General features: G+C 70.0%; 53 protein-coding genes, 5 pseudogenes and 1 riboswitch (1 of these 59 running past the window's edge). Of the genes and pseudogenes, 22 read left to right on the top strand and 36 right to left on the bottom strand.

The annotated features are described in order from the left end of the window. The 10 genes and pseudogenes from AB0N17_RS22565 to AB0N17_RS22520 all read left to right on the top strand — a co-directional run. Positions 1 to 567 (top strand): annotated as a pseudogene (locus tag AB0N17_RS22565) (aldehyde dehydrogenase family protein); its annotated part reaches 165 nt to the left of the window's first position; the annotation flags it as partial. An 86-nt stretch (positions 568 to 653) separates the two neighbouring features. Beyond that, positions 654 to 1,013 (top strand): aldehyde dehydrogenase family protein, encoded by a 360-nt coding sequence (locus AB0N17_RS22560; RefSeq protein ID WP_366013246.1) that lies wholly within the window; start codon positions 654 to 656, stop codon positions 1,011 to 1,013. A 73-nt stretch (positions 1,014 to 1,086) separates the two neighbouring features. Further along, a complete protein-coding gene (locus AB0N17_RS22555) occupies positions 1,087 to 2,712 on the top strand; it encodes a GMC family oxidoreductase N-terminal domain-containing protein (protein ID WP_366013245.1) in 1,626 nt (541 codons plus the stop codon). Between the two features lie 67 nt (positions 2,713 to 2,779). Next, positions 2,780 to 3,043: pseudogene (locus tag AB0N17_RS22550) on the top strand (NAD-dependent DNA ligase LigA); the annotation flags it as partial. Positions 3,044 to 3,821: 778 nt separating this feature from the next. Further along, positions 3,822 to 5,183 (top strand): bifunctional o-acetylhomoserine/o-acetylserine sulfhydrylase, encoded by a 1,362-nt coding sequence (locus tag AB0N17_RS22545; protein WP_366013207.1) that lies wholly within the window; start codon positions 3,822 to 3,824, stop codon positions 5,181 to 5,183. Next, the gene (locus AB0N17_RS22540; protein WP_366013244.1) at positions 5,180 to 6,331 is read left to right on the top strand and encodes a homoserine O-acetyltransferase; all 1,152 of its coding nucleotides are present in this window, start codon (positions 5,180 to 5,182) and stop codon (positions 6,329 to 6,331) included. The genes AB0N17_RS22545 and AB0N17_RS22540 overlap by 4 nt, the downstream gene beginning before the upstream one ends. A 71-nt stretch (positions 6,332 to 6,402) precedes the next feature. Continuing rightward, a complete protein-coding gene (locus AB0N17_RS22535; protein WP_366013206.1) occupies positions 6,403 to 6,810 on the top strand; it encodes a hypothetical protein in 408 nt (135 codons plus the stop codon). A 301-nt stretch (positions 6,811 to 7,111) separates the two neighbouring features. Continuing rightward, positions 7,112 to 8,220 (top strand): annotated as a pseudogene (locus AB0N17_RS22530) (aliphatic sulfonate ABC transporter substrate-binding protein). 16 nt (positions 8,221 to 8,236) lie between these two features. After that, positions 8,237 to 9,058, top strand: coding sequence for an ABC transporter ATP-binding protein (locus tag AB0N17_RS22525; RefSeq protein ID WP_366013205.1), 822 nt, complete (start codon positions 8,237 to 8,239; stop codon positions 9,056 to 9,058). Beyond that, positions 9,045 to 9,970: pseudogene (locus tag AB0N17_RS22520) on the top strand (ABC transporter permease). Before AB0N17_RS22525 ends, AB0N17_RS22520 begins: the two are co-directional and overlap by 14 nt. A gap of 23 nt (positions 9,971 to 9,993) precedes the next feature. Here AB0N17_RS22520 and AB0N17_RS22515 read toward each other — a convergent pair. From AB0N17_RS22515 to AB0N17_RS22480, 8 genes are all read right to left on the bottom strand, one after another. Next, a complete protein-coding gene (locus AB0N17_RS22515; protein WP_366013204.1) occupies positions 9,994 to 10,452 on the bottom strand; it encodes an Rrf2 family transcriptional regulator in 459 nt (152 codons plus the stop codon). Between the two features lie 48 nt (positions 10,453 to 10,500). Further along, on the bottom strand, positions 10,501 to 11,724 hold the full coding sequence (locus tag AB0N17_RS22510; RefSeq protein WP_366013203.1) for an acyl-CoA dehydrogenase family protein: 1,224 nt from the start codon (positions 11,722 to 11,724) through the stop codon (positions 10,501 to 10,503). A gap of 421 nt (positions 11,725 to 12,145) precedes the next feature. Then, positions 12,146 to 13,303, bottom strand: a complete 1,158-nt coding sequence (locus tag AB0N17_RS22505; RefSeq protein WP_366013202.1) for an LLM class flavin-dependent oxidoreductase — start codon at positions 13,301 to 13,303, stop codon at positions 12,146 to 12,148. Between the two features lie 48 nt (positions 13,304 to 13,351). Then, the gene (locus AB0N17_RS22500; protein WP_366013201.1) at positions 13,352 to 14,536 is read right to left on the bottom strand and encodes an SfnB family sulfur acquisition oxidoreductase; all 1,185 of its coding nucleotides are present in this window, start codon (positions 14,534 to 14,536) and stop codon (positions 13,352 to 13,354) included. 4 nt (positions 14,537 to 14,540) lie between these two features. Continuing rightward, complete coding sequence (ssuE, locus tag AB0N17_RS22495) at positions 14,541 to 15,095, bottom strand: NADPH-dependent FMN reductase (RefSeq protein ID WP_366013200.1); 555 nt, start codon at positions 15,093 to 15,095, stop codon at positions 14,541 to 14,543. Between the two features lie 57 nt (positions 15,096 to 15,152). Beyond that, positions 15,153 to 16,370, bottom strand: a complete 1,218-nt coding sequence (locus AB0N17_RS22490) for an acyl-CoA dehydrogenase family protein (protein ID WP_366013199.1) — start codon at positions 16,368 to 16,370, stop codon at positions 15,153 to 15,155. A gap of 39 nt (positions 16,371 to 16,409) precedes the next feature. Continuing rightward, the gene (gene sfnG / locus AB0N17_RS22485) at positions 16,410 to 17,561 is read right to left on the bottom strand and encodes a dimethylsulfone monooxygenase SfnG (RefSeq protein ID WP_366013198.1); all 1,152 of its coding nucleotides are present in this window, start codon (positions 17,559 to 17,561) and stop codon (positions 16,410 to 16,412) included. Between the two features lie 176 nt (positions 17,562 to 17,737). After that, a complete protein-coding gene (locus AB0N17_RS22480) occupies positions 17,738 to 17,818 on the bottom strand; it encodes a putative leader peptide (protein ID WP_366013243.1) in 81 nt (26 codons plus the stop codon). 138 nt (positions 17,819 to 17,956) lie between these two features. Here AB0N17_RS22480 and AB0N17_RS22475 point away from each other — a divergent pair, with 138 nt between their 5' ends. Further along, positions 17,957 to 18,883 (top strand): LysR family transcriptional regulator, encoded by a 927-nt coding sequence (locus AB0N17_RS22475; RefSeq protein WP_366013197.1) that lies wholly within the window; start codon positions 17,957 to 17,959, stop codon positions 18,881 to 18,883. A 4-nt stretch (positions 18,884 to 18,887) separates the two neighbouring features. Continuing rightward, a complete protein-coding gene (locus AB0N17_RS22470; RefSeq protein WP_366013196.1) occupies positions 18,888 to 19,391 on the top strand; it encodes an AAA family ATPase in 504 nt (167 codons plus the stop codon). Between the two features lie 86 nt (positions 19,392 to 19,477). Here AB0N17_RS22470 and AB0N17_RS22465 read toward each other — a convergent pair whose 3' ends face one another. From AB0N17_RS22465 to AB0N17_RS22385, 17 genes are all read right to left on the bottom strand, one after another. Beyond that, positions 19,478 to 20,626 carry an LLM class flavin-dependent oxidoreductase gene (locus AB0N17_RS22465; protein WP_366013195.1) on the bottom strand — a complete coding sequence of 383 codons (1,149 nt, stop codon included), beginning with the start codon at positions 20,624 to 20,626 and terminating at the stop codon, positions 19,478 to 19,480. Next, positions 20,619 to 21,710 carry an LLM class flavin-dependent oxidoreductase gene (locus tag AB0N17_RS22460; RefSeq protein ID WP_366013194.1) on the bottom strand — a complete coding sequence of 364 codons (1,092 nt, stop codon included), beginning with the start codon at positions 21,708 to 21,710 and terminating at the stop codon, positions 20,619 to 20,621. The genes AB0N17_RS22465 and AB0N17_RS22460 overlap by 8 nt, the downstream gene beginning before the upstream one ends. After that, on the bottom strand, positions 21,707 to 23,080 hold the full coding sequence (locus AB0N17_RS22455; RefSeq protein WP_366013193.1) for an NtaA/DmoA family FMN-dependent monooxygenase: 1,374 nt from the start codon (positions 23,078 to 23,080) through the stop codon (positions 21,707 to 21,709). The genes AB0N17_RS22460 and AB0N17_RS22455 overlap by 4 nt, the downstream gene beginning before the upstream one ends. Positions 23,081 to 23,100: 20 nt before the next feature. Further along, positions 23,101 to 24,345 carry an LLM class flavin-dependent oxidoreductase gene (locus AB0N17_RS22450; protein WP_366013192.1) on the bottom strand — a complete coding sequence of 415 codons (1,245 nt, stop codon included), beginning with the start codon at positions 24,343 to 24,345 and terminating at the stop codon, positions 23,101 to 23,103. 115 nt (positions 24,346 to 24,460) lie between these two features. Further along, a complete protein-coding gene (locus AB0N17_RS22445; RefSeq protein ID WP_318658124.1) occupies positions 24,461 to 24,547 on the bottom strand; it encodes a putative leader peptide in 87 nt (28 codons plus the stop codon). A gap of 59 nt (positions 24,548 to 24,606) precedes the next feature. Next, a complete protein-coding gene (locus AB0N17_RS22440; protein ID WP_366013191.1) occupies positions 24,607 to 25,332 on the bottom strand; it encodes a GNAT family N-acetyltransferase in 726 nt (241 codons plus the stop codon). 88 nt (positions 25,333 to 25,420) lie between these two features. Then, the gene (locus AB0N17_RS22435; RefSeq protein WP_366013190.1) at positions 25,421 to 26,449 is read right to left on the bottom strand and encodes a transporter substrate-binding domain-containing protein; all 1,029 of its coding nucleotides are present in this window, start codon (positions 26,447 to 26,449) and stop codon (positions 25,421 to 25,423) included. Positions 26,450 to 26,513: 64 nt separating this feature from the next. Further along, positions 26,514 to 27,311 (bottom strand): amino acid ABC transporter ATP-binding protein, encoded by a 798-nt coding sequence (locus AB0N17_RS22430; RefSeq protein WP_366013189.1) that lies wholly within the window; start codon positions 27,309 to 27,311, stop codon positions 26,514 to 26,516. Continuing rightward, complete coding sequence (locus AB0N17_RS22425; RefSeq protein ID WP_366013188.1) at positions 27,308 to 28,288, bottom strand: amino acid ABC transporter permease; 981 nt, start codon at positions 28,286 to 28,288, stop codon at positions 27,308 to 27,310. The genes AB0N17_RS22430 and AB0N17_RS22425 overlap by 4 nt, the downstream gene beginning before the upstream one ends. Before the next feature lie 324 nt (positions 28,289 to 28,612). Next, a riboswitch (SAM riboswitch) is annotated at positions 28,613 to 28,721 on the bottom strand. Between the two features lie 65 nt (positions 28,722 to 28,786). Further along, positions 28,787 to 29,650: a glutathione S-transferase C-terminal domain-containing protein gene (locus AB0N17_RS22420; protein WP_366013187.1), complete on the bottom strand. Its 864-nt coding sequence runs from the start codon at positions 29,648 to 29,650 to the stop codon at positions 28,787 to 28,789. A gap of 128 nt (positions 29,651 to 29,778) precedes the next feature. After that, positions 29,779 to 29,889, bottom strand: coding sequence for a putative leader peptide (locus AB0N17_RS22415; protein WP_366013186.1), 111 nt, complete (start codon positions 29,887 to 29,889; stop codon positions 29,779 to 29,781). A gap of 458 nt (positions 29,890 to 30,347) precedes the next feature. Further along, a complete protein-coding gene (locus AB0N17_RS22410; protein WP_366013185.1) occupies positions 30,348 to 31,676 on the bottom strand; it encodes an LLM class flavin-dependent oxidoreductase in 1,329 nt (442 codons plus the stop codon). Further along, positions 31,673 to 32,716: an aliphatic sulfonate ABC transporter substrate-binding protein gene (locus AB0N17_RS22405; RefSeq protein ID WP_366013184.1), complete on the bottom strand. Its 1,044-nt coding sequence runs from the start codon at positions 32,714 to 32,716 to the stop codon at positions 31,673 to 31,675. Before AB0N17_RS22405 ends, AB0N17_RS22410 begins: the two co-directional genes overlap by 4 nt. 57 nt (positions 32,717 to 32,773) lie before the next feature. Then, positions 32,774 to 33,505, bottom strand: a complete 732-nt coding sequence (locus AB0N17_RS22400; RefSeq protein ID WP_366013183.1) for an ABC transporter ATP-binding protein — start codon at positions 33,503 to 33,505, stop codon at positions 32,774 to 32,776. Then, complete coding sequence (locus AB0N17_RS22395; protein WP_366013182.1) at positions 33,502 to 34,395, bottom strand: ABC transporter permease; 894 nt, start codon at positions 34,393 to 34,395, stop codon at positions 33,502 to 33,504. The genes AB0N17_RS22400 and AB0N17_RS22395 overlap by 4 nt, the downstream gene beginning before the upstream one ends. Further along, positions 34,392 to 35,288, bottom strand: coding sequence for a TauD/TfdA family dioxygenase (locus AB0N17_RS22390; protein WP_366013181.1), 897 nt, complete (start codon positions 35,286 to 35,288; stop codon positions 34,392 to 34,394). Before AB0N17_RS22390 ends, AB0N17_RS22395 begins: the two co-directional genes overlap by 4 nt. Before the next feature lie 894 nt (positions 35,289 to 36,182). Continuing rightward, on the bottom strand, positions 36,183 to 37,127 hold the full coding sequence (locus AB0N17_RS22385) for a vanadium-dependent haloperoxidase (RefSeq protein WP_366013180.1): 945 nt from the start codon (positions 37,125 to 37,127) through the stop codon (positions 36,183 to 36,185). A gap of 133 nt (positions 37,128 to 37,260) precedes the next feature. Between AB0N17_RS22385 and AB0N17_RS22380 the strand changes: the two genes are divergently transcribed. Further along, entirely contained in the window at positions 37,261 to 37,428 is a 168-nt protein-coding gene (locus AB0N17_RS22380) for a hypothetical protein (RefSeq protein WP_366013179.1), read from the top strand. A 1,109-nt stretch (positions 37,429 to 38,537) separates the two neighbouring features. Further along, entirely contained in the window at positions 38,538 to 39,833 is a 1,296-nt protein-coding gene (locus AB0N17_RS22375) for a cytochrome P450 (RefSeq protein WP_366013178.1), read from the top strand. On the opposite strand, the gene AB0N17_RS22370 is transcribed toward AB0N17_RS22375, so the two are convergent. Beyond that, positions 39,828 to 41,042 carry an FAD-dependent monooxygenase gene (locus tag AB0N17_RS22370; RefSeq protein ID WP_366013177.1) on the bottom strand — a complete coding sequence of 405 codons (1,215 nt, stop codon included), beginning with the start codon at positions 41,040 to 41,042 and terminating at the stop codon, positions 39,828 to 39,830. The genes AB0N17_RS22375 and AB0N17_RS22370 overlap by 6 nt on opposite strands. Positions 41,043 to 41,060: 18 nt before the next feature. After that, complete coding sequence (locus AB0N17_RS22365) at positions 41,061 to 41,918, bottom strand: alpha/beta fold hydrolase (protein ID WP_366013176.1); 858 nt, start codon at positions 41,916 to 41,918, stop codon at positions 41,061 to 41,063. 77 nt (positions 41,919 to 41,995) lie between these two features. On the opposite strand from AB0N17_RS22365, the gene AB0N17_RS22360 reads away from it, so the two are divergent. Next, positions 41,996 to 42,859 (top strand): helix-turn-helix domain-containing protein, encoded by an 864-nt coding sequence (locus tag AB0N17_RS22360; RefSeq protein WP_366013175.1) that lies wholly within the window; start codon positions 41,996 to 41,998, stop codon positions 42,857 to 42,859. A 65-nt stretch (positions 42,860 to 42,924) separates the two neighbouring features. Here AB0N17_RS22360 and AB0N17_RS22355 read toward each other — a convergent pair. The 4 genes and pseudogenes from AB0N17_RS22355 to AB0N17_RS22340 form a co-directional block, all read right to left on the bottom strand. Further along, a pseudogene (locus AB0N17_RS22355) lies at positions 42,925 to 44,835 on the bottom strand (N-acetylmuramoyl-L-alanine amidase). A gap of 387 nt (positions 44,836 to 45,222) precedes the next feature. After that, positions 45,223 to 45,717, bottom strand: coding sequence for a peptidylprolyl isomerase (locus AB0N17_RS22350; RefSeq protein ID WP_366013174.1), 495 nt, complete (start codon positions 45,715 to 45,717; stop codon positions 45,223 to 45,225). Between the two features lie 112 nt (positions 45,718 to 45,829). Continuing rightward, complete coding sequence (locus tag AB0N17_RS22345; protein ID WP_366013173.1) at positions 45,830 to 46,654, bottom strand: ABC transporter permease; 825 nt, start codon at positions 46,652 to 46,654, stop codon at positions 45,830 to 45,832. Continuing rightward, entirely contained in the window at positions 46,651 to 47,571 is a 921-nt protein-coding gene (locus tag AB0N17_RS22340) for an ABC transporter ATP-binding protein (RefSeq protein ID WP_366013172.1), read from the bottom strand. Before AB0N17_RS22340 ends, AB0N17_RS22345 begins: the two co-directional genes overlap by 4 nt. A 208-nt stretch (positions 47,572 to 47,779) precedes the next feature. Between AB0N17_RS22340 and AB0N17_RS22335 the strand changes: the two genes are divergently transcribed. The 4 genes from AB0N17_RS22335 (at position 47,780) to AB0N17_RS22320 (ending at position 50,955) form a co-directional block, all read left to right on the top strand. After that, complete coding sequence (locus AB0N17_RS22335) at positions 47,780 to 48,955, top strand: sensor histidine kinase (RefSeq protein WP_366013171.1); 1,176 nt, start codon at positions 47,780 to 47,782, stop codon at positions 48,953 to 48,955. After that, a complete protein-coding gene (locus tag AB0N17_RS22330; RefSeq protein ID WP_366013170.1) occupies positions 48,952 to 49,617 on the top strand; it encodes a response regulator transcription factor in 666 nt (221 codons plus the stop codon). Before AB0N17_RS22335 ends, AB0N17_RS22330 begins: the two co-directional genes overlap by 4 nt. 114 nt (positions 49,618 to 49,731) lie before the next feature. Continuing rightward, positions 49,732 to 50,607, top strand: coding sequence for an alpha/beta fold hydrolase (locus tag AB0N17_RS22325; RefSeq protein ID WP_366013169.1), 876 nt, complete (start codon positions 49,732 to 49,734; stop codon positions 50,605 to 50,607). Between the two features lie 96 nt (positions 50,608 to 50,703). Next, positions 50,704 to 50,955 (top strand): hypothetical protein, encoded by a 252-nt coding sequence (locus tag AB0N17_RS22320; RefSeq protein WP_366013168.1) that lies wholly within the window; start codon positions 50,704 to 50,706, stop codon positions 50,953 to 50,955. 174 nt (positions 50,956 to 51,129) lie between these two features. Here the strand turns inward: AB0N17_RS22320 and AB0N17_RS22315 are convergent, their stop codons facing one another. Continuing rightward, positions 51,130 to 51,522 (bottom strand): DUF2267 domain-containing protein, encoded by a 393-nt coding sequence (locus tag AB0N17_RS22315; protein ID WP_366013167.1) that lies wholly within the window; start codon positions 51,520 to 51,522, stop codon positions 51,130 to 51,132. A gap of 54 nt (positions 51,523 to 51,576) precedes the next feature. After that, entirely contained in the window at positions 51,577 to 52,074 is a 498-nt protein-coding gene (locus AB0N17_RS22310) for a hemerythrin domain-containing protein (RefSeq protein WP_366013166.1), read from the bottom strand. A 669-nt stretch (positions 52,075 to 52,743) separates the two neighbouring features. Here AB0N17_RS22310 and AB0N17_RS22305 point away from each other — a divergent pair. Continuing rightward, the gene (locus tag AB0N17_RS22305; RefSeq protein ID WP_366013165.1) at positions 52,744 to 53,229 is read left to right on the top strand and encodes a DUF2975 domain-containing protein; all 486 of its coding nucleotides are present in this window, start codon (positions 52,744 to 52,746) and stop codon (positions 53,227 to 53,229) included. Then, positions 53,229 to 53,450, top strand: coding sequence for a helix-turn-helix transcriptional regulator (locus AB0N17_RS22300; protein WP_366013164.1), 222 nt, complete (start codon positions 53,229 to 53,231; stop codon positions 53,448 to 53,450). The genes AB0N17_RS22305 and AB0N17_RS22300 overlap by 1 nt, the downstream gene beginning before the upstream one ends. Positions 53,451 to 53,516: 66 nt before the next feature. Here AB0N17_RS22300 and AB0N17_RS22295 read toward each other — a convergent pair whose 3' ends face one another. Both AB0N17_RS22295 and AB0N17_RS22290 read right to left on the bottom strand, forming a co-directional pair. After that, positions 53,517 to 53,984, bottom strand: a complete 468-nt coding sequence (locus AB0N17_RS22295) for an SAM-dependent methyltransferase (RefSeq protein WP_366013163.1) — start codon at positions 53,982 to 53,984, stop codon at positions 53,517 to 53,519. A gap of 2 nt (positions 53,985 to 53,986) precedes the next feature. Then, positions 53,987 to 54,448: a hypothetical protein gene (locus AB0N17_RS22290; RefSeq protein WP_366013162.1), complete on the bottom strand. Its 462-nt coding sequence runs from the start codon at positions 54,446 to 54,448 to the stop codon at positions 53,987 to 53,989. Positions 54,449 to 54,522: 74 nt separating this feature from the next. Here AB0N17_RS22290 and AB0N17_RS22285 point away from each other — a divergent pair, with 74 nt between their 5' ends. Then, positions 54,523 to 54,951, top strand: a complete 429-nt coding sequence (locus tag AB0N17_RS22285; RefSeq protein ID WP_366013161.1) for a VOC family protein — start codon at positions 54,523 to 54,525, stop codon at positions 54,949 to 54,951. Between the two features lie 67 nt (positions 54,952 to 55,018). Here AB0N17_RS22285 and AB0N17_RS22280 read toward each other — a convergent pair whose 3' ends face one another. Next, positions 55,019 to 55,708, bottom strand: coding sequence for a hypothetical protein (locus tag AB0N17_RS22280; protein ID WP_366013160.1), 690 nt, complete (start codon positions 55,706 to 55,708; stop codon positions 55,019 to 55,021). Between the last annotated feature and the right edge of the window lie 314 nt (positions 55,709 to 56,022).

Here is a 56,022-nt window from a genome sequence, read left to right as displayed (position 1 = left end):
GCCGCTCGTGCCGCATTCGACGCATCGACCGGCTGGTCCTCCTGGGAGGGTGGACGTCGCGCGGACGCCATGATCCGTCTCGCGGACGAACTCGATGCCCGCAAAGACCAGACGTCCGACGCCGTCAGCGCGCAGAACGGCATGCCGATCACCGTCGCGCGGTCCTTCGAAGGCGTCGTGCCGTCAGCCCTGCTGCGCTACTACGCGGCACTGGCCGACGACATGAGGCCGGAGGAGCTGCGGACCGGGCTGCCTCGTGGCACGACCTTGGTCCGCCGGGAACCCGCAGGCGTCGTAGCCGCCATCATGACCTGGAACTTCCCTCAGACCATCACCTTCTTCCAGGTGGCTCCCGCTCTGGCGGCCGGTTGTGTGCTCGTCCTCAAACCAGCACCGGAGACGGTCCTCGACTCGGTGCTGCTCGCGGAGGCGATCGAGGAAGCCGGTATCCCTGACGGCGTGATCAACATCGTTCCCGGAGGGCGAGACGCCGGCGCGTATCTGGTCGCCCACCCCGGTGTCGACAAGGTGTCGTTCACCGGTTCCACCCGAGCGGGGCGCCAAGTGGCCGCCGCCTGCTCCGAGTTGCTGCGACCGGTAACCCTGGAACTGGGAGGCAGGTCCGCCGCCCCTCGTAAGGCCGGCCGCCCGGCCTGCATCGTGGCTGGTTCGTCGAACCCACGGTATTCGCCGACGTCGAGAACTCGTCGACCGTCGCGCAAGAGGAGATCTTCGGGCCCGTCCTCACGGTCACGCCCTACGACGGCGAGGACGAGGCCGTGCGCCTGGCGAACGAGTCCGCCTACGGTCTCGCCGGCACCGTCTGGACCACGGATACGGACCACGGTGCCCAAGTGGCCCGCCGCTTGCGGACGGGCACCGTCGGGCTCAACGGCTATCTGCCCGACCTCACCTCCCCCTACGGAGGCAGGAAGGCCAGCGGACTCGGCACCGAACTGGGTCCCGAGGGGCTTCAGGCGTACCAGCAATTCCAATCGATCTACCACCCCTGATGCGACGGCCGGCATGCCTCGCCCGCCTCGGGTGAGGTCCGGCGACGGCCGTCCGCACGACGAGGAAGCCACCATGACCACGACCCCGACCCCGACCCCGACCGAAGAATTCGACTACGTCATCGTGGGCGCGGGCAGCGCCGGTTGCGTGCTCGCCGACCGTCTGAGCCGCGATGACCGTGTCCGCGTGCTGCTCCTCGAAGCGGGCGGTCCCGACACCGACGAACTGATCCACACCCCCGCCGCGCTCGGAATGCTGTTCGGATCGCAGGCCGACTGGAGCTACCGGACGGTCGAGCAGTCCCCGTCGGACCGCACGTTCTCCTGGCCCCGGGGAAAGGTGCTGGGCGGCTCGTCGTCCACCAACGTCATGATCTACACCCGAGGCAACCGGCACGACTACGACGGCTGGCGCGACGAGCACGGAGCGACGGGCTGGGGCTACGACGACGTGCTGCCGTACTTCACGAAGTCCGAGTCCAACCGCCGCCTCGGCGAGCCCTACCACGGATCGGACGGACCCCTGCACGTCGAGGATCGCGTCTACACCCACGAACTCTCGCGGACGTGGCTGGACGCCGCCGTGGAATGGGGACTGGAGCAGAACGACGACTTCGCGGGGGCGTCCCCCGCCGGCGCCGGCCTGTATCAGGTGACCTGCCATCACGGGCGGCGCTGGTCCGCGGCCGACGCCTTCCTGCGGCCGGCACTCGGCCGACCCAATCTCACCGTGCGCACCGGCGCCACGGCAACGCGGATCACAATCGACGGACCACGCGCGTCCGGTGTCACCTACCTTCTGGACGGACAGGAGCGGGCGGCCCGTGCCGCCGGTGAGATCCTGCTCTGCGGCGGAGCGGTCAACTCGCCTCAACTGCTCCTCCTGTCGGGCATCGGCGATCCCCGCGAGCTGCACGACGTGGGAGTGGACGTCCGGGTCCCCCTGCCGGGGGTCGGGCGGAACCTGCAGGACCATTTGATGGCTCCCGTCGTGTGGGAGAGCCAGTACTCCACTGACATCGTCCGAGACCTGCTCACCCCGGAGAACCTGCAGCGATGGCGCGCCCACGGCGACGGCCCCTTCGCCTCCAACTACGGCGAGGTCGGTGCGTTCCTCAACGTCACCGACGGCACCAGCCGCCCTGACGTCCAGCTGCTCGGAGGGGCCACGGCGCTCATCCTGAGCGGCGAGGTGGTACCGGACCGGCCGGTGTTCACGATGAACTGCGTCGCCCTGAACCCGCGGACGCGCGGCACCGTCCGTCTCGCGTCGGCTGATCCGCAGGCTCCACCGCTGATCGATCCCCGGTACTTCGACGTGCCCGAGGATGTGTCGGTACTGGTCGCCGGAATCAGAGCGGTCATGGGCATCGCCCGCTGCGCACCGTTCGCCGCATACCTGGCGCGGTCGTACCTACCGGGCACGGACGGCCAGGACTCCCCGCACCGCTTGGACGACGCGGCTCTCGAAGAGCACGTCCGCAGGTGGAGCGCGACGGCCTATCACCCGGTCGGGACCTGTGCCATGGGAACCGGAGACGACTCCGTCGTCAATCCGGACCTGGAGGTTCACGGAGTCGAGCGACTCCGTGTCATCGACGCCTCGGTCATGCCGGCCATCGTCAGCGGAAACACCAACGCACCCACGATCATGATCGCTGAAAAGGCGGCCGCGCGGATCGTGGAGCAATCTCGCTGAGCTCGAAGAGACGGGCGGCCCTGTCTTTTGCGGCGGGCGGGCACAGGAGCCGGCCCGTCATCGGCGCGCACACAACGACCTGATGCAGCTGGCCGCCGGCCTCGGAGTGCACACCAGCGCCCGGACCGCCGTCCCGGACACGGTGGCCCAGAGCCCCGAGCAGGTTCTGGCCCGGGTGAAGGAGATCGCCGCCACGCGTGCGGACCTGCCCTTCGGCATCGACGGCATCGTCATCAAGGCCGACCTCGCCGCCGACCAGCAGGCAGCCGGATCGGGCTCCCGTGCACCCCGGTGGGCGATCGCCTACAAGCTGCCGGTTCTGCTGCAGATTCAGAGCTGATGCGCTCCGTCGAGCTCACCATGATGACCCAGGTCAGGAGGACATCAGTTCCGCAGGTGGCAGCAACAGTCCTGTTGCTGATGGCGCTCGTTGAAAGCGGTTCTGGCTGCAGTTTCGGATGCTGTTGGTGATCTCGACTAAGGCTTGTCCCGCAACGCGGAGGTGGGCGGCTGATGCGTCGAAAGGTCGCTGCCTATTCTCATGTTGTGCAACTACCTCAGGATCCGTCGACGGTCGCCGACGTCCTGGCGGCAGCGTTTCCGGCCTGCCTTGCCGATGACGCGAAGGACGTCCTGGCCGTTGTCGGCAGCTCCCAACGTCCCGCGGCCGGCTCGTTCAGTTGGCGCCCGGCTCCTCGTTGTAGATGCGCGAGGGGATGGCGACCACATCGATCCCCGCTACCCACCCTGCATGGCCCCGACCACATCGTAAACGCCATGAACGGGCAGCTTGATCAATCGCGTTGACCGGGTCACAGCACACGCAGGAGACGAGTGCCTTGCGCTGGTGCGTGGCTACCCCCATGTGGTTATCTGGCCTCATGACCGTGCTCGTGACCCGCCGCCACGTTGACTACGTGCGTGTCACCACCACGCTCTGTTCTGCCGTGAGCTGAGTCCGCGCTCCGGCCTCCGACCGGTCTTTTCCCACCGCACAGGGCCAACCGCCACCCATGTTCCGGGCACGGCTGTCAGCTCTGTGGTTCCTTCGCGCCTTCCCGTCCGCCGCACCGCGTGCATCTCCGCCTTCCGCACAAGGGAGCACCACCATGAGCCAGCCCATCGACTCCGTCACCGCCGGCCACACCCCTGAGGAACCGTCCGCCGGGCCCGACACCTCGGCCTGGTCGTTCGAGACCAAGCAGATCCACGCCGGGGCCACCCCTGACCCGACCACCGGCGCCCGGGCGACGCCCATCTACCAGACGACGTCGTTCGTGTTCCGGGACACCCAGCACGCCGCCGACCTGTTCTCGCTCGCCGAGCCCGGCAACATCTACACCCGCATCCACAACCCCACCCAGGACGTCTTCGAGCAGCGTATCGCCGCCCTGGAGGGTGGGGTCGCGGCCGTGGCGCTCTCCTCCGGGCAGGCCGCGGAGACCCTGGCGATCCTGACGCTCGCGAGCTCCGGCGACCACATCGTCTCCAGTACGTCGCTGTACGGCGGCACGTACAACCTGTTCCGGCACACGCTGCCCAAGCTGGGCATCGAGGTGTCGTTCGTGGACGACCCGGACGACTTCGAGGCCTGGCGGGCGGCGATCCGGCCGAACACCAAGGCGCTGTTCGCGGAGACGCTGGGCAATCCGCGCGGCAACGTGCTCGACGTACGGGCGGTCGCGGACGTTGCACACGCGGCCGGGCTGCCGCTGATCGTGGACAACACGGTCCCTACTCCCTATCTTCTGCGGCCCATCGAGCACGGCGCGGACATCGTCGTCCACTCGGCGACCAAGTTCCTGGGCGGGCACGGCACGGCCATCGCCGGTGTCGTCGTCGACGGCGGCACCTTCGACTTCGGGGCTCATGCCCAGCGGTTCCCCGACTTCACGGAGCCCGATCCCAGCTACCACGGGCTGCAGTACTGGCCGGCGCTCGGCCCGGGCGCTTTCGCCGTCAAGCTCCGGGTACAGCTGCTGCGCGACCTCGGACCGGCCCTCTCCCCGCACTCCGCCTTCCTGCTGCTGCAGGGCGTGGAGACTCTCAGCCTCCGTATCGAACGGCATTCGGCCAACGCCCAGGCCCTGGCCGAATGGCTGGAACAGCGTGATGAGGTAGCGGCCGTCCACTATGCGGGGCTGGAGTCCAGCAAGTGGTACGAGGCGGGGCAGAAGTACCTGCCGCGCGGCGCCGGTGCCGTGGTCTCCTTCGAGCTGCGGGACGGCGTGGAGGCTGGCAAGCGGTTCGTGGACGCCGTGGAGCTCTTCAGCCACCTGGCCAACATCGGTGATGTGCGCAGCCTCATCATCCATCCGGCGTCCACCACGCACAGTCAGCTCGACGAGGAGCAGCTGGCGGCCACCGGCACCTCCCCCGGCCTGGTGCGTCTGTCGGTGGGCATCGAGAACCTCGCCGATCTGAAGGCCGACCTGGAGGCAGGGTTCCGCGCGGCGAAGGGCGCGTCCTGAACACCGTACTGACGCCGTCCGAGGTCCCCCTCCCGCCGGCCTCAGGGGCCTGGCGGGAGGGGGACCCGCCCGGGCGTCGCCAGTGGTACGAGCGTGGCAAGCCGATTCCCCTGGAGGCGGGTGGTGAACTTACGGGTGTGCGGCTCGCGTTCGAGACGTGGGGGCGGCTGGCGCCCGACCGTTCCAACGCGGTGCTGGTCCTGCACGCCCTGACCGGCGACAGCCACGTCGTCGGCCCCACCGAGCCCGGGCACCCCACTCCCGGCTGGTGGGACGGGCTCATCGGCCCCGGGCGCGCGCTCGACACGGACCGCTGGTTCGTCGTGGCTCCGAACGTGCTGGGCGGTTGTCAGGGCAGCACCGGACCGTCGTCGTTCACCCCGGATGGACGCCGCTGGGGCAGTGCCTTCCCCTACCTGACCCAGCGTGACCAGGTGACCGCCGAGGCGGACTTGGCCGACGCGATGAGCGTCGACCGCTGGGCGTTGGTCGTCGGTGGGTCGATGGGTGGGATGCGGGCGCTGGAATGGGCCGTGTCGCATCCGGAACGGACTCGGGCGCTTCTGCTGCTCGCCACGACGGCCGCGGCGAGCGCGGAGCAGATCGCCTGGGCGAACATCCAGCTCCATGCCATTCGCAGCGACCCGCACTGGCGTGGCGGCGACTACCACGACGCCGGCCCCGGGCTCGGCCCGCATGCGGGGCTCGGCCTGGCCCGTCGCCTGGCCCATGTCACCTACCGCAGCGAACCTGAGCTCCAGGTCCGCTTCGGCCGCGCACCGCAGGGTACGGAGGATCCCTGGAACGGCGGCCGGTTCCAGGTCGAGTCCTACCTCGACCACCACGCCGCCAAGCTCGTGAGCCGCTTCGACGCGGGCAGCTACGTCACCCTGACAGAGGCCATGAACAGTCACGACATCGGTCGCGGCCGGGGCGGAACGCGCGCCGCCCTGAGCCGTGTGACAGCCAGGACCCTCGTCGCGGGCGTCGACTCGGACCGCCTCTATCCGCTGTCCCAGCAAGCGGAGTTGGCGGCCGGGATCCCAACAGCGGATCATGTCCGGGTAGTCGAATCCCCGTACGGTCACGACGGCTTCCTCATCGAAGTGGAACAAGTCGCCGAACTCGTGAGCGAACTCGTCGACTAGACCGCGCGGGGTGGCCGTGGCCTCGCCCTCCGTTCCACGCCGCCAGGGCGGTTCCCCTGCGCGGCGAAGCGGTGCTCCTGGGCGTGGCCATGAATTTCCTCGTGTCGGGACTGACCAGCTTCCTGATGTGGTGCACCGCGGCGGCGGACAGGTGGCAGCGGTGCACGGTGTCCAGCGGCACGAGCGTCACCCACAACCAGGTGAGTTCGCCGCCCAGCACGGAACTGCCCGACGCACTTGGCAGCCTCTCCGTCTCCGGAAGCCCCTCCACCACCTCCCGCACGGCCTGTCCGCTGCGCCACCAGGACGGCTTGCTCGCCGTGCTGCCGCTTGCAATCGGCGGAAGCACGGCACCCGCCCTGGTGGAGCCCGCCGCAGGGGAGGCACTTGAGCGGGTCGCCGATCAGTTCTCCGCCTCGCTCGGCGTGTGGGTCTGGAGGCAGCGGCGTAAGCGACCCCTCGTCCGGAAAAACCGCTGACACGCTGGGCCAATCGCCACCGATCCCAAGAATTGAGATAGTTGCGTCCATCATGTGAACACCCTCTTGGGGGTGGGTGCCACCTTCTGTCACGATCCCTAGCAGTCAGGTAGGAAAACTAGGAATCAGGGGGTGGCCGTGGGAGCGCTCAGCTGCGCAGACCGGGTGCTGCCCGTGCTGACCTCGCGTCGTCACATCGACTTCGGCCGTACGTCCACCGCCATCTGTCGGCCGGTCCGAGACCTCAGCACGCCATCCCACACCTCTTTGATCACCCCTCCTTCCCTGAGAGGACACCTCTGTGTCTGCCGCAAGACCGCTCGCCACCCTGCGCACCCTCGCCGTCATAGCCGCGCTCCCCCTCCTGCTCACCGCCTGCGGCTACGGCTCCAAGTCCACCGATGACGGCAAGCAGACCCCGGCGGCCGCGGCGGGCGGCAAGAAGCTCTCCGCCGACGAAATGAAGATCGGCTACTTCCCCAACCTCACGCACGCCACCGCTCTGGTGGGCGTCCAGGAGGGTCTGTTCCAGAAGGAACTGGGCGGCACCACGATCAAGCCATCGACCTTCAACGCCGGCCCCTCCGAGATCGAGGCACTGAACGCCGGCTCCATCGACATCGGCTGGATCGGCCCCTCCCCTTCCATCAACGGCTACACCAAGTCGAACGGCAAGAACCTGCGCATCATCGGTGGTTCCGCCTCCGGCGGCGTCAAGCTCGTCGTCAACCCGAAGAAGATCAAGTCCCTGAAGGACGTCAAGGGCAAGAAGATCGCCACCCCGCAGCTCGGCAACACCCAGGACGTCGCGTTCCTCAACTGGATCGCGGACCAGGGCTGGAAGGCCGACGCCGAGAGCGGCAAGGGCGACGTCTCCGTCGTCCGCACGGACAACAAGATCACCCCGGACGCCTACAAGTCGGGCTCCATCGACGGCGCCTGGGTGCCGGAGCCGACCGCGTCCAAGCTGGTCGCAGAGGGCGGCAAGGTCCTGCTCGACGAATCGACGCTGTGGCCCGACAAGAAGTTCGTGACACGAACATCATCGTGTCGCAGAAGTTCCTCAAGGAGCACCCGGACGTCGTCGAGGCCGTGCTGCGCGGTTCGGTGAAGACCAACGCGTGGATCAACGCCAACCCGGACGAGGCGAAGGCCGCCGCCAACAAGGCGCTGGAAAAGCTGTCGGGCAAGGCGCTTCCCGCCGATGTCATCGACCCCGCCTGGAAGTCCATCCAGTTCACCGACGACCCGCTGGCCTCCACCCTCAACACCGAGGCGGAGCACGCGGTCAAGGCCGGTCTGCTGGAGAAGCCCGATCTGAAGGGCATCTACGACCTCACGCTCCTCAACAAGGTCCTGAAGGCCGAAGGCAAGAGCGAGGTCGACGACGCCGGTCTCGGCGCCGAGTAACCAGGAGCCGGACCCGATGAGTTCCCAGGAGGTGACGACCATGGCCACCACGAGTGCCAAGGCTGCCGAGGACGCCACGGCGGTGACGTACGCCGCCCGTATCGAGCACGTCTCGAAGTCCTTCCCCGCGCCGGGCACGCCCGGCGGACGGCACCTCGTGCTGGACGACATCACGCTCGACGTCGCACCGGGCGAGTTCGTCACCCTCCTGGGAGCCTCCGGCTGCGGCAAGTCCACGCTGCTCAACCTGGTCGCGGCACTGGACCGGCCGTCCACGGGCACGATCGCCACGGACGGCCGGCCCGCCCTGATGTTCCAGGAGCACGCCCTCTTCCCATGGCTGACCGCGGGCAAGAACATCGAACTCGCCCTGAAACTGCGCGGCGTGGCCAAGCAGGAGCGCCGCGCCGAGGCGGAACGGCTGCTGGAACTCGTACGACTGCAGGACGCCCACCGCAAGCGGGTGCATGAGCTGTCGGGTGGTATGCGCCAGCGGGTCGCTCTGGCCCGGGCGCTGGCCCAGGACAGCCGACTGCTGCTGATGGACGAGCCGTTCGCCGCGCTGGACGCCATCACCCGGGACGTGCTGCACGACGAGCTGACCCGCATCTGGAGTGAGACGGGACTGTCGGTGCTGTTCGTGACGCACAACGTGCGCGAGGCGGTACGGCTTGCACAGCGGGTGGTGCTGCTGTCCTCCCGCCCGGGCCGCATCGCCCGGGAGTGGACCGTCGGCATTCCGCAGCCGCGCCGCATCGAGGACAGCGCGGTCGCCGAGCTGTCCGTCGAGATCACCGAAGAACTGCGTGGGGAGATCCGCCGCCATGGCCAGCACTGACACCGGCGGCGACACCGAGAAGGACGGCTCCACAGCGGCCGAGCAGAACCGGGACGCTTATGGTCTGGTGGGACTGGAAGCCGGCCTCGACGCCCTGGACTCGGTGCAGTCCGGCCGCACGCCGCTGCGCGGGACCCTGTTGCGCAAGGTCCTGCCGCCTGTCACCGCTGTGGCACTGGTACTGGTCGTCCGGCAACTGCTGGTGTGGGCGAACGTCACCCCCGACTACAAGCTGCCCGCGCCCTCCGACGTGCGGGGCGAGGTGCGCGATGCCTGGGCCCGGGGCACCCTGCTCGACTACATCTGGACATCCGTCTCCCGCGGTCTGCTCGGCTTCCTGCCGGCGCTCGCCATCGGTACGCCGCTCGGCCTGCTCGTCGCCCGGGTGTCCTTCGTCCGGGCGGCCATCGGCCCCGTCCTGTCCGGCCTGCAGTCGCTGCCGTCCGTGGCCTGGGTGCCGCCCGCCGTGATCTGGCTGGGCGTGAACGACAAGATGATGCACGCCGTGATCCTGCTCGGCGCGGTCCCGTCCATCGTCAACGGCCTCGTCGCGGGCATCGACCAGATCCCGCCGCTGTCCCTGCGGGCCGGCCGGACGATGGGCGCGACCGGCCTGCGCGAGGCCTGGCACATCGTGATGCCGGGGGCGCACCTCGGCTATCTGGCAGGGATGAAGCAGGGCTGGGCGTTCTCGTGGCGGTCCCTGATGGCCGCCGAGATCATCGCATCCTCGCCCGATCTGGGCGTCGGTCTGAGCCAGTTGCTGGAGAACGGGCGAACAACTCCAGCATGCCCCAGGTGTTCCTGGCCATCTTCCTGATCCTGCTCGTCGGCATCGCCATCGATCTGCTGATCTTCAGCCCGCTGGAGCGGCGGGTGCTGCGCAGCCGCGGCCTGCCGGCTACTCGCTGAAGGATGCCTTCAGGAGGACACGGTCAGGGATTCGTCCAGGCCTCAGGGTCCTCCGCGAGGCTCAGAACCTCGTCGGGCAGCTTGGCCGCGGCCACGTGAGCCAGGGTGACCTCGCCGAGGATCTTGCGAACATTGGCGCGTACGGCGATCCACAGCGGCAGCAGCGACTCCGCGGGGCCGCAGTAGGAGAGCTCGGGTGGGCGCACCCCCCGCACCGACACCAGGGGACCGTCCGCCACACGGATGACGTCCGCGATGGCGATCGAGCCGGCCGGGCGGGCGAGACGGTAGCCACCCTTTCCGCCACGCTGGCTGACCACGAGACCACCCCGGCGCAGGTCGCCGAGGATGCCCTCCAGGAACTTGTGCGGGATCCCCTGCGCCGAGGCGATCGCCTCGGCCTTGAGGGAGGCCTCGTCCCCTGCCGCGGCCAGCTCCAGGGCCGCCCGCACCGCATAGTCCGCCCGCGCCGAGATCCGCATGCCGCGATTATCCATCACTGCCGAGTCCGCCCGTCACCGGCTGCGCCGTCAGGCAGGAAGGACGAAGGACGGGTGCGCACCGTTGAGGAAGTAGTCCCCGATCTCACGCAGTCTGTGTGCGGCCGGTTCACGCAGGGTGTGGGTCCGGGCGTCACGCCAGAAGCGGTCGAAGCCGTGCCGCATGGAAGCGGCCTCGACTCCGACGACCTCCAGTGCACGGTTGGTGATCTCCTGCGCGGCCCGGGAGGCCGCTGCCTCGGCCACGCTCGCGAGGACGGCGATCTCCGCGCACTCCTCGTCGTGGAGATCCTCGTCCTGCGCGAGGCCGCGCAGGAGGGCATCCACCGCCTGCTCGGCCAGAGCGGACGCGGCACGTGCGACGACGGCGAGCTCGCCGTACACGGTCAGCGCGTAGGGATCCTGCGGGGGACTGCCCGGCCAGGGCTGGGGCGAGAAGGGCTGCCAGGGCGACCGCACGGCCCTTCCGTGCTCGTGGACCTCGTCCAGCAGTCCCTCGGCGATGCCGAGGCAGAACTGGGCGGAGACCAGGCGCGCGGTCGGCACGGCAAGAGAGGCGAAGGGTGACAGGACGCCCTCGTCGGGCGAGAGCGAGCCGAACACATCGTCCGCCGCTACCGGTACGGAGTCGAACTCCACGGCGCCACCGGCAGCCAGCCGCTGGCCGAAGGCGTCCCCGCTGCCGCCGCTCACGACACCCGGATGGGTGGGGTCGACGAGGACGGCCAGCGGCTCACCCGTGCCGTACCTGGCGGCTCGGACCACCAGCCGGTCGGCGATCCCGACGCCGGTGGCGTACCTCTGGTAGCCGTTCAGCAGATAGCCGCTCGCAGTGGGGGTCAGGATGAGCGGCGGTTCGTGTGAGGCGATACCGCCTCCCCAGCACCACTGCCCCTCCGTCGACTCCCGCTCGACACGGGCGGCACGTGCAGGGGCTGCGAAGAAACGGGCGGTGAAGGACAGGAAGTAGTGGTGGCCCAGCAGGTGGCCGATGGCCCCGTCGGCCGCGGCGACGGTCCGGACGACCGTGTAGGCCGTGCGCCAGTCCGCAGCTCCTCCCCCCTGCTCGGCCGGTGCCAACAATGTCAGCAGCCCCGACTCGCGCAGCCGCGCGACCTCGTCGAGCGGTGCTTTGCCGGCCTGTTCGCGCTCGGCCGCGTCCGTGGCCAGGTCGTCCGCCATCTCACGGGCTATGTGCAGCCAGTCGACCTGCCCGGCTCCCGCGTCGGTCACCTCGTCGGCCGTCACCGTCATATCCGGACCCTCTTCATGCGACTGCGGCTGTCACTGCACCTCAGTGCTGTTGTCATGGCGTCTTCCTTCAGGGGACCGAGGACGACGCGGTGCCCGGCGAGGCGGCGTGGGAGTGCAGCGATGCTCGGAGAGGCGTCGGCTTCATCATCCTCACTCTCTTCTCCGACCACCGTCAACACTTCCCTAGTAATTCGATAGGAAAACTAGGGATTCGACGGCACCCCGGCTGATTCACGCTCCCGGATGGCGAGTTCGCGATCGCGCGCAGCCGGGCGGTCGTCCCGGAGGGCAGCCGACCAGGCCATGGATGCGCTCGCGGAGCGTGGCGCCGCCGGACGGGGTCGGGAGGGCGAACTTGGAGGCCGGCTCGGCGGCAACAGCGATCACATGGGCGCTTCCGGCCTCCGCCGCGATCACGTAGTCATCGCCGGCCCCCGGCGCCGAACGGCACTTGGGCCGAGGGGGCGGCCTGCTGTCCGTACGGGTGCTGCCACAAGCCCTGCGTCTGAAGTTTCGGCAGGACACCCTCGCCGAACCAGTAGGCCTCCTCCAGGTGCGGATAGCCGGAGAGCACGAACTCGTCGACGCCGAGCGCGTGGTACTCCTTGATCCGCTCGGTGACCTCGTCGTGGCTGCCGACCAGGGCGGTGCCCGCGCCGCCGCGCACCAGGCCGATGCCCGCCCACAGGTTGGGGTGGATCTCCAGGCGGTCACGGCTGCCGCCGCCGTGCAGGGCGAGCATGCGCTGCTGGCCCTCGGACTCGCTGCGTGCCAGGCCCGCCTGGATGGTCTTGACCGCCTCCGGGTCGAAGCCGTCCAGGAGCCGGTTCGCCTCGGCCCAGGCCTGCTCGGAGGTGTCGCGGGTGATGACATGCAGGCGGATGCCGAAGCGGACGCTACGGCCCTCCTTGTCGGCCAACGCCCGGATCCAGGCGATCTTCTCCGCGACGGCGGCGGGCGGCTCGCCCCAGGTGAGATAGACATCGACATGCTTTGCGGCGACTTCTCCCGCGATCGGCGAGGAGCCCCCGAAATACACCTCGGGGACCGGGTCGGGCACCCGTGCAAGCTTCGCTTCCTCGACATGGAGGTGCTCGCCCCGCAGGTCGACGGTCTTGCCCTCCCACAACCCTCGTACGATCTCCAGGAACTCACCGGTGCGGTGGTAGCGCGCGTCCTTGTCCAGGAAGTCGCCGTAGGCCCGCTGCTCGTGGCTCTCGCCGCCGGTGACGACGTTGAGCAGCAGCCGTCCGCCGCTCTGTCGCTGGAAGGTGGAGGCCATCTGCGCGGCAAGTGTCGGTGAGACGAAGCCGGGCCGAAAGGCGACGAGGAACTTCAGGCGCTCGGTGTTCTGGCTGACCATCGCGGTGGTCAGCCATGCGTCCTCGCACCAGGCTCCCGTCGGCGTGAGTGCGCCGACGAAGCCCAGGTCCTCGGCGGCGCGGGCGATCTGGCTGAGGTAGGCGACCGTCGGCGGCCGGTCGCGCCCGGACTCGGTGGCGGGGGTGCCGTGGCCGCCGCCGACGACGTTGCGGCTGTCTCCGTTGGTCGGCAGGAACCAGTGGAAGGTGAGGGACACTCGGGGCTCCGATCAGGGGTGCGATCAGGGGACGTTCGTCGGCGTTCGTCAGAGGAGGCCGTGGCGGGGCGGCCTGGTGCCGTTGAGGACGTAGCGGCCGATGTGCTGGACCTTCCAGCGGGCCGGGTCGTGCAGGGTGTGGGTGCGGGCGTCGCGCCAATGCCGGTGCAGATTCAGGGAAACGAGCGCAGCCCGGGTTCCGGACACCTCGAACAGCGCGCTCCCCACCTCCACCGCCGTTTGGGCGGCATGCACCTTTGCCGCGGCGACCGCGATGGATGCCTCGGCGGCCGAATCGTCGGTGAGGTGGGCCTGCGCCACGTCCACCGCTCGCGCGGCCTCGCGCAGAAGCGCTGCGGACGCCCTCACCTGAAGGGCGAGTTCACCGAACCGCTGGATCAGCAGCGGATCCTCCGCGGCCGTGTCGACGCCGCTCTCGAACCAGGGACGGCTCTTGGTTCGCACGAACTCAGCGGCCTCGGCGAGCGCCCCCGTGGCGATTCCGGCGTCGATGGCGGCGTGCAGCAACTGGGCGATGGCCCCGTGAAGTTGGGGCCCGCGAAAGGTCAGGTGGTGGGGCAGCACCCGGTCCGCGGGCACCGGGACGCCCGCCAGACGGACGGTTCCGCTGGCCGTCGTACGCTGCCCCAGGCCGTCCCAGTCGTCGATCACCGTGAGGCCGGGGGCGTCCGACGGCACATACGCCACGTGCAGGTTGTCGTCCTCGGCCCGGGCCAGGACCGGGATCCAGTCGGCGAACAGGGCTCCCGTGGAGTAGTGCTTGAGTCCGTTCAGGACATACGAGCCGTCCGGCCGGGGCTCCAGCCGGGTCCGGATGTCCTGGACGTGCTTCGTACCCGCCTCCGACTGGGCGTTGCCGAAGCGGCGGCCGGCGAGCAACTCGGCGTAGAAGAACTTCTGCTGCTCCTCGCTCCCCTGACGTCGAATCACGTTCACATAGGCGAAGTGGCTCTGCGGAATCTGGGCGAGACTGGCGTCGGCGGAAGCCAGCAGCCGGAAGATCTCCGCGAGGGTCTCAGCGCGGACGTCCGCGCCACCGTGCTCTGTCGGCACGGTGACGGCGAGCAGCCCCGAGGCGGAGAGCCGGTCCAGCTCCTCACGGGGAAGCCGGCGTTCGGCGTCGCGGGCCGAGGCGCCCGCCCGGAAGTCGTCGGCCAGGGCGGAAGCGACAGCGACGGCCTCGGCGTCGTCGGCGATGACGTGTGCGGTCATGGCCTCAGCTCGCCGCGGCCAGGAGCGGAGTACGGCCCAGCGCCAGCGAGAACTGGTCGACGACCTGGGTGAGGGCCTCGGCGGCAGCCGGTACGACAGTGACCGAGCCGTCGTCGTGGGCGGTGATGTCCTTGTCGAGGGTGAACCAGCCCTGCACGATGTGCGCGGCCCCCATGGAGTTGAGAACCGGACGCAGGGCGTAGTCGATGGCGAGGACGTGCGCGGTGGAGCCGCCGGTGGCGAGCGGGAGGACCGTCTTGCCGGTGAGTGCGTACTGCGGGAGCAGGTCGAGGAGCGCCTTGAGGACTCCGGAGTACGACGCCTTGTAGACGGGTGTTCCTACGACGACGCCGTCGGCGCTCGCGAACAGCTCGGTGGCCTCGACGATCGCCGGATGCCGGAAGTCCGCGCCGAGCAGGGCCTCGGCGGGGATGGTGCGGACGTCGAGCGGGACGACGTCGTGCCCCTGAGCGGTCAGTCGCTGGTCCAGGTGGCGCAGCAGGCGGTTGGTGCGGGAGGAGGCGGAAGGGCTGCCGGAGACGGACAGGACGGTGGCCATGGGTCCTCTTTCGGGGAAGAAGGGGGCGCCTTCGCCGGGGAGGCGCCCTGGGGGCGGTCAGGAGTACCAGGTGGGTTCGGGCAGTTCGCCCTCAAGAACCCAGCGGCCGACCTCTCGCCGCTTGTAGGCGACAGGGTCGTGGAGCGTGTGGGTGCGGACGTTGCGCCAGAAGCGGTCCAGGCCCTCGGATGCGGCGGTGGCGCGAGCCCCGGTCACTTCGAAGATCTGGTTGCCGATCTCCAGGGCGACGTCGGTGGCGCGGGCCTTCACTGCGGCCACCCGTACCTCGAAGTCGCCTCGGGTCTGCGCGGTCACCGCGTCGGGCTCGTCGTGCAGCTTCTGTCCCTCGGCGGCGACGGCGTCGGCGAGGGCCTCAGCCGCCCAGAGCTTCGCGGTGAGGTCGCCGTAGATGTCGATGACGTACGGCTCGTCGACCGCCCGCTCATGACCGCCGTGCAGCCACGAACGGGACTTGGTGCGGGTGTAGGTGGCGGCCGTCTCCAGCGCGCCGCTCGCGATGCCGAGGTAGAAGCTGACGAACACGAGCTGGATGGTGGGGACGTTGAGGGTGTTGTAGGTGCGCGGCTGGAACTCCTTGTCGACGTAGCCGAGCGCCGACGACCACGGCGCGCGGACGCCGCTGATGGTGACGCCGCCGCTCTCGGTGAGCCGCTGGCCGATGTTGTCCCAGTCGTCGTGGAAGGTCAGGCCTTCGCTGCCGGACGGCACGATCGCGAAGACGTGCAGTCCGGTGCCCTCCAGGACGCCTTCGAGGACGGTGACGTCGGAGACCTTGCTGCCGGTGGAGAAGGTCTTGCGGCCGGTGAAGACCAGGTCGTCGCCCTCCTCAGTGACGACGACGTCCTTGTCGCGCGGGTTGACGGCCCCGCCGAAGAACCAGCGCTCCCGGGTGGCCTCGGCCTCTGTCCGCTCCCACTGCTCGCGGGTTCCGACCAGGCGTGCGGCCCAGAACCACAGGTAGTGATAGCCGAGGAGCTGGCCGATGGATCCGTCGGCCTTGGCGACCTCGCGGACGACCCGGTAGGCGGTGGTCCAGTCCTGGCCCGCGCCGCCGTGCTCGGTGGGACCGAGCAGGGTGACCAGGCCGGCGTCCTTGAGGAGCCGCACCTCGGCGTACGGCGTGGCGCCGGCCCGGTCGCGGGCGGCCGCGTCGGTGTCGAGGACGGCGGCGACCTCGGCCGCCCGGGCGATCCATTCCTCGGCGGCGGCGGGGGCGGGGCGGGTCGTCCAGTCGGCGGGCGTGACAGTGCTCATGCTGATGACCTCATTCGCGGTGCGGTGCGGAAGGCAGGGTCAAGCGTGCGAAGGGACGGAGTCCGCCTGGCTGTCCGGCAGTTGGGCCTCCAGCTCGCGTACGAGCGGCAGCACGCGCCGGCCGAAGTACTCGACCTCCTCGTGGTAGTGGAGGAAGCCGAGGAGGAAGAGGTCGACGCCGAGCTTCTTGTAGGCGACGATCCGCTCGGCGATCTGCTCGGGTGTGCCGATGAGCCCCGTACGGAAGCCGTCGTTGTACTGGACGAGGTCCTCGAAGGAGGAGTCCTGCCACATGCCCTTCTTGTCGGCGGTGGACTGCCCTGCCTGCTTCACCGCCGCGCCGAAGCCCTCGACGGCCTCGGTGTCGGCCTTGGCGACGATCTCGCGCAGGGTCTCGCGTGCCTCGGCCTCGGTGTCGCGGGCGATGAGGAAGCCGTTGAGGCCGAACTTCGGTGCCCTGCGGCCGGCTTCGGCGGCGGACTTGCGTACGTCGGTGATCTGCTCGGTGACGCCGTCGAAGTCCTTGCCGTTGCTGAAGTACCAGTCGGATACGCGACCGGCCATGGCGCGGGCAGCGCTGGAGTTGCCGCCCTGGAAGATCTCCGGGTGCGGGCGCTCGGAGGTGTTCAACGGCTTGGGCTTGAGGGAAAAGTCGCGCAACCGGTAGAAGTCCCCGGCGAGTTCGGTGTGGTCCTCGGTCCAGATCTTCCGCAGGGCACGGATGAACTCCTCCGAGCGTCGGTAGCGTTCGTCGTGCTCCAGCCAGGGCTCACCAAGGGCGGTGAACTCGCCCTTGAACCAGCCCGACACGACGTTGACGGCGAAGCGACCGTTCGAGAGGTGGTCGGCGGTGGCACCGAGTTTGGCGAGGACGCCCGGGTGCCACAGACCAGGATGGACGGCGGCGATGACCTTGAGACGCTGGGTGGCGAGCAGCAGGGCGAGGCTGAAGCTGGTCGACTCGTGCTGATACTCGGCGCCGTAGCTGGCCATGTAGCGGACCTGGCTGAGGGCGTAGTCGAAGCCGTTGTTCTCGGCGAGGACGGCGAGTTCGCGGTTGTAGTCGTAGCCCCAGTCGGTGCGCTGCTCGATGGTGCTGGTGACCAGGCCGCCGCTGACGTTCGGGACCCAGTAGGCAAAGCGGACGGGAACGGATCCGCGGGATGCGGAAGATACGGGGGATACAGGCATGAAGAACTCCTGGCAGGAGAACGCTGCGCGGGCAGGACGAATGAGCTCCGCGGAATTCAGGCGCGCTGGAGCGGCGTTTCCGGGAGAAGCGTCGTCACGACGGCAATGAGCCGGGACCGGAATTCACGGAAGGAAGTCGGAGCGGGAGCGAGTGGGAGGGTTTCCCTCGGGTGCGCTCAGACCCGACAGCGACAGAAGGCGCTGGAGACACGCGCAAGGTCGACGTGGCGTCGCCGCGTGAGGTCCTCTCGCTTCATGCCACCGATCGAACCAGGGAGGAGTCCGGCCGGTCAAGAATGCCCGGATGTGATTCCACATGCTGAGAGTCGGTATTCACGAGGTTGTGACAGGGATTCCCTTGAACCCGGTCTCCAGGAGGGCGCAGTCTCCTGATCGTGCGTATCGAACAACTCGAATACATCGCGGCCGTCACACGGCTCGGTTCGCTACGACGCGCGGCCGAGGAACTTCATCTGTCCCAGCCGGCGCTCAGCGAGACCGTACGCAATCTGGAGCGCGAGCTCGGCGTGGACCTGCTGGAGCGCAAGCGGACCGGGGCGAAGATCAGCGACGAGGGACGCGAGCTGCTGCCGCACATCATGAGCGTGCTGGACGCGGTCGACCGGCTGCGCGGCGCGGCCGGCGACCAGCACCGCATCAGCCGCATGGTCCGACTCGGCACGGTGAACACGGCCACCGTCCCGCTGGTCATCCCGACCGTGCGCGAGTTCCGGGCCGCGCACCCGGTCACCCAGGTCGAGATGGTCGGCGCGCAGCAGGCCGACATCCACCGCGGGCTGCTGGAGGGCGCCTTCGATCTGGGACTGGTGAACTACCTCCGGGGCGACGACATGCCGCCCGGATTCGAGACGACGGAGCTGCTGTGCGGCCGACCGGTGGTGTGCGTTCGTCCGGACAGTCCACTTGCTGCCTTGGACGCGGTGGACGCCGACAGCCTCCTGACCGAGCCGCTGGTCGTGATGCGGTCCGGCTATGTCATGCACCGTTTCGTGCACCGGCTGCTCCGCGGCCGGACACCGTCCTTCTCGTACTCCACCGACGGTGCGGAGATGGGCAAACTGATGGTCGCCGAGGGCCTGGGGGCCACGGTGCTGCCGGACTTCAGCGTCGTCGGCGACCCGCTGGAGCGACGGGGCGCGATCACTGTGCGGCCACTCGCGAAGGATGCGACCGACGTACTGCTGGTCCTGCAGCGCCGCCATTCCGGCTCCGTACCGCGAGCGGTCCGAGACCTGCACGAGCTCTTCGTGCGCAACGCCCAGGCGTACGGCGCCTCTTCGCGACGGCTGAAGGAGGGATGATCCTGTGCTCATCGTCATGGGCGGCCTGCCCGGCACCGGCAAGACCACGCTCGCCCGTCTCCTGGCGGCCCGGATCGGTGCGGTCCATTTGCGAGTCGACACCATCGAGCAGGCGATCGTCCGCTCCGGGCCGGCCCGGCACCCGGTTGGTCCCGTGGGCTACGCCGTCGGGTATGCCCTGGCCGAGGAACACCTGCGGCAGGGGCTGACCGTGATCGCGGAATCGGTCAATCCGCTGAGTGTGACGCGCGACGCCTGGCGGGACACGGCCGACGAGGCGGGCGTGCCCGTCGTCGAGGTGGAGGTGGTGTGCTCGGATCCGGCGGAGCACCGGCGCCGTGTGACCTCGCGGTCGGTCGACATTCCAGGTCTGCCGCTGCCGGACTGGCAGCAGGTCGTCGGCCGGGAGTACGAGCCGTGGGACCGCGAGCGCGTCGTCGTCGACACCGCGGGACAGAGCCCGCGACAGTCGCTGGCTCTGCTCCTCCGTGCCCTCCCACCGGGCTGACCGCTCCCGCTCGGCTGTGCGGGACTGCTCGGCCAAGTCGGCGCGTGTGTCGGCGCTTCAAACACCTGGTAATCGGACGCCGAGCATCAGCTCGGCTGGAAGGAGTGCCCCCGTCGGCGCCATTCCTCCGCGAGCAGTTCGTACGAACGGACCCGGTCGGAGTGGTCGTGGGTGATCGTCGTGATGAGCAACTCGTCCGCGCCCGTCGCCTCCTGCAGTTGTTCCAGCTGGTCGGCGACCCGGCCCGGCGAGCCGACGAACTGGGTGTCGAGGCGGTCCTGGACGAGGGCCCGGTCCTCGTCGGTCCATGCGTGGGCACGCGCTTCCTGCGGCGTCGGGAACTCGATGGCGCCCTCGGCAGTACGGATGCTGCGCACCCACGGGCCGTAGCCGGTGGCGAGTTCACGGGCCGCCTCGTCGTCCTCTGCGACGACGACGTCCGCCGAGACGCTGACGTACGGCTTGTCGAGGAACTCGGAGGGCTGGAAGAAGGACCGGTAGCCCTCCACCGCCTCCAGGACCGTGGCCGGGCTGACGTGATAGTTGGCCGCGAACCGCAGACCGTTGCCGCCCGCCACCTCGGCGCTCTGACCACCGCTGCTGCCCAGGATCCACACCTCCACGTCGGCGCCCTCCCCTGGCACGACGTGCGCTTCGACACCCTCCGGCGAGCGGTAGGTGCCGGCCAGCAGGGCGAGGATGTCGTCGATCTGCTCGGCGTAGTCCTGTGACGCGGCGCCCGGCAGCAGGAGCAGCCTGCGCTGCAGCGCGATGCGGGGTGAGCCGAGCAGATGTTCGAAGGAGAAGCGGGGTGGGATCAGCAGGCCGTTCGGGGTGCGGCCGTCGACGACGGGGGCCGCCGTCGACAAGGGGGCGGCCGGCTGTCCCGGCGGGCGGCCGCCCGAGCGGCCCAGGCCCAGATCGAAACGCCCCGGGTGCAGTGTGTCGAGCAGGCCGAACTCCTCCACGGTGGACAGCGCCGTGCGGTGCCCGAGCTGTACGGCCCCGGAACCGAGCCGGATGGTGGAGGTGGCGGAGGCGGTCAGCGCCAGGACGACGGCGGGTGACGTTCCGGCCACGCCGGGATTGAGGTGATGCTCAGCGAACCAGTAGCGGGCATACCCGAAGCGCTCGGCCTGCTGCGCGAGATCGATGGAATTGCGCAGGGCATCGGCTGCCGTCGATCCGGAGGAGATCGGGACCAGGTCGAGGACGCCGAGGGGGATGTCAGACACGGACGGACTCCTGGGTGATCGGTGTTGCCGGAAGGACGGGGCCCCAGGCGAACGGCGGGTCGGGGATCTCGCGGCGCAGCACGGGGGCGACCTTGGACTGGAACAGCTCGAGGGAGGCGCGGTGCTGGGACTCCGGCAGCCCACCCGCGTCGGCGTGCAGGTGGACGACCGTGTGGCCGAACTGCTCGTGGTAGCGGTGCACCTTGTCGACGACCTGTTGCGGGCTGCCGATCAGCGCCGAGCTGCGCTCGACGAAGTCCTCCAGGGTCTCGAATACCACCGGCAGCCCTGCCTTCTTGAAGAAGGCCAGGTTGGCCTCGAAGATCGGCCGGTACGCGGCGAGCGCCTCCTGCGAGGTGGGGGCGACATAGATGCCCGCGGTGCCGGCGCCGACGGCTATCTGCGCCGGGTCGTGGCCGTAGAACTCCCAGCGCTCGCGGTAGTGGCGGATCAACTCGGCATACGGCTCTATGGGGTTGGTGACGTTGGCGGAGAACAGCGGGTCGCCGTAGCGGGCGGCGAGGTCGACCGACTCCTTGCTGGTTGCGCTGCCGTGCCAGACCCGGACCGGCTGCTGGTACGGCCGCGGCCACACCTCGGCGTCGGTCAGCGGGGGACGGAAGCGGGTGTCGGCGGTGACCTTGTCCTGGCGCCAGATCTTCCGGAAGACCTCGTAGCTCTCGGCGTTGCGGTCCCACTGGTCCTCGGGCGTGACGAGGAAAAGGTCGCGTTGGGCGGCGCCGTTGCCCTTGCCGATGATCAGGTCGAGGCGGCCGCCCGAGAGATGATCGAGGGTGGCGTAGTCCTCGTACGCGCGGACCGGGTCCAGCAGGCTGAGCGTGGTCACGGCCGTGAACAGGCGGATCCGCTTGGTCAGGGCGGCCACATGGCTCAGTACGACGGTCGGGGACGAGGAGATGAACGGCCGCTCGTGCCGCTCCCCCACGCCGAAGCCGTCGAACCCCAGCTCCTCGGCGAGCAGGGCGTTGTCGAGGACCTCGCGGAACCGGTCGTGGGTGGACTTCTGCACCCCGGTGACCGGGTCCGGGCGGTGCACGATCAGGGTGATCGCGAGGAACTTCACGACGCCGCCCGCTCGTCGGACGCCTCGTCCGGGTGTTCGAGGCCGAGGTGGTGCCGGAGCGTCGGGCCCTCGTAGTCGGTGCGGAAGACGCCCTGTTCCTGCAGCAGCGGGACGACCTTGTCGGCGAAGTCGTCGAGGCCGGTCGGGGTGATGTGCGGGACGAGAATGAAGCCGTCACTGGCGTCGGCCTGAACGTAGTCGTTGATGGTCTTGGCGATGGTCGCCGGGGAGCCGACGAAGTTCTGGCGGTTGCCGGTGTTGATGACCAGGTCGCGGATGGACCAGTTGTTGGCCTCGGCCAGCTCGCGCCACTCGCGGGCGGTGGCCAGCGGGTCGCGGTACATCCGGACCTGGGCGCGGCCCTTGGAGATGTGCTCGTCGCTGACGTCCGGGTCGACGTCGGGCAGTGGGCCCTCGGGGTCGTAGGAGGACAGATCGCGGTTCCAGACGAACTCCAGGTGCTTGATGGCGGTGGCCCCGCTGACCTGCTGGCGGCGCACCTCCCGGGCCAGCTCCTCCGCCTCGGCGTCGGTGTCGGCGAGGGCGAAGGAAGCGGCGGGCAGGATGAGCAACTGGTCGTGGCGGCGGTCGTACTTGGCGAGACGGTTCTTGACGTCCGTGTAGAAGGCCTGGCCGCCTTCCAGGGTGGCGTAGCGGCTGAAGATGGCGTCGGCGCTCGATGCGGCGAATTCGCGGCCCTCGTCGGAGTCTCCGGCCTGGAAGATGACGGGACGGCCCTGCGGGGAGCGCGGGACGTTGAACTGGCCGTGGATGTCGAAGTGTTGGCCGGTGTGCACGAAGGAGCCGGCCTTCGCGTCGCGCAGGAAGACGCCGGTGGCCTGGTCGGCGATGATCTCGTCGCCGTGCCAGGAGTCGAAGAGTTCGGCCGCCGTGGCCAGGAACTCCTTCGCCCGGGAGTAGCGCTCGCCCTGCGGCAGGAAGCCGCCGCGGCGGAAGTTCTCGCCCGTGAAGGCGTCCCAGGAGGTGACGACGTTCCAGGCGGCGCGGCCGCCGGAGAGGTGGTCGAGGCTGGCGAACTGGCGGGCCACCTCGTAGGGCTCGTTGAAGGTGGAGTTGATGGTTCCCGTCAGGCCGAGCCGTTCGGTGACGGCGGCGAGGGCGGCGAGGACGGTGAAGGTGTCGGGGCGGCCGACGACGTCCAGGTCGTAGATCTTGCCGCCCTGTTCGCGGAGCCTGAGTCCCTCGGCGAGGAAGAGGAAGTCGAACTTGGCGCGTTCGGCGGTCTGTGCGAAGTGGGCGAAGGAGCTGAACTCGATGTGGCTGCCGGCCTTCGGGTCGCTCCACACGGTGGTGTTGTTGACGCCCGGGAAGTGTGCGGCCAGATGGATCTGCTTCAGCGGCTTGCTCATGTCGGTGCGGTCCTTCCGGCTCAGGCGGTGGCGTAGCGGTTGGCGGGGCGGGCGAGGCCCAGCAGGCCGCGCAGGGTGTCGGCCTCGTAGGCGGTGCGGAAGGCGCCGCGGCGCTGGAGTTCGGGCACCAGGCCCCGGGTGATGGCGGGCAGGTCGTGTCCGGCGACGGCGGGCCTCAGCCGGAAGCCGCTCAGCCCCTCGGCCGCCAACTCATGGATCAGGTCGGCGAGTTGGGCGGGCGTACCGGCAAAGATCCGGGCGTCGCTGGTGTACGGCTCCCCCGCGAGGGCGTCGAGACGTGCACGGCGGTCTTCCGCCGCGGCCTGGTCGTCGTCGAGGAAGACGACCAGGTCACCGAAGACGTGCACGAGTTCACCGGCGCGTCCGGCCGCCTCCTGCTCGGCGCGGATCTCGGCGACGATCGCGCGGGCCTGGCCGGCGTCGTGCGGAGTGACGTAGCCGACGTCGGCCTGGCGGGCCACCAGCCGGTACGGGATCGTCTGGTGGGCGAGGGCGGTGACCAGCGGCTGACCCTGCGGCGGGCGCGGGGTGATGGACGGGCCCTTGACGCTGAAGTGCCTGCCCTCGAAGTCGATGTAGTGCAGCTTGTCGCGGTCGATGAAGCGGCCGGTTGCGGCGTCCCGGATCTCCGCGTCGTCCTCCCAGCTGTCCCAGAGCCGGCGCACGACCTCGACGTAGTCGGCGGCCTCATCGAAGTGCTCGTTGAGCAGTTCCTGCCCGGCCGGACTCTGGATGCCCTCCAGGCTGAGCGGTGGAAAGGTGCGGCGGCCGAAGTGCGCGGCCTCGTGCGGCCGGGGCGAGATCTGCACGCGCAGACCGGCCCGGCCGCTGCTGACGTAGTCGAGAGTGGCGATCGCCTTGGAGATGTGGAACGGCTCCGTGTGGGTGGTGATCACGGTCGGCACCAGTCCGATGTGCCGGGTCAAGGGTGCGATGCGGGACGCGATCAGTACGGCGTCCAGGCGTCCGCGGACCTGGTCCGTGCGGCCGTCCGGCTCACCGATGGGGGTCCCCCCGGTCGAGCGAAGTCGAGGCTGGGGGAGCGAGGACTGCAGGCCGAGGCCGTCCTCGAGGGTGATGAAGTCGAGCAGGCCGCGTTCGGCCTCGGCGACCAGGTCGGCCCAGTAGCCGGCGGTGAACAGGTCCCGGGGGCGGGCGGTTTGCTCGCGCCAGGAGGCGGGGTGCCAGCCGGTGCCGTCCAGGGCGACGGCAAGGTGCAGGTGGGGAGCGGGAGTTGAGGACACGAGGGTGCCTTCCTGGAGGTCCGTACGAGATCGCCGGCCCGCGGGAGTCGGGGCACACGGCGGCTGGCGAGCGCAGCGAGATGGGGGTCCCCCCGGCCGAAGGCTGGGGGAGGGGTCAGGAGCTACAGAGGGAGCCGGCCACGCGCTGGAGGTCGATGTGGGGCCGGGAGTGGAGGTGGACGGCACGGAGTACACGTGTCACGTGTCTCACCTCCGTCCGAGCGGACCATTCACTCAGCTTCGACAAGGACAACGGCACGGCTATGCCGTTTCTTCCAGCGCGGCGGCCCCGGTGTGCCGGACGAGCGAGAAGACGGTACGGCGGCGCAGGGTGAACCCGATCGACTCGTACAGCCGGATCGCGTTCGCGTTGGTGGCGGCGGCGTGCAGGAAGGGGCGTTCGCCGCGTTCCCTGATGCCGGCGGCGACCGCGCGGACCAAACGGGTGGCCAGGCCCCGGCCGCGGTGGTCGGGGTCGGTGCACACGGCGCTGATCTCCGTCCAGCCCGGCGGGTGCAGCCGCTCGCCGGCCAGGGCGATCAGCCGGCCCTGGTGGCGGATGCCGAGGTAGGCGCCCAGCTCGACGGTGCGGGGCAGATAGGGGCCCGGCTCCGTGCGGGCGACCAGATCCAGGATCTCGGGCACGTCGCCGGGGCCGAGCCGTACGGCCTCGGGGTCGGGCTCGGCGCGCAGGGCGGTGTCCACGAGCTGGACGCCGTGTCCGGTGCGCACGACCTCCCAGCCCACCGCCGCCTCGGTCACGCCCCGCACCGCGGCGGTGCCGCCAGGGCCGACGAGTGCGGCGAGGTCGGCCCAGGCGCGCGGGTCGTCCTCGTCGGAGAGGGCGTGGAAAGGGGCCACGTCCTGGTGGTAGCGGGCGGCGTGGCCGATTCGTTGGGCGAAGTGGGCGTGGGGGCCGGTGAGCGCGGCCCAGGCGGGGTTGTCCAGGATGTGCACGGAGCTGGCGTCGATGCTGGTCACGGACATGGTGTGGCGGTCTCCGGGGTGCGGCTCGGGTGTCCGACGCCCGGGGACTCCACCGCGAGGCGGCGGTGGAATCCCCGGCACGCGATGGTCAGGAGTTGTCGAGGGGCAGTCCGGGCGGGTTGACCTCGGACTTGGCGACGGCCTCGTTGGAGAGGTTGTAGGCCTTGAGCCACTCGGCGTACTGACCGTGCTTGATCAGGTAGTTGATGGCGTCGGCGAGCGGCTTCGCCAGGCCGCTGTCCTTCTTCGCGGTCGCCGCGATCAGGCCCTGCAGGCTCGCGCCGGCGCCGGAGTAGGTGCCCGCGGTGCGGGTGGCGTTGGGTGTGTTCGCGACCTGGCGGTTGTGGTAGGCGATGCCGGGGTTGGGGCCGAGGTACGCGTCGATCTTGCCGCTGGACAGGGCGAGGTAGACGCTGTTGCTGTCCTGGAAGTACTTGACGGTGAGCTTCTTGCCCTCCTTGGCCAGCTTCCCCTTCCACTCCAGGAGGATCTTTTCCTGGTTGGTGCCAGAGCTGACGGAGACGGTCTTGCCGGCGAGGTTCTCGTAGTTGCCGTCGAAGTTCCAGGTGCTCTTCTTCGGCACGACGAAGGCGAGGTTGTCCTGCCGGTAGGAGGCGAACTCGTACTTCTTCTTGCGTTCCTCGGTGTCGGTGACGTTGGAGAAGGCCACGTCGACCTTGCCGCTGTCGATGCCGACGAAGAGGTTCTCCCAGGTGGAGTTCTTCACCTCGGGCTGGAGGCCGAGGACCGCGGCGACCAGGCGGCCGAAGTCGGGTTCCGCGCCGGTGAGGGTCTTCTGGTCGCTGCCCACGTAGGCCAGCGGCGGGAATCCGGCCGGCAGGGCGCCGATGCCGATCTCCAGCTTGCCGCTCTTCCTCACGGCGGCGGGCAGTTCCGCGCTGATGGACTTGACCTCGGAGACCTTGATGGAGGTCTGCTGGGCGGCGCCGTTGGAGACCTGGCCGATGACGACCTCGCCGGTCTTGGCGGCGCTGTCGGTGGAGGTGGCCGCGTCGCTGTTGCCACCGCAGGCGGCGAGCCCGGTGGCCAGGGAGCCGACGGCGGTCGCCGCGGTGATGCCGCGTATCAGGCTGCGTCGGGTGAAGTGGGAGGCCATGGCCGTTCCTTGTCGCTGGAGGTGATGAGGGTGGCGTGGGGGGAGGTCTGAAGGGTGCGGCGGGTCAGAGGACCTTGCTGAGGAAGTCCCTGGTGCGCTCGTGGCGCGGCTTGTCGAGGACCTCGGAGGGCGGGCCCTGCTCGATGATCTTGCCGCCGTCGATGAAGACGACCCGGTCGGCGATCTCGCGGGCGAAGCCGATCTCGTGGGTGACGATGAGAAGGGTGGTGCCGCTGGTCGCCAGGTCCCTGATGACGGCGAGGACTTCGCCGACCAGTTCGGGGTCGAGGGCGGAGGTGGGCTCGTCGAAGAGGATGACTCCGGGGCGCAGGGCGAGGGCGCGGGCGATGGCGACGCGCTGCTGCTGGCCGCCGGAGAGCTGGCGCGGGTAGGCGCCGGTCTTGTCGGCGAGTCCGACGCGGCCGAGGAGTTCGCGGGCCAGCTCCTGGGCCTCGGGCTTGCCGAGTCTGCCGGTGGCGACCGGGGCGGCGGCCACGTTGTCCAGCACGGTGAGGTGGGGGAACAGGTTGAAGTTCTGGAAGACGAAGCCGATCCGTCCGCGCTGGGTGAGGATGGCGCGCTCGCTCAGCTCCTTCAGCCTCTCGCCCTGCCGCTTCACGCCGATCGGCTCGCCGTTGACGCTGACGTAGCCGATCTCGGGCTTCTCCAGGTGGTTGACGACCCGCAGCAGGGTGGACTTGCCGGAGCCGGACGGGCCGAGAATGACGGTGACCTCGCCGGGGCGGACGGTCAGGTCGACGCCGTCCAGCACCCGGTGGGTGCCGTACCACTTGTGCACGTCGTGGACCTCGACGGTGGCGGCCTCGACGTCCGCCAGGGCCTCGATGGTGTCGGTGGTCATACGGCGGCCTCCCGGCGGATGCGGGCCCGCAGGGAGGTGAGTCCGGTGCGGAGCTTCTGCAGCGGTGTCGGCGGCAGGCTGCGGGTGGCGCCGCGGGCGTAGTACCGCTCGACGTAGAACTGGATGACGGAGACGACGCTGGTCAGGATCAGGTACCAGACGGTGACGACCAGCAGCAGCGGCACGATGTCGCCGGGGTAGGTGGAGCCCATGGTCTGCGCGGAGCCGAACAGGTCGAGCAGGGAGACGTAGAAGACCAGCGAGGTGCCCTTGATCAGGCCGATGAGCTGGTTGACGTAGTTGGGGATGATGGAGCGCAGCGCCTGGGGAAAGACGATTCTGCGGAACTGGTAGCCCTTGGGCAGGCCGAGGGCGGCGGCCGCCTCGTGCTGGCCCTGGTCGACGGAGAGGATGCCGCCGCGCACCACCTCGGCCGCGTAGGCCGCCTCGTTGAGACTGAGGCCGACGACGGCGACGACCATGTCGGTGGCGAGTTTCGACTCGTCGAAGGAGAAGAAGGCCGGCCCGAAGGGGATGCCGACGCTCAAAGTCTTGTACAGGGCACTGAAGTTGTAGAGGAAGATCAGGACCACGATGAGGGGGATGGAGCGGAACGCCCAGACGTAGGTCCAGCTGACCGCGCGCAGCACCGGGCTCTTCGACAGCCGGGCCAGGGCGAGCAGCACACCGCCGATCAGGCCGAGCACCGCGCTGTAGGCGGTGACTTCGAGGGTGATGAGCAGGCCGTCGAGGATGGTGGGGCGCAGGAACCAGTAGCCCCAGCGGTCCCACTGGTAGAAGGGGTTGGAGGCCAGCCCGTGCACGAACTGGGCGACCAGGACCAGGACGACCGCGGTGGCGATCCAGCGTCCGGGGCGCCGCAGCGGCAGAACTCGCTGGGCAGTGAGGGCTTTCGATGGTTGATCGGCGGTCGGCGCCTGGGGGAGGGTGACGGTGGCGCCAGGGGGTTCACTCATGGTGGGCTCCGGCTGGGTGGGTACACCCCGGAAGCGCGGCGGCATGCGGGGGCGCACACGACGGCGAGGTACCGGGGGCGGGGAGGACGACGGCACACCGCACGGGCGGTGTTCATCAGGGAGTGCGGGGGCTGCGGGGAGGTGTCAGCCCCGACAGCGGGCACGGCCCGGTGCGGTACACAGTGCGCTGTTCACGCGGAGCAGATCGACGGCGCGATCGGCGACGAGAGGGTTCGGGTGCGGCTGTACGCAGCCCTGGGAGCGGCGCGTGGCCGTCCTGAGAGCTGCGTACATGGCGTCACCATCACTGTTCCGGCCCTGTGGGCCTCGCGCTTACCGAAACGTCTTCGGTCCGGTCGTCACCTGGGGCACCCCACCGCGGCGCGAGGGTTGCCGGTCAGCCAGCCAGGGCTTGTCGCTGACACTCATGACCGTTCTGGGCCGTAGTTAAGACAATTGCCCGAACGAATGTCAACGCCGGTCCACCAGGTGGAACGGCTAACGGGTGGTGTGGGCCGCCCAGTCCAGGATCCGCACGGCCGCTCCGGCGGCTTCCAGGCCCTGGCAGCGGGCGTGGTGACGGCGCTCGATGCCGTCGAGGTCGAGGTGGCCGCCGAAGGCGGGATGGGCGGCGAGCCGGCGGGCGTAGGCCCACAGGGTCGGATGGTCGGCGATGCGTTGGACGGCGGAGGCGTCGAGGTGGTTGCGGTGGACGGTATCGAGCTGGACCAGGGCGACCCACAACGCGACGTCGGCGGCGGTGACATCGTCGCGGATCAGGTACGTGCGTCCTTCGAGCCAGCGTTCCAGGGCCCCGAGCGTTTCGAGCAGCGTGCCAAGTGCCGCGTCACGTTCCACCGGCTCACCACCGGCCGATCCGGCGTGCTGCGCGGCCTGTTCGATGCCCTGCCCGCACATCCGCTCGACCGCCTCGATCTCCGACTCCGCGCCGCACGGGTAGAGCGAGGGGCGGTCACCGCCGAACCGGCGGTCGAGGTCGCGCATGATGTCCGGGGCATGGGTGCTGACGATCCGCCCGGACCAGTCGTCGCTGAGCACCGGCGCGACGGCCGGACCGGGGTACCGGTGGGCGCTGGCCTCGTACAACGGACGCAGGACTGAGTGGCCGCCCTCGGGGCAGTCGGGGACCGCGGGCAGGAAGGTGGCCGGACAGACGGTGTCCAGGCCGAGCAGGCTGTGGGTGACGGCGATGCGCAGGCCGCCGGAACAGGCGGTCGACAGATGGAGGCGGTAGCGGCCCGGAACGGCGTAGTGGCCGCTGCGCGCATCCCGGCCGATCCGGCCCCGGAAGGCGGGCGCGGGTCGGCCGGAGGCGTGGGCGGCCAGCGGTGTGACAGTCATGACTCTCCCCGGGAGCGGGCGCGGGCGTACGCGCGGCGGAAGCGACGTCGGGTGAGGGAGCGGAGCTCTCCCGTACGCACCGGACGGCACGACACCTGAGGGCGTCTCCGGTGCGGGATGGGCGCGGCTCAGCCCTGGGGGTCGATCGCGCTGCAGACACGCAGCAGATCGATGTGACGGCGGGAGGTCAGAAGAGGCGAACGGCTCACTCGGACGGTGACCGACTCCAAGCGCCTCATATTTTCCCTACCTATTCACTAGGATTCCCTCAGTGAGTGTCGATCCGACCGACATCGGCGTCAAGAGGGCCGTCCCGCATCGCGGACGCCCCGATGGACGGCGGCCCGCCTCGACACGGCCACCGTTCTTCGGGGTCGGTGTCCGGCGTGCTCGGCCGGGTACAGGAGTCTGGGCCTGATCCTGCGACGATCCAGGCCCTGGTCAGTCCGGGTACTCCGGTCCGACCGCAGTGCGCGCGCCGAGCGTCCTTCCCCTGCCCCAGCCGAGCTCACGCCGGTATCCGCCGAGCAGACCGGAGTCCTCGAGCTCTGCCCCATCACGGAAGCGCGAGCCGGGAGCGTCCAGGGGCGCGGGCGGACTCCCGCCGCTCCGGAAAGTGGAAGCGGCGGGAGTCGCGAGCGGGTCAGCCAGGGGAAGCGGGCCGGCCGTGGGCAGCGGTTCAGGCCCGGAAAGCGGGTCAGCCATGGAACTGGTTCGCAGGCACCGGGAGCCCGTAGTGCTCGCGCAGGGTCGTGCCCTCGTACTCCTCACGGAACAACCCCTTGCCGCGCAGGATCGGCAGGACGTGCTCGACGAAGGCCGTCAGGCCCGACGGCAGCGCGGGGGCCATGATGTTGAACCCGTCTGCCGCACCGCCCTCGAACCAGGCGATGATCGTGTCCGCCACCTGCTCGGGTGTGCCCACGAACTCGAAGTGGCCGCGGCCGCCGCCGAGCCGGGAGATGATCTGCCGGACCGTCAGCTGTTCGCGCACCGCGAGATCGACGATCAGGTCGGAACGGCTCTGCGAGCCCTCCAGCTTCGGCCTCGCCAGGATGAACTCCGGTAGCGGCTGGTCGAGTTCGAAGACGGATGGCTTGGTCTCGAACACGGCGGCCAGCTGGCGCAGCCCGTACTCCGGGACGCGCAGCTCGTCGAACTGCCGCGCAAGCGCCTGGGCCTCCTCCTCGGTCGAGCCGATGTACGGGACGATGCCCGGCAGGACGATGACGCCGTCCGGGTCGCGCCCCGCGGCCCTGGTCCGTGCCTTGATGTCGGCGTAGAAGCCGGCCGCACGCTCGTATGTCGTGTGCGCGGTGAAGATCGCCTCGGCGTGCCGTGCCGCGAAGTCCTTGCCGTCCTCCGAGGAGCCGGCCTGGACCAGCAGCGGGTAGCCCTGCGGCGGACGCTCGACGTTGAGCGGGCCGGCCACCTTGAAGTACTTGCCCTCATGGCCGAGCCCGTGCAGCCGTGCGGGGTCGGCGTAGCGTCCGGCGGCCTTGTCCGCGACGACGGCCTCGGACTCCCAGCTGTCCCACAGCGCCTTGGCGACCTTCAGGAACTCGTCGGCGCGGGCGTAGCGCTCGGCGTGGCCGGGGCGGTCGTCGAGGCCGAAGTTGGCCGCCTCGTCCGCCCCTGCCGAGGTGACGATGTTCCAGCCGGCGCGGCCGCCGCTGACGTGGTCGACGGACGCGAGCCGGCGGGCGAGGTTGTAGGGCTCGTTGTACGTCGACGACACGGTCGCGATGAGGCCGATCCTGCTGGTCGCCTGGGACAGCGCGGTCAGCAGCGTCAGCGGTTCGAGCTGGCCCGGCGGCCGGAACTCACCGGTGCCGATGAGGGCCGGCCCGTCCGCGAGGAACAGCGAGTCGAACTTGGCGCTCTCCGCCAGCTGCGCCAGCTCGATCCAGTGCCGTAGGTCGAAGTCGGCCCGGGGATTGCTGTGCGGCAGCCGCCACGCCGCCTCGTGGTGGCCCGCTTCCATGAGGAAGGCGTTGAGGTGGAGCCTCCTCCGTCCCGCGCTCATGAGGTGACCTTCAGCTTCGAGCTGTCGTAACCGGCCGGCAGGAGGTTGTCGACGATCGACGGGACGTCGACCTTCTTGGTGATCTGCCCCGCCTCCAGGAAGGCGTCGGCGAGCTTCTGCTCCAGTTCGATGTCCGACTGCTCCACCGGAGTCACCCGGTTCGAGTAGGCGGCCAGGGACGCCTTGGCGTCATCCAGCGGGATGCCCTGCTCCTTCGACAGCGCCTGCGCGTATTTGTCGGGGTTCTTGACCGCCCAGGCGAACTCTCGCGACAGCCTCTTCAGGACGTCCGTAAGAGCCGCACGCTTGGTCTTGTCCTTCAGCGACGTGTCGCTCGCGACGTAGTAACTGCTCGTCTGGTCGATCGGCGGGAGGCCCTTCACCAGGATCCGCGCGCCGTTCTTGACCGCGATCGCCGACTGCGGGTTCCAGATCGACCAGGCGTCCACCTTCCCGGTGTTGAACGCCGTGGCGCCGGCCGCCGGGTCGAGGAAGACCAGCTTCACGTCCTTGGGGGTGAGACCGACGCTCTTCAGCGCGTTCAGGGCCAGACCGTGGGCCGAACTGCCCTGCGGGACAGCGATCCTCTTGCCCTTGAGGTCGGCGGCCGTCTTCAGCTTCGAGCCCTTCGGCACGATGATGTTCTCGTTCGACTGGGTGGGTGTGAGCGAGCGGTTGACGGCCACGACCTTGAAGCCGTACTCCTTCGCGGCGCCGGTGATCGGCGGCACGTCACCGACGCTGCCCAGGTCGATGTCGCCCGAGGCGGCGGCCTGCACGAGCGGCGGACCGTAGGTGAAGCGGGCGAACCTCACCTTGTAGGGCGCGTTGTCGAACACGCCGGTGACCTTCGCCAGTTCCTGGCTGCCGTCACCGCCGTTGTCGCCGATCATGAAGGTGTACTTGCTCCACTCGGGGTGCTTGGCGTCACTCGCGTCGACGGCGTTGCTCAGCGGCGCGGCGGTGTCCGACGACGATCCTCCGCAGGCGACGAGGGTACTCGCCAGAGCGAGCGAGCCGACTGCGCCGATGAGTCTCACGGTTCTCTTTCGCATGGGTGTCGTGCTTTCTGTGCTGGGTGAGGGTGTTCGGGGAGGTCAGTGCTGGCCGGCGAGGCCGAGGTCTTCCAGGAGCCGGGCGCGGAGTTCCTCGCGTGCGACGCTTGCCTCACGGTCCGCGGCGGTGAGGTCCACCTGGTGCGAGGTGCCGATGCGGCCGTTGCTCATGACGACGATGCGGTCCGCCAGGGCGATCGCCTCGTCGACGTCGTGGGTGACGAGCAGCATGGCGGCCTGATGCTTGGTCCGCAGTGCGCGTACGAGGTCGTGCATGCGCAGCCGGGTGATGGCGTCGAGGGCGGCGAACGGCTCGTCGAGCAGGACGAGTTCGGGCTCGGAGACCAGTGCCCGCGCGAGTGAGACCCGCTGGGCCTCGCCGCCGGAGAGTTCCTTGGGCCATGCCTTCTCGCGGCCCGTGAGGCCGACCTCGGCGAGCACGTCGCGGGCCCGCTGTTCCGCGTCGGCCCCGTGCAGGCCGAGCGTGACGTTGCGCAGTACCCGCTGCCAGGGCAGCAGCCGGTCGGCCTGGAAGACGATCGCACGCCGTGCCGGGACCTCCACACGCCCTCCGTCGGGCCGGTCCAGCCCGGCGAGCAGCCGCAGCAGGGTGCTCTTGCCGCAGCCCGAAGGACCGAGCAGGATCACCAACTCCTCGTCGGCGATGGTGAGGTCGAGGTGGTCGAGCACCGCTCGGTCACCGAACTGACGGACCACCTGCTCGACGACGGCCCCGGTCTGCCGACGGTGCTCCGTCGCAATCGTGCTGCTCATGACGCCTCATAACCGGGCCGCCACCGCAGCAGCACCCGCTCGAGAGCCCGGACGAACTGGTCGGCGAGCAGACCGAGGAGCGAGTAGATCACCAGCCCCACGAAGACCTGGTTGGTCTGGAGGTACGTCTGCCCTTGAGTGATGAGGAAGCCAAGTCCCTTGTCGGCGTTGACCGTTTCGGCGGCGACCAGGCCCAGGACGCTGTACGCGAGGGAGAACCGGAGGCCCACCAGGAACCCCGGCAGGGCCCCGGGCACCAGCACGCGCGTCACCAGGCGCCAGGTGCCCGCACCCGTCGTGCGCGCCATCTCGATCAGCCGCTGGTCGACGCCCCGGATCGCGGCGAACAGGTTGAGATACATCGGGACACCGGCGCCGAAGGAGATCAGCAGCACCTTCGTGAGTTCATCGATGCCGAACCACACGATCATCAGCGGCAGCACCGCGAGGAGCGGGATCGTGTTCAGCACCTGTACCAAGCCGTTGAACAGGTACTCACCGCTGCGTAGCAGCCCGCCCAGCACCCCGCTGACGATGCCCACCGTCAGACCGATCGCGAGACCGATGCCGGCCCTCTGCAGCGAGATGGCCAAGTCCGGCCCGAGGACGCCCTGTTGCCAAAGATCGGCGGCAGATTTCACGATCGAGGTCGGCGCGGGGGCGTAGGTCTTCGACACCACTCCGGCCCGGGCGAGGATCTCCCAGGCGATGAGGATCGCGACCGGGATCGTATAGATGCCCAGCGGCCAGCGCAGGCGCTCGCGGAGTGTGCTGAGCGACGTCCGGCGGCGGGCGTCGCGCGGCAGGAACACCTCGCGTTCCCGCGCGCCCGTCGTCTCGGCGTCCGGGACCTTGGTGACGGCCGGCGCCTTGAGGCTGAGATCGGTCATGCCGCCACCGCCAGCACGCTGCTGTAGTGCGAGGCGTCGCCGATCAGTTGCTCACTGCGGCGGCCGTCGACACCGGTCGGTACCTCTCCTGCGATCGTCACCCGGTTGAGGCGGCGCGGGTGGTCGTCGTAGTTGTCCACCGCGTAGTGCTGGGTGATCCGGTTGTCGAAGATCAGCAGCTGGTTCGGGGACCAGGTCCAGCTCAGGATGTTCTCCGGACGGGTCACATACGACTGGAGGATGCGCAGCAGATCGGCCGAGTCGCTGCTCGACAGGCCGACGATCCGCTTGGCGAAGCCACCGATGAACAGCCCGCGTTCGCCAGTGAGCGGATGGACTCGCACGACAGGGTGCTCGGCCTCGTAGGGCGTCGAGACGAAGACCCGGTCGTACTCCTGTCGCTGCGCCGTCGTGGCTGCGGGGCGGGCGTAGTCGTACTGGTTGGTGTGCACGACGCGCAGCGTGTCCGCGAGGGCGCGCAGCGGTTCGGGCAGATCGCGGTAGGCCGCGGCGGCGTTGGCGATGAGCGTCTGCCCCCCGTAGGGCGTCGTCACGATGGACCGGAGCGTGGTGAGCTGCGGCGGGTTGACCACGAAGGTGACGTCCGTGTGCCACTCGTTGGCCTTGGACGTCGCGCTGTCGACGGCGAGGACATTCGTCGTGCCGTCGGCGGCCGGCACGTTCGGGTGGGCGGTGGTGACTTCGCCGAACCACCCGGCGACGCGCTCCTGACCGGCGTTGTCGAGCTGCACGTCGTCGAACACGATCGCCTTGTGCTCGTTGAGGGCGTCTCGGAGCGTCGTGACTGTCGAGAGGTCGGGTGGCGCCGCGAGGTCGACGCCCTCGACGACCGCGCCGATGCGGCCGGTGAGCTTTCGGATGGACGGAAGCATGAGGGGATCCCTCCCGGGCAGATGGGCACGCCAAGGGGTGCTGGAGAACGGGGAGTCTGGTGAAGGGGGTGCGTACGGCGCAGAACTGATTGACCACGCGGAACACCGGACTGGGCCGGCCGGAGAGAGGACGCGTGGTCGCAGAAGGCGCGTGGTCGCAGGACCGCTACAGCCGCGTTCTCAGCGGCCGCGTCGGCGTGCGCGAACAGGCTCCCGGCTCATACGAGAAGCAGATGAGAGGAGAGGGGAGCCTTCAGAAGGTGGATACGACGATCCCTTGCCGCGTCAGCGACAACAAAACGCGCTGGAGACGTGCGCCAGATCGATGTGGCGCCGCCGAGTGAGGTCCACGCGCGGGTTCATAAGACGGGAGTTCAGCAGAGGTCCACCACGTCGGTCAATAACTTTCCGCACGGGTCTTGCATTGCGGACACGGAGAACTCCTCCGCCTGGTCGTGGAGGTCGCACCGGCCTCCGCACTTGCCCCTGACGTGCGCGTCAAAGGCTGGCGTCTGCGCGTCGGCACCAGCCGGTCGTCCGTGCTCGGCCCGTTTCCCTCGATCAGCAGCCCGGTGCTTCGTTGTCTTCCCCGGGCTGCGCACTCTGCTCGATCCCCCCCGGTGACCACGCCCGAACAGCGGGCCTGCAGACAACCGCTCCGGTGAGCGTCAGCGGGCGGCCGCAGAGCGGGACGAGGCCGAGAACGTCAGCCGGGAGTTGCGGGCGGTGCGCCGGGGTGGGGTCATGCGGCCCAGGCGCTGCGCGACGCGGCGGCGTTCGAATGAGCCCGGCCCACCGAGGCCCCGCACGACGGCGGGGCCTCGGTACGGTCATCGCCTGCGTTCCGTCAGCACCACGGACTGGGCGCCCCGCTGCCGGTGAGCGCTCGGAGGGTCAGCGTGCAGCGAGGAGCCGTCCCGCGTTCTGCAGAACGTACCGTGCCACGTTCGTGCCAAGCGTGATCCCCGCCTCGTCAGCCGACCGGGTGTGGATGCCGGAGAAGACCCGGGCGTCCACGTTCTCGTCCGAGAGCTGCTTCCAGGCGGTGTACGTCCTGGTCACCCCGGGCGCGGTGGGGCTGGTCAAGTCGAACGGGGCGGTACGCGGACCGACCAGCGCCGACAGCACGGTCTGTGCGGCGCCCGCGTAGGTGTTGTGGCCGCTGGGGTAGTCCGGATGAGCGGGGGTGGTGTGCAGCGGCGTCCAGTCCGGGTCAGGGTCGATGGTGCCGGTGCGGATCGCGGTGACGGGACGCCAGCGTTCGTAGGCGTACTTGCTGTCGGAGGTGGCGATCTGTGTGTCCACCAGCGCCACGTGGAAGAGCGCGACCAGCCGCGCCTGCCCGGCGATCCCCTGGTCCGCGCGCGAGAGCGCCACCCGCAGCGGCTCGGTGTAGAGGGTGAGCGAGGAGCCCAGCCAGAAGGTGGCCGTCTCTGTCTGGTGGGCGCTGCGCACCGCGCTGTCTGCGGCGCCGTACGCCCGCACCTCCGTGAGGTCGGCGGCGTAGCGCTGGGAGTCGAGAGCGGGCGGCGGGCCGAGCCGAAACTGGCTCTGCGTTCTGAGCAGGAACGGCTTGGCCAGACGATTGCCGTACTGGGCCGCCGGCGCGTAGTCGGGCAGCGTCGGCTGCCACACGCCCGGCGCCGCGGGCTTCACGGGATAGGGCGCGTTGACCGAGGCAGGATCCAGGCCGTCACCCTCCCTCGACTTCAGGACGAGATCGGCCTGCTTCTCCCCCGCCGCGACACCCCGCTCCTCAGCCGGGCCATCGGGAATCGCGTCGAGGCTCTCCTTGTACTTCGCGTCGAGCTGCTCCGCACGGCTCGGGACCAGCGTCACCAGCACACGGTGTACGGCCCCGGCGAGCGCCGCCTCCTGATACGCACCGCGCTCGACGCCCGCGGGCACACTCCGGGTGGCTCGAGCGGCCGCGAGCCAACTAATCGCCCATGTACGGCTGTTGGTAATCTGTGTGGATGCCCCGGCCGCCGCGATGGTCTCGGCGGTGGCGTCGTACCAGGCGAGGGACGTGGACGTACGGCCGGCCGCCGAGGCCTGTGGAACGGCGACGGACGCGGTCAACAGCGCCGCCGCACCCAGGACTACGAGGGCGGGCCGCGTTCTGGTCGAACTCACGTGATCTCCTTCGGTTTCGGTAGGGGTGAAAGAGCCGCTGAAGCATGAAGAGGGCGAAGTACGACACCCGCGCCACGCGGGATCAGGTCGATTCCTTGGAGCGGGGAACCGCGTCGGCGTGATGCGCGGGCGCGGAAGCGGGAGATGTCGATGACGGGCAGGGCTGCGTACTGGGCCATGGGAAGTTCCTTCACGGCAAGGTGAACGCGCGCGCCACTCAATTACGCCCCAGCAATGGTTAGTTGAAGGCGAAAGGAGGCAGCGGACGAAAAGAGAAGAGCGAGTTCGCGAGCCGTCGAGCGGCGATCAGCAACAGACCTGGTCGAACTGGTCGGCGCGGCGGCTCACCCAGAACGGGTCGAGCAGCACCGTGTGTGCCGCGCCAGTGGTCTCCATGCCCGGATCAAAGCACACCCGGAAAGATGCGTCCACCATGCGTCCCAGTGGGAGAGACGCCCCTGCGCCCATGGTCGACCTTGACGTTCACAGGGGCGGACGACATACGTTGAACGGGAAAGTTCCTGACGCGTCGTGGCCTGTCGCCGCGCGTGCTCGCGTTTTGGTGCTTGCACAATTCACCCAACAAGGCGATGAGTTGGTTGGCGGGGCCGATGTGCCGCAGCCTTCCCCGGTCGGTCCGTTCCGGGCCCGGGAGTCCCGTGATGGGGTCGAGGTGGCCCGCGCCCTGTGGGACTCGTGGGAGGACGACGCGGTCATCCGGTGAGGACGCCCGATGACCCGCACCGACCCCCTCGACGTCCCCCGGCCCGACGCCCGGCTCCACTTCAGCTCGGCGTCCGCCTCGCCACCCCGGACGAGTTCGCCACCCTTGTCGCCGGCCTCCTCGACTGAACCACATCACGGTCGGGCGGGCCGCCGCGGCACCACGCCCGCCGACGCTGCCGCACCGCAAGGTCGCACCGCACGAACGCACCGCACGAACGCACCGCGAGAACGCACGCACGAACGCACCGCACGGACGCACCGCCAGAACGCTCCGCCGAGCGTCGAGCCGCGCTCGCCGGCCGGGCCGTCGGTGGGTCGGACTTGTACAACCGGCCCCCGGCACCGCACTGTTGCCCGGTATTCGTTCATACGGTCAGGAGTCCTCACTTGTCCTCCCACACCCCCGCTTCCACGCCCGCCCATGTCGTCGACCCCGGCGGCGGCTGCCCGCACGCCCTGAACGCCGGCCTGCGGGCCCGGGGGCCCGTCGCGGACATCGTCCTGCCCGGCGGAGTGCCCGCAGCGGTCGTCCTGGGGCACGACGCGCTCAAGGAGTTCCTCTCCCATCCCGACGTGGCGAAGGACGCCCGCCACTGCCCGGCCCTGAACGACGGCACGATCCCCGCGGACTGGCCGCTCCGGGTGTTCGCCAACGCCCAGGGCATGCACACCGCCGACGGCGCCGACCACCGCCGGCTGCGGTCCCTCGTCGGCAACGCCTTCACCACCCGTCAGGTGGAGCGGCTGCGGCCGCGCATCGAGGAGCTGACCGCCGGCCTCCTCGACGACCTCGGGCGGGCCGCCGACGACGACCCGGACGGCGTCGCGGACCTGCGCACCCACTTCGCGCTCCCGCTCCCGATAAGCGTCATCTGCGAGCTGCTCGGCGTGGACCCCGAGCACCGCGGCCGGCTGCACGAGCTCACGTACACGGTGATCATCGCCACCGACACCACCCCGGCGGAGGTGACGGCCGCCGTGCGCGAGCTCGTCGAGCTGCTCGGCACGATCGCGGCCGCCCGCCGGGCCACTCCCGGCGACGACCTGACCAGCGCCCTGATAGCCGCCCGCGAGGAGGGCGGCGACCGCCTCAGCGAGGCCGAACTCATCGGCACGATGCGCCTGATGCTGGTCGCAGGCCACGAGACCACCCTCAACCTGATCAGCAATGCCGTACGGGCCCTGTGCACCCACCGTGACCAGCTGGCGCTGGTCCTGGAGGGCAAGGCCACCTGGTCGGACGTGGTGGACGAGACGCTGCGCTGGGACGGCCCGGTGAGCTGGTTCCCCTTCCGCTACCCCACCCGTGACCTGGCCCTCGGCGGCAACGTGATCCCGCGGGGCACCCCGGTCCTCGCCGGTTACACCGCCGCCGGGCGCGACGAGGCCTTCCACGGTCCGGACGCCGACCGCTTCGACGTCACCCGGCCCGGCGCGGCCCGGCACCTGTCCTTCGGCCAGGGCGCGCACTACTGCGTGGGCGCCCCGCTCGCCCGCCTCGAGGCCACGATCGCCCTGGAACGGCTCTTCACCCGTTTCCCGGACCTCGACCTCGCCGTCCCCGAGGCCCAACTGCCCCGCCAGCGCAGCTTCATCGGCAACAGCGTCGAAGCGCTCCCGGTCCACCTCGTCAGACCCGCAGGCCGGGTCGGCGGCGGGACGGAGAGTGGGCCGGCCTCATGACGCGGCGGGCGACGGCAGGTAGTCGTCGACGGTCATGGAGTCGTGCAGGCGTGCGCTCTTGGTGGTGAGGCGGAGAAGGGCGCGGCCGGCTCCCGCGGGCAGGGCGGAGACCAGGCGTGCCCCGTGCGCCAGTCCCCGCACGCCGAGGCGTGAGGTGGGGATCAGGGTCTTCGCCGCGCTGAGGGCGGCCGCGCGGCTGCCGCGCACGTGCTCCGCCATCGCACGCTCGTAGGCGGGGAAGGCACGCTCGTGGTCACCGCCGGCCCGCGCCAGCTCCCCGGCGAGGACGTACGCGCCGACGACGGCCAGGCTGGTGCTGCCGCCGACGACGGGGCCGGGGCAGTAGCCCGCGTCGCCGACGAGCGTCACCCTCCCCCGCGACCAGGTGTCCATCCGGAGCTGGGTGATCGAGTCGAAGTAGAACGCCGGGGTGCGGTCGAGCTCGTCCAGCCAGCGGTCCACCTCAGGGTGCATGCCGGCGAACGCACCACGCAGCAGCTCCTTCTGCCCCGGCACGTCGTCGTGGTGGTGGCCGAGCTCACGCTCGCTCCGGAACAGCAGCAACGCACGCGCGTCGCCGCGGTGCCGCACCCCGTACGTGCCGGCCGTGCGGCCGACGCCGACGTGCATGTGGAGCTCGCCGTCGAGCCCGGAGGCATGCGGCAGGGTCAGCACCCCGAAGTAGGCCCCGGTGGAGGCGCTGAAGCGGGACGGGTCGCCGAAGACGAGGCGGCGCACGTTGGAGTGCAGCCCGTCCGCGCCGACGACGAGGTCGAAGCGGCGCGGCGCGGCGTGCTCGAAGCGCACCTCGCCGTCGGGTGCGATCGCGGTGATCGAGTCGTCGAAGACGTATGCGACGTCGCGGCGCGTGGCGTCGTAGTAGATCGCGCTGAGGTCGTCGCGCATGATCTCGACGTGCCGGTCGGAGGTGGCTTGGAAGATCTCGGAGAGGTCCACCCGGACCGGACGCCGTGCGCCCTCCTGGTAGACGGTCATCCGCCGGGTGCCCGTGGCCCGTTCCTCGACGCGCGGGAGCACGCCCATCTTCTCCGAGATGTTCACCGCGGGCCGGAACAGGTCGACCGCGTGGCCGCCCGTCTTGCGCGGGCTCGGCGCGCGCTCGACGACGGTGACGCGGAAGCCGTGCCGGTGGAGCCAGTACGCGAGCACCGGACCGGCGACGCCGGCGCCCGAGACGAGAATCCGCATGGCACTCCCCCGTGTTACTCAGTCCACCCGCACGGCGTGGATCGTGGTGAAGGCCAGCAGGGGCGTGGCGGTCCGTTGCGGATCCTCGAGCAGGGGTGAGTGTCCGAGACCGGGCAGCAACTCGACTCTCGCACCCGGAACGGCGCGGTAGTCGGCGGCGGACGAGGATCGCCACCTGCGGTCGTCCTCGCCGAAGACCACCAGCAGCGGCTTGCCGACGGCCGTCAGCCGGTCCGGGAGTGGGCGCTGCTCCAGGTAGTCGCGGGTCGCCTGGAGGGTCGCGGTGAGCGTGTGGTGGGTCATGCAGCGGACCTCGTCCAGGATCTCCGGTGGAATCCGGTAGCCCGCACGGCTGAAGGCGGTGCTCGCGAACCGGCGGATCTGCTCGTCGGCCGGCGGCCACTGCGCGGGTCCGATGGCGGGGAACTGCGGTGCGATGAAGGCGTCGGGGCTGGGTCCGGTGTTGATGAGCGCGAGCGCGGTCACCAGGTCGGGTCGCTGTTCGGCGACGGCGGTGGCGACCATGCCGCCGCTGGAGTGGCCGACGACCACGGCGTGCGCGACGCCGAGCCGGTCCAGTGCCGCGCCGGCCCGGCGCGCCTGGTCCGCGAGCGCGTAGCTGCGGTCGGCCGGTTTGGCCGACCGGCCGTGCCCGAGCAGGTCGATGCGGATGACGCGGTGAGATCCGGTCAGCAGCGGGACCAGCGGGTCCCAGGAGCGGGTCGAGGACGCGGACCCGTGGATGAGCAGGAGTACGGGGGCGTCGAGGGGGCCGTCCTCGCACACGTGGATGTCGCCGTCGTCCAGCGACAGGGTCGAACTCGCGGTGGGCTCGGCGCCGTCATGGACGTGCGGTCCGCCGTCAGAAGCAGTCATGGGCCCACTGTCGCCGCCGCTCCCCGGCCGTGGATTGGACGAATGTTCCCCTCAACCGGCGCACGTAGCATGGGACGATGCGGACTTTCATGCACGGTGGGGCTGTGTGGGACGTCGCATGCCCGCAGCGGCCGAGCAGGGTTGCCGGTGTCTCCATGGCCGGGTTCCGTGTCCGTGACCTTGAGGCGCTCCGGATGGTCCCGCACCCGGCCGTGACGCTGCTCCTGGAGTTCGGTACCGGCTCGCCTGTCCTCGACGGTGCCGCCGGGCGGCAGCAGCGGGGAAGCCTCGTCGCCGGGCCCGGATTCGGGTCCGGCGGCGAGGCCCGGGCGCGAGGGGAGAACATCGAGTGCGTACAGGTGCGCCTGTCCCCCGTGATCGCACGCGCGGTTCTGGGCGTCTCCCCCGCCGACCTCGACGGCGCCGCCGTGTCCCTGGGCGATCTGTGGGGCCGGGAGGCGTCCCGGATCCGCGGGCGACTGGGCGAAGTGCCTTCGTGGCAGGGTCGCTTCGCGTTGACGGACGCGCTGCTCGCACGCCGGCACGAGGCGGGGCCGCCGGTGGACCCGGAGGTGGCCTGGGCCTGGCACCGGATCGTCGGCAGCCATGGCCTGGCCCGGGTCGACGGACTCGCGGCCGAGATCGGATGGAGCCGCAAGCGCCTGTGGTCCCGGTTCCGGTCGCAGCTCGGCCTGCCGCCCAAGCGCGCCGTGAAACTGGTCCGCTTCGACCATGCCGTCCACCGCCTGGTCGCGGGTGACGGCGCGGCCCGGGTCGCGGCCGACACCGGTTACGCCGACCAGTCCCATCTGCATCGGGACGTCGTGGAGTTCACCGGGGCGACGCCCGCGACGGTGGCCCGCGAGCCGTTTCTCGCCGTCGACGACATCGCATGGCCCAGCACCGGAACCCCTCGGCCCGGGTGCGCTGCCGGCGGTTGACGGAGCGACAGGACCGAAGACGGTCGCGCCTCGGGCCCGCCCGTCGCCCCCCCCCCGCTCGATGGTTACCGCGCGGTGACGTCGGACTCGTACACCAGGGCGGTGCGGTGGTTGTACTGGATGGTGTACATGGTCTTCCCGCCGGTCACGACGCGGCCGGTGGAGGGGAAGTAGTCGTCGGTGAGGGCGGGTGCGGCGGTGGCGACGTACGCCTGGCCGGCCGGGACGCTGTAGGGGCTGAGCGGGGCCTGGGTGGAGGGAGAGAGCCCGGCGGGGTATTCGTTCTTGTCCGGGTAGCTCGAACCGTACACCGCCACCGGTGAGGCACCGGCGGCGCTGACCAGCGTCACATGGCGGGCGCGTGTGGTGTTGCAGCCGTGCGGATTGAAGAACCAGACTTTCGTGCCGCTGTACCAGATGGCCGTCCAGTCGCCCTGGCGGTCGGCGACGACGAACTGTTGCCCGGCCGCCGCGGTGCTGCCCCAGTCGTTGACCCGGTCGGTGCCGACGCCGTCCGGGTGGACGGCCTGGTCGCCGAAGAGCGGCGCGGTCGCGCTGGGCGCGGTGCGCAGGTGGACGACGTTCGAGGGCTGGGTCCGTTCGGTGCACTCGGGTGTGGCGCCGGTCGGGTCGTCGGACGGGCAGACCTGCACGGTCTGCTGGTTACGGTGGTAGCCGGGGGTGATGGTGACCGCCGAGCCGACGGGGCCCACACCGTGCCGGCCGCCCACCGGGGCGTGCAGCAGCCGCATGTAGCGCTCCCAGTCCCACGACGGGCCCGGGTCCCAGTGCATGCCGGGGACCAGGGCGGAGTTGGGGCCGGGCACGTTGTCGTGTCCGAGGATGTGCTGCCGGTCCAGCGGGACGCCGAAGCGTTCGGCCAGGTACCGGACGAGGTCCGCGCTGGTCTCGTACTGGGTCTGGGTGTACCAGGTGCCGCCCGTGGCGGCGTAGCCCTCGTGCTCGATGCCGATCTAGTGCAGGTTGGTCGAGTAGTTGCCCGCCTGGAAGGAGATGTCCTTGGTGGGCACCATCTGCGTCACGGCGCCGTCCGAGGAGCGGATGACGTAGTGGGCCGATCCGCCGCCCGGCTTCTGGAAGGTGGTGAGGGCCGCGTCGTAGGACGACTCGGTGTCGTGGATGACGATGGTGTCGATCCTGATCCCGTTGGCGGGGCGGTCGGACACCTGGCCGTTGGCCGGCGCGGCGGGCAGGAAGGTGCAGTCGAGGGTGGCGGGGCACTCGGTGTCGTCCGCCGCGGCCGTCGTCTTCAGGTGCAGCGCGGACAGCTGTCCGGTGGCCGGCCGGACGCCCGGGGTGGGAGGCAGGCTGATGTGCTGTCCGTCCCGGGTGGTCTCGCTCGCACCGTTCTCGATGGTGGCGAACACCCGGTCGGCGAAGGCACCCGCCGCGCGCCGCTCGGTGGAACCGCTGTAACGGGCGACGGCGGCGTACCACTTGCCCGGGTCCTTCGGGGTGCCGCCGGCCGTGCTCCTCGCGTAGGAGGCCAGGAGGGCGGCGCCCGCACGGATGTTGGCGGTCTCGTCCGTGCGCAGTCGCTTCGCGGGCAGTCCCGTCAGCCTGGCGGCGGCCTGGAGGGTGTGCAGGGCCGGAGGGGAGGCCATGGTGGCGAGGTCGCCGCGGCCGGCCGCGCCCGCGTCGCCCGTGGCCAGCGTCCGGGGCGTCACGTCCGTCAGGTGCATGGGCCCGTAGCCGCCGCTGGTGCTGCGCTCGCCGGCGTGGGCGTCCCAGGCGGACTCGTGATAGGCGACGGCGAGCAGGACGGGCAGCGGAACGTCGTACTCTGCCGCGGCCCGCTCGAAGGTACGCTGACGGCTGTCGGCCGCCGCCCGGTGTCCCGCCGTCCGATGTGCCGCCGCATGGGAGGGCGCAGGGGCGGCGGCGATCCCTGCGGCGGCCAGCACACCTGCCGCGAGAGTCAGTGACAGCCGCCTGTGCGGCTTGCGCTCATGCACGTGTGGTCCCCCCGAGTCTCCTGCACCGGTTCCGGTCCTGGCGAGCCACCGCCCGCGGCGCTCCGAGACCGAAATGCGGCCAGGGAGCGCCCAGTTGCGCACGCGGTGATCTGTACATGAAGTGACGACGATCAGGCGTGCCGGGTTCCCCGCTCACGGATCTCGCGTGTGGCCTTTCGGGCCCATGGCGTTCGTGAGGCATGTCGGCGCTCAGGGAGGTGAGCGGTGGCCGGCAGGCCGGCCGGGTGTCCGGAGACGGTGATCGCCGCCCGCGCGGCGTGGGATCCGGCGCGGGCGGCGCCACCGAGCCTCGTACTCGTCACCGGTGAGGTCCGAGGGCTGAGTGCGCTCGGGCTCGGTGGATCGGAGCAGGGCTTGGGGCCGGGATCAGCCCTCGACGACGCCGGAGGCCGCGATCTCCACCTTGCCCTTGGGGGTGCCGGACTGCGAGCCCAGGGCCTCGATCTGGTCGACGAGGTCCTGGCCCTCGACCACCTCGCCGAAGACGACGTGCTTGCCGTCGAGCCAGGGGGTGAGGACGGTGGTGATGAAGAACTGCGAGCCGTTGGTGTTGGGGCCGGCGTTCGCCATCGACAGCAGGTACTTGCGGTCGTGCTTCAGCTGGAAGTTCTCGTCCGCGAACTTCTCACCGTAGATGCTCTTGCCACCGGTGCCGTTGTGGTTGGTGAAGTCGCCGCCCTGCAGCATGAACTGGGGGATGATGCGGTGGAAGCCCGAGCCGGCGTAGCCGTAGCCGTTCTGGCCGGTGGCCAGCTCACGGAAGTTGCGCGCGGTCTTCGGGACGACCTCGTCGAAGAGGTTGAAGACGATGCGGCCGGCGGGGGCGCCGTTGATGCTGATGTCGAAGTAGACGTTGCTCATGGGGTTCATCCTGTCACCCCTGGTGCCGGACGCGACGCACGGCCCACCGTTCACGGACGTGCCGACGAGCCGAGCGCCGGACGCGGTACGATCGTACGACCTATCGGCGGGCTCATACATCGCGGCGTCTCACGACGACCACGGCGAGCGCGACGGTGATCAACGGCCAGAGCGCGTACACGATCCAGGAGCCCGGGACCGTGGCGGTGTAGCCCAGGGATCCCGGTTGCGGTCCCCAGTTCTCGGTCAGGCGCCTCCAGGCGGCCGACACCATCGCGTGTTTGACGTCCGCCGACCAGCGATTGCTCTCCGAGAACATGGTGGGCAGCATCAGCAGGGTGAACACGCTGGTGACCATCGTCACGGCGGCGTGCCGGAGCAGAACGCCGAGCCCCAGACCGACGAGCGCACAGACCGGCGCCAGCAGCGCGGATGCCGTCAGCGCCCGGATCACCCCGGCGTGAGTGATCCACACCCCGGCGTGCCGCCCGGACAGGACGGCCTGGGAGGCCAGGAACGAGCTGGTGGAGACGGCCGCGCCGACCACGGTCCACAGCGCGGCGACGACGACCGCCTTGGCCAGCACCACCGAACCGCGAGCGGGGACGGCCACGGTGGTGGTGCGGATCAGGCCGCTGCTGTACTCGCTCACCGCGGTGAGGGCGCCGGTGCTGCCGGCGACCAGCATCAGCGTCCAGGAGCCGGCCTGCGGGTAGGCGTCGAAGGGCAGGAAGCCGGCGGGGCCGGAGCCCGCGGCGTGGTCCGTCAGCGTGGCCACGACGGCGGCCCCCGTGACGAACAGGACGGTGAGTGCGATCGTCCACGGGGTGGAGCGCAGGGACCGCGTCTTGATCCACTCAGAGGCGAGCAGGTCGCGGAAACGGGCGGGCGACCCGCCGAGGTGGGTGGCCGGCGAGGCGGATGCGCGTGTGGTCATCGGGGGTGTCCTGCCAGGTATTCGACGCTGTCGGCGGTCAGTTCCATGAAGGCCGCCTCCAGTGAGGCGGCGCGGGTGGTCAGCTCGTTCAGCTGGATGGTGTGGTGGAACGCGAGCGCCCCGATTCGGTCCGCCGGGAGTCCGGACACGGCTAGCTTCTGGGCGTCGGGCGGGCCCACCGGCTCGACCGAGGCGCCCGCCGCGGTCAGCACGGCTGCCAACTCGGCGGCCCGCGGTGACCCCACCAGAACGCTGCTGTGGGTGCTTCGGGCCGCGAAGTCCCTTACCGACTCGGCGGCGATGAGGCGGCCCCGGCCGATGACGACCAGCTGGTCTGCGGTGTTCTCCATCTCCGACATCAGGTGACTGGAGAGGAAGACCGTGCGCCCTTCGTCGGCGAGGCGCCGGAAGAGCCGGCGTACCCAGAGCACGCCCTCCGGATCCATGCCGTTGACCGGCTCGTCGAACATGAGCACGGGCGGGTCTCCGAGCAGGGCGGTGGCGATGCCCAGCCGCTGCTTCATGCCGAGGGAGAACCCGCCGATGCGGCGGCTCGCCGCCTCGGCCAGCCCCACCTCCGTCAGCACCTCGTCCACCCGGCGCCGCGGAATGCCGTTGCTGCGGGCCAGGGCGGACAGATGGGCCGCGGCGGTGCGGCCGCCGTGGACCTGGCCGGCGTCGAGAAGGGCGCCGACGTGCCGCAGTCCGCGCGGGTGACGGTGGAAGGGGACGCCGCCGACGGTGGCGGTGCCGGTGGTGGGCGCGTCGAGGCCGAGGATCACCCGCAGGGTGGTGGACTTGCCCGCTCCGTTGGGGCCGAGGAATCCGGTGACCTGGCCCGGCCGCACGGTGAAGGACAGATGGTCGACGGCCGTCTTGCCGCCGTAGCGCTTGGTGAGTTCGCTTACTTCGATCACGGACCCCACACTGCCGGGAGGGCCTGCGCCCGGACATGAGGCCGTGGGCGGCACTGTGACGGCCGGGTTGGCCCGTGGACGTAAGTCCCCGGGCTGATGCCGCGCGGGCGGTGGGTGGTTACTCTCGCGGCGTGAACGTCATGCCGATCATCCCTGTGCCCGCGAGCGCCGCGCGCCGCGGGCTCGACCCCGGGAGGGCACGCCGCCGATGACGAGAGCGAACGCCGCGGCCTGGGCGGGGGGCGCCTCTTACCTGCTCGTGGTGGGTCTGTTGGTGGGTGCCGCGCCGCGTGCGTCAGGGACGGTCCACGGCGCCGGGGCGCTGCTGGCCGTGAGCCTGCTCGCCGGCGTCGTGCGACGGATGCCACCACTCGCCCTGTCCATGGCGCTCGTCGGATCCACCGTGGTGGTGGCGGGCACGCCGAGCCACGCCCGCGCGAGCCTGGCCGTTTCGTACCAGGGCCAGTTCCTGTCGTACCTGGCGGTGGACCTGATCCTGGGCTTCATCGTCGCCACCGGCGCACGGAAAGCCTCGGTCATCGCCGTCGCGCTGTCGTTCGCCGTGCAGTTCCTGGTGATCGGCGTCTTCGCGCACGGCGACAACCTGGCCGTCAACGAGGTGATCGCCGTCCTGGCGATGTCCGCTTCGTGCACAGCCGGTCTGCTCGGTCGCGAGCGTCGCGAGCACGCGGTGGCGCTGCGTTCGCAGGAGGTGGCCGAGGCCGTGACCGCCGAACGGCTGCGGATCGCACGGGAACTGCACGACATCGTCGCGCACAGCATCGGCATCATCGCCATCCAGGCCGGTGTGGGCAGCCGGGTCATACAGACGCAGCCGGCCGAGGCTCGCAAGGCCCTGCAGGCCATCGAGGCCACCAGCAGAGAGACCCTGTCGGGCCTTCGGCGCACGCTGGTGGCGCTCCGTCAGGCCGAACGGGGCGTGAGCGCCGCGGAGCAGTCGCCGCCGGCTCCCGCGCCGGGTCTGGCGGACCTCGAACGGCTGGTGGCGGCGACCGCGGACGCGGGGGTACGCGTCGACGTGCGCCGCAGTGGGACGCAGCGCCCGCTGCCCGCCGACATCGACCTGTCCGCGTACCGCATCGTGCAGGAGGCGCTGACCAACGTGGTGCGCCACGCGGGCGTCGCGCGTTGCCGGGTGGCGATCGGCCACGAGGACGAGGAGTTGTGCGTGGAGATCGTCGACGACGGGCTCGGCGCCACCGGGAGGGGCCCGGCCCATGGCTTCGGCATCATCGGCATGCGCGAGCGGGCCGGCTTGCTGGGCGGCCGCCTCGACGCCGGCCCGCGCCCCGGGGGTGGCTTCCGGGTGGCGGCCCGGCTGCCGCTGCCCGCGCCCGTCGGAGTTCCGGCGGAGGCCCGGTGACCGTCCGCATCCTGCTCGCCGACGACCAGCCACTGGTGCGGTCCGGTCTGCGCGTGATCATGGCCGACCACCCCGACCTGGTGGTCGTCGGTGAGGCCGCCACGGGCACCGAAGCGGTCCGGCTCGTCAGCGAACTCAGCCCCGACGTCGCGGTCATGGACATCCGGATGCCCGGCATGGACGGGATCGAGGCCACCCGCCGGATCACGGCTGGTCCGGCGCCCACCCGCGTCCTCGTCCTGACCACCTTCGACGAGGACGACCACGTCTACGGAGCACTCCGGGCGGGCGCGAGTGGCTTCGCGGTCAAGGACATGGCACTGGACGACATCCTCGCCGCGATCCGCGTGGTCGCCGCCGGTGACGCACTGATCGCGCCGAGCGTGACGCGCCGTCTGATCGCGGACTTCGTCGGCCGCCCCGCGGCCGCCGCCCCCACGCCCGCCGCACGGCCGGTCCAGGGCATCACCGAGCGGGAGCGGGAAGTGCTGACGCTGGTCGGGCGCGGCCGGTCGAACACCGAGATCGCGGAGGACCTCTTCATCACGGTGGCCACCGCCAAGTCACACGTCTCACGGCTGCTCACCAAACTGGGCGCCCGGGACCGGGTCCAACTGGTGATCACCGCCTATGAGATGGGGTTGGTCGCGCCGCCTCGCTGAGGGCGTCCCCGTAATCCACGGCGGGCACTCCGGCATGCTCTCGCGGTGGAACCGAGCCCCGTACGACAGCGGTGTGGCGACGCACTCGCCGCCGACGCCGCCGAACATCAGAAAGTGAGCAGACAGATGCAACCGACGTTCGTACTGGTTCACGGAGCCTTCGCGAACTCCTTCTCCTTCGCACCGCTCCAAGCCGAACTCGGCCTCCTCGGGCACCGTTCCGTCGCCGTCGACCTTCCGGGGCACGGATTCGCCGCGACCTACCCGCACGCCTACCAGGCGCCGCAGGACCCCGAAGGGCTCGCCACCGCGCCCGGAGCCATCAAGGGCGTCACGCTCGCCGACAACGCCGCGCACCTCATCGGGACACTGGAGCGGGCCAAGCGGAACGGGCCGGTCGTCCTCGTCTCCCACAGCCGCGGCGGCATGACGGCCACCGTCGCGGCCAACCAGCGGCCCGACCTGATCGACCGCATCGTCTACGTCTCCGCCTGGTGCCCCGTCAACCTCGACGTCGGTGCCTACTACGCCGAGCCCGAGATGGCCACGGTCGACTCCACGGCGCTGGCGTCGGCGATGGTCGCAAACCCCGCCGAGCTCGGGCTGCTGCGCTCCAACTTCCGCACCGCCGACCCCGGTGTCCTCACGGCCTTCAAGGCTGCTTTCCTCGCCGACGGTACGGACGAGCAGTTCATGGCGTTCCTCAACACGTTCCAGCCCGACGAGAACCTCGACGTCGGCACACCCGATGACCGGGCACAGGCCCACACCTGGGGGCGGATCCCCAAGACGTACGTCCGGCTGACCGAGGACGCCAGCGTGCCGCTCGCCATGCAGGACCGGATGATCCGCGAGGGCGACGCGCTGACGCCGGATAACCCCTACGACGTCCGTTCGCTCACGAGCAGCCACCTGAAGTGGCTGGTCGACCCCGCACCGGCGGCCCGAGTTCTGGGGGACCTCGCCGCGCTCCTGCCCGGCGAGCAGTGATCGGCAAGGCGTAGGCGGAGCCCCCCACCGGGGAGGGCCGAAGCTCCGCCGAGGTGCGTCGAGTGACCATGTCCGGGGACGGGCATGGTTACGCACATGACCGGCGCGGGGTGGGGTGTCTTCCTGGTGGCCTGCATCTTCCTCGGGTTACCTGCGGTGTACCTACTGGGTGCATGGTGCTGGTACGGCGGGACCTGGCGGACGTTGCCGTTGCGGATGGTGGCAGCCTCCCTGGTCCTGGGGGCGCTCGGCTTCGGGTTGTGGGTGGCGGGCCGGGCCGTGCCGGCCAGTCACTGCGAAGGGCAGTCTCTCGCCGCCCATCCCGAGTGCGAGATCTCCACCCCGTGAAGCTGGATCTTGCACGTCTCCCGCACTGCCGGGACCGGCACCCGGACGCAGCGGACGACGGCGGGGAGCTGGGCCGGATCCTTCAGCCAGGCAGTCCCAGAACGGACTCGGCCCAGCATCCCCCCGCCGACCTCACGGGGCCCGGGCGGCGCCGGCTTCGCCGCCCCGGCCGGGTCACCCGGGGTCGGTGCAGCCGAACAAGCCGGCGTGTCCCGGGGGCAGCTGGGTGAGGAGACGCCGCAGCAGCGCGTCGTCCGCGGCCTCGGCGAGAGTGGGCAGTACGGCGTCGATTTCGCGCCTCGCCTCGACGAGGTCCTCGGTGCTGCGGTCGGCGACGGCCTCGACGAACAGCGCGGGCGTCAGTGGTTCGTTGGCCGGCTCGGCCGCGGTGAGCAGTGATCCGCATCCCTCGGGCAGCAGGGCGGCCAGGTCCGTGCGGTCGTCACCCACCAGGTGCGCGCCGAGTACCTCCAGCACGTTCTGTACGGCTCTGGCTCCCTCCTGCGGTCTTTCATAGCCTGCGCGTTCGGTGACCTGGGTGAGGAAGGCGTCCAGGCTCATGTCCATGGCAGCTCCTGTCGTATGCGCTTCTCCGTGGTGGTCTCGGTCCGGTCTGCGCCCTCACGCGGGCGCGGCGGCGAGAACCATCCGCTGCACGCTGGCCACGCTGCCGCAGCGCTCCGCCAACAGGTCGGCCTCCGTCCTGGCGAAGCCCGCGCCGAGCTCCTCCCGGCAACACCGACTGAGGCTTTCACGGACCCGGTTGACGAGAGTGCGCTCCTCCTCGTCCATGCGGCGGGCGGTCACCGAGGCCAACTGCTGCAGTCGCCAGTCCCATTCGGCGGAACCGATCTCCTGCACCTGCAGCAGTGCGAAGAGGACCTTGACCGCCTCCTGGTGCGCGGTCTCGATGCGCTCCACCGTGTCGGCGTCCTCGAAGGAGACGAGAACGGGGTGCACCGAGGCTCTCTCCGCCTCACCGTGCGCGATCATCAGGTGTGCGAAGTCGTGAAGCGCGGTCTCGCGGTCGGCCTCGGTGTTGCGCATGAGGCGGAGAAGGTCTTCCATCGTCCGGTGATCCCTGAGGATCATCTCGACGACATCCTGGTTCGGTGTCACGGGTACCTCTCCTCCCTGTAGGGGCTCTCACCTCCCGTTACCCCCGCCTCACTCAGGAATCCGACATTTGCCCCGTTTGCCGAATCCGTCCACGTCAAGCGGCCGTCGTTCTCGGACACACCCTCGGGCGACAGGCGTTGGCGACGAGCCGCGCGGGCACGAGCCGAACCGAACACCCGTGGACGGTACGCACACCGACGTGGACGCCGGGCGAAGGACAACCCGTCACGCACACGCGCATCATTGACACCGGGCTCTCGACGGCCCGGTGAACAGCGCGCCAGGACCACGGGGGTGCCCTGACACGCTCACCTCACCACTCCGCGCCGTCGTCGGCGGCGCCGGCCCCCCACTGGCCGACGCCGCCGACGCACCCCTGCCGTCTTCTCCGAAGCACTCCGGTTGAACTCGCGGAGTCCGGTGGCCGGGTGACGGACGAAGGCGTCTGGCAGAACGACGACGGCCACGTACACGGCGCCATCGCCGACGAGACCGCAATCTCGGAGCCGACCGGCTCCGCCGCACGAAGCTGGTGCGGCTGAGGATGTTCCCCAGCGCCGTGGCAGTCATCCCGCCCGGTGCGCTCTCGATGCTCGTCCATCCCGAGGCGCTTGCTCCACCTATCGAATCTCGATAGATTTCCATCGTAACTCGTGGGAAGGGTGGGTCATGGGAAAGCTGACAGTGCGCGCGCTGCGCGCCGTGCTCGTGGTGGTGCTCGCCGGCACCGTGTTCGTACAGGCATCGATGGTGTGGGCACTGGCCACCGACCCGGAGGACGGGTCACTCCCCCTGACCCCGTTGCGCGTGGTGACGATCCTGGGCATGGTGTCGGCGCAGGTCGCTCTGGTCTGCGTATGGCGTCTGGTGACGATGGTGCGACGCGGAACCGTGTTCTCCCACGCCGCCTTCCGGTACGTGGACGGGGTGATCGGCGCGATCGTGGCGGCGGCCCTCATGTGGTTCACGGTCACGGCCATCAACGCGCCGGGCCAGCGGGACGACCCGGGCGTCACCCTCATCATGGGCGGGGTCGGCGTGGCCATCCTGGGGGTCGCGCTCATCGTGCTCGTGCTGCGGATGCTGCTCACCCAGGCCGTCGCGCGCGACGTCGAAGCGGCCCAGATGCAGGCCGAGTTGGACGAGGTGATCTGATGCCGATCGTCGTCGACATCGACGTGATGCTGGCCCGACGCAAGATGTCCGTGGGCGAGCTCGCGGAACGCGTCGGGATCACTCCCGCCAACCTGGCGGTGCTCAAGAACGGGCGCGCCAAGGCGGTGCGCTTCGCGACCCTCGCCGCGCTCTGCGAGGTCCTCACGTGCCAGCCGGGCGACCTGCTGCGCTGGGAGACCGAGGACGTCGCGGGCGAATGAACCGTGCCTGCCGGCGCATTGTCGCCGGTCCCGCCCGGCACATGACCGGAATCCATGCCGCGCGCCTCAGGGCCGGAAGTACTCCGACATCAGGCGGCTGACCGATTCCGGCTGCTCGATGTTCACCGGCTGGAACTCCTTCATCGTCGGCTTCAGGTCGATGACCGGGGTTCCCGAGACCGCGTCGAGGCCCACCATCGTCAGTTCGCGGCCGTGGACGGACTCGATGGCGCAGGACGTCACCCCGATGCGGTTCGGTCTGCGGGGGCCGCGGCCGGCGAAGATGCCGACGGGCGGGAGGTCGGAGCGGCCGCGGTAGGGCCGGGGTTCACGGTAGTCGTCGTGTTCCGGGAACCGGTCGAAGACGAAGAGGACCTCCACGTGGGAGAAGCCCTCCAGACCCTGCAGGCAGGCCTCGCCGAAGCGCTCGTCGATGGTGATCGTGCTTCGGACGGCACCCCCGTTGTCCGTGTGCTGGACGTCCGTCCGGTCGTTCCGGACCGTACCTATCGGTGTGATCTCGAAGCCCGGCATGGTCAGAGGCCATCCCTGTCGGGGCCGTTTTCGAGTTGGCCGGCGATGGCGTCGGTGATCGAGTCGGGTTGCCATGCCCACTGTCCGTTGGGGTTGCACTCGAGGAAGTACCAGTCGCCGGCAGGGGTGACGGCGAAGTCGAAAGCGCCGAAGACGAGCCGGGAGACGGTGAGGTAGGTGGACACCGAGCGTGCCACCTGGTCGGGGACGGCGATCGGCGTGCACTCCATCAGAGATTGCCGCTGCCGCCAGTCGAGGTCGGGACTGTCGATGCGGACCGCGGACAGCCGGTTGCCAACGGCCGTGAGACGTACGTCGAACGCCTTGTCCACCTTGGCTTGGAACAGGTGCGGGCAGACGGCCACGGCGGCGGTGATCTCGTGCGGGCGCACCTCCCGTACCCACACCTGTTGCGCCTTGCCGCCAACGGTAGAGGGGGTGTTCCACAACGGCTTGTAGACCACTCCACATGTCTTCAGCTCCGCCGCCACCTCCGGGGAGCACGCGCGGCGGCGGAGTCCCCTGCTAAGGTGCGCCGATGTCAGCGATCAAGAAGTTCCAAGTCACCTTCGACTGCGCGGAACCAGAGCGCCTCGCTCGCTTCTGGTGCGAGGTGTTGGGGTACGTCGTACCACCGCCACCGGAGGGGTTTGCCACGTGGGAAGACTTCAATCGTTCGCAGCCACCTGAGCAGCGGGACGCATGGTTCGCCTGCGTAGATCCCTCAGGAGTGGGCCCGCGGCTGTACTTCCAGCGGGTCCCCGAAGGGAAGGCCGTCAAGAACCGGGTGCATCTCGATGTGCGGGTCGGCACCGGTCTCGTGGGGGAAGAGCGCCTCGCCGCACTCGAGGCCGAGTGTGCGCGGCTGGTCCCGCTCGGCGCGGTGCACGTGCGAACGCTGTATGACGGCAATGACGCGTGCATCCCGATGCTGGACATCGAGGGCAACGAGTTCTGCATCGACTGAGCGCACTCGGACGGGACGTTCGCCGGCGCCGGCGACTGGAGCATCGACAGCGGCGGGCGGGGCCGTACTACCCCGCATCTTGGCCTGATTCCAGCACTCCCGCCGGTGCGGGAGGCCGGACATCCAACGGCTCGTCGAACGCGCTGAATGCCGTGGTGGTGGCGTTTCCGCCGCCTTTGTAGACGGTCCTCAGCAGGTACGGCTTACCCTCGGTGGCCACGTAGAAGGTGTACGTCCCCGCCTTGTCCGCCGCGTCCGTGACGTTCAGCGCGACCGCCTCCCGGCCGTCGATGCGGGTGGTCCTTCCCTTCTCCGCTTTGCCGAACGAGGCGAACGTCCAGGTGCACGCGGCCAGTCCGTCGCCCGGCCGTGCCTCGCCAGCGGGTTCCTTCACCCAGTGATTCAGCCGGAGGCCGGCGATCTTACGGCCGCTCCAGTTCTCGAGGTAGGTCTCGTCCGGGCGGACGTAGTCTGTCGCACCGATCCTGATCTGTTCGAGGCTGCCGTGCTCGGCCCAGGTGGTCTTCGCACTGCACCGGTTCTTCAGATCGGTCTTGAGGCGTGTCGTGACCGTGCCGTCGGCCGCCGAGTTGGTCGACTCCACGGTCACGGAACGCAGTGCGCGCATCGTGTGGTTGGCCTCGTCGAGCAGGTCGGCCGCTGACTTTCCCGCACCGCCGCTGCCTGCCGCACACCCGGCGAGCGCGGCTCCGGTCAGCAAACCCGCCAGTGCCCTGGCCATGGCAATCGTGCGCACGGGCCCCCATTCCGCCTTCCCCCACTGATGATCATGTTCGTGATCGCGAACGGGAGCCTACCAGCCCCGGTCGCGGCGGCCAGGAGAAACACCCCCGCGCACCGGGAAGGCCCTTGAGCCAGCGCCATAAAACCCTCTTGAGGGGCACTCAACAATTACTTATGGAAGCCCTTCCCATGTGACAGCGATCTCCTTTTCCGCGGGAACCGAAAGCAGTCGGATCACATCCCCGCGCGCTGCGAAGTTCCGCTGCTCACACGCCTAGTTGGGGCGCAAGTCCGTCCCGGATTCTGAGATATCCTTCTGCTCCGGGC

Source organism: Streptomyces sp. NPDC051133 (assembly GCF_040682635.1).
Classification (GTDB): Bacteria; Actinomycetota; Actinomycetes; order Streptomycetales; family Streptomycetaceae; genus Streptomyces.
The sequence above is the reverse complement of the archived record's forward strand: the minus strand, read 5'-3'. Positions and strand labels throughout refer to the sequence as shown.

Coding starts and splice junctions, on each gene's coding strand:
- ssuE (WP_366013200.1), bottom strand. CDS start 15,095: ATGGCCACCGTCCTGTCCGTCTCCGGCAGCCCTTCCGCCTCCTCCCGC.
- AB0N17_RS22500 (WP_366013201.1), bottom strand. CDS start 14,536: ATGACCGCACACGTCATCGCCGACGACGCCGAGGCCGTCGCTGTCGCT.
- AB0N17_RS22435 (WP_366013190.1), bottom strand. CDS start 26,449: ATGGCCTCCCACTTCACCCGACGCAGCCTGATACGCGGCATCACCGCG.
- AB0N17_RS22455 (WP_366013193.1), bottom strand. CDS start 23,080: ATGAGCAAGCCGCTGAAGCAGATCCATCTGGCCGCACACTTCCCGGGC.
- AB0N17_RS22430 (WP_366013189.1), bottom strand. CDS start 27,311: ATGACCACCGACACCATCGAGGCCCTGGCGGACGTCGAGGCCGCCACC.
- AB0N17_RS22285 (WP_366013161.1), top strand. CDS start 54,523: ATGTCAGCGATCAAGAAGTTCCAAGTCACCTTCGACTGCGCGGAACCA.
- sfnG (WP_366013198.1), bottom strand. CDS start 17,561: ATGCCTGTATCCCCCGTATCTTCCGCATCCCGCGGATCCGTTCCCGTC.
- AB0N17_RS22335 (WP_366013171.1), top strand. CDS start 47,780: ATGACGAGAGCGAACGCCGCGGCCTGGGCGGGGGGCGCCTCTTACCTG.
- AB0N17_RS22390 (WP_366013181.1), bottom strand. CDS start 35,288: ATGCTTCCGTCCATCCGAAAGCTCACCGGCCGCATCGGCGCGGTCGTC.
- AB0N17_RS22515 (WP_366013204.1), bottom strand. CDS start 10,452: ATGCGGATCTCGGCGCGGGCGGACTATGCGGTGCGGGCGGCCCTGGAG.
- AB0N17_RS22350 (WP_366013174.1), bottom strand. CDS start 45,717: ATGAGCAACGTCTACTTCGACATCAGCATCAACGGCGCCCCCGCCGGC.
- AB0N17_RS22315 (WP_366013167.1), bottom strand. CDS start 51,522: ATGGACATGAGCCTGGACGCCTTCCTCACCCAGGTCACCGAACGCGCA.
- AB0N17_RS22490 (WP_366013199.1), bottom strand. CDS start 16,370: ATGAGCACTGTCACGCCCGCCGACTGGACGACCCGCCCCGCCCCCGCC.
- AB0N17_RS22425 (WP_366013188.1), bottom strand. CDS start 28,288: ATGAGTGAACCCCCTGGCGCCACCGTCACCCTCCCCCAGGCGCCGACC.
- AB0N17_RS22480 (WP_366013243.1), bottom strand. CDS start 17,818: ATGAAGCGAGAGGACCTCACGCGGCGACGCCACGTCGACCTTGCGCGT.
- AB0N17_RS22305 (WP_366013165.1), top strand. CDS start 52,744: ATGGGAAAGCTGACAGTGCGCGCGCTGCGCGCCGTGCTCGTGGTGGTG.
- AB0N17_RS22440 (WP_366013191.1), bottom strand. CDS start 25,332: ATGTCCGTGACCAGCATCGACGCCAGCTCCGTGCACATCCTGGACAAC.
- AB0N17_RS22510 (WP_366013203.1), bottom strand. CDS start 11,724: ATGACGGTGACGGCCGACGAGGTGACCGACGCGGGAGCCGGGCAGGTC.
- AB0N17_RS22300 (WP_366013164.1), top strand. CDS start 53,229: ATGCCGATCGTCGTCGACATCGACGTGATGCTGGCCCGACGCAAGATG.
- AB0N17_RS22370 (WP_366013177.1), bottom strand. CDS start 41,042: ATGCGGATTCTCGTCTCGGGCGCCGGCGTCGCCGGTCCGGTGCTCGCG.
- AB0N17_RS22320 (WP_366013168.1), top strand. CDS start 50,704: ATGACCGGCGCGGGGTGGGGTGTCTTCCTGGTGGCCTGCATCTTCCTC.
- AB0N17_RS22415 (WP_366013186.1), bottom strand. CDS start 29,889: ATGAGGCGCTTGGAGTCGGTCACCGTCCGAGTGAGCCGTTCGCCTCTT.
- AB0N17_RS22365 (WP_366013176.1), bottom strand. CDS start 41,918: ATGACTGCTTCTGACGGCGGACCGCACGTCCATGACGGCGCCGAGCCC.
- AB0N17_RS22410 (WP_366013185.1), bottom strand. CDS start 31,676: ATGAGCGCGGGACGGAGGAGGCTCCACCTCAACGCCTTCCTCATGGAA.
- AB0N17_RS22295 (WP_366013163.1), bottom strand. CDS start 53,984: ATGCCGGGCTTCGAGATCACACCGATAGGTACGGTCCGGAACGACCGG.
- AB0N17_RS22420 (WP_366013187.1), bottom strand. CDS start 29,650: ATGACTGTCACACCGCTGGCCGCCCACGCCTCCGGCCGACCCGCGCCC.
- AB0N17_RS22555 (WP_366013245.1), top strand. CDS start 1,087: ATGACCACGACCCCGACCCCGACCCCGACCGAAGAATTCGACTACGTC.
- AB0N17_RS22545 (WP_366013207.1), top strand. CDS start 3,822: ATGAGCCAGCCCATCGACTCCGTCACCGCCGGCCACACCCCTGAGGAA.
- AB0N17_RS22525 (WP_366013205.1), top strand. CDS start 8,237: ATGAGTTCCCAGGAGGTGACGACCATGGCCACCACGAGTGCCAAGGCT.
- AB0N17_RS22345 (WP_366013173.1), bottom strand. CDS start 46,654: ATGACCACACGCGCATCCGCCTCGCCGGCCACCCACCTCGGCGGGTCG.
- AB0N17_RS22400 (WP_366013183.1), bottom strand. CDS start 33,505: ATGAGCAGCACGATTGCGACGGAGCACCGTCGGCAGACCGGGGCCGTC.
- AB0N17_RS22395 (WP_366013182.1), bottom strand. CDS start 34,395: ATGACCGATCTCAGCCTCAAGGCGCCGGCCGTCACCAAGGTCCCGGAC.
- AB0N17_RS22360 (WP_366013175.1), top strand. CDS start 41,996: ATGCGGACTTTCATGCACGGTGGGGCTGTGTGGGACGTCGCATGCCCG.